Origin of the sequence: Aporhodopirellula rubra (genome assembly GCF_014192335.1) — a bacterium.
GTDB classification, from domain to species: Bacteria; Planctomycetota; Planctomycetia; order Pirellulales; family Pirellulaceae; genus Rhodopirellula; species Rhodopirellula rubra.
The window spans coordinates 57,672-115,342 of sequence record NZ_JACHXU010000011.1; the positions used below are offsets into that span (position 1 = coordinate 57,672).

The following is a 57,671-nucleotide window of genomic DNA, read 5'->3' on the forward strand; positions in this document are numbered from 1 at the left end:
CGTTGTTGCTGAATCGAACCCTCGGCAGCTATTTCTTTCTTGCGTGCGTCTTAGTGGACGTCGAACTCCCCGCCGATTCACCGCACGAGTCGGACCACTGCGGGACGTGCACGGCATGCTTGGACGCCTGCCCGACGGATGCGTTTGTCGGCCCGCATGTACTCGACGCGTCACGCTGTATCAGTTACCTCACGATTGAAAGTCGCGAGATGATTCCCGAGCCTCTGCGTGACGGCATTGGTGATTGGGTGTTTGGGTGTGACGTCTGTCAAGAAGTCTGCCCGTGGAATCGCAAGCCCACACGACGTGCGATGGCGGGCGACGCGGGAGAGCAATCCGATTGGCTGCTGTCACCGGCGACGCCTCGCGGGATGCTCGAGTTGGCGTCGTTGTTCGAACTCGATGAAGACGCCTTCCGAGTACGTTTCCGCAAATCACCCATGTGGCGAACCCGCCGCCGAGGCCTACTGCGAAATGCCGCCATCGTGATTGGTAACGTGGGGACTCACGAACAAATCCCAACGCTAATCCTTGGTTTACGAGACCCCGAACCGATCGTGCGAGCCTCGTGCGTGTGGGCGGCTCGAAAAATGATTGAGCGAGTAGCAACAGACGACAACGTCATCCAGAACGAACTCGCCCGTCTTGACCGCGAAGAATTGGATCCGCTGGTCCGCGAGGAACTGGAACGTTGAGCACAAGTTCTCTCGCGCGGTCCCTATCGCTCGACCGTGAGTGATTCATTCCTTTGATATCGGCGAAAACACAACCTCGTAGTCGCCGTTGTATCTCAAACGATTTCCGTCCACATCAACGGGCGGTTCACTATAGGGTGCAACGAGCATCAACTGCATCGACTCTTTCCAGACCAACCAAGGCCACGATGGGATCGACGTTCTGCTCATGGTTCAAACTCAATCCAGAGGAGATCGTTCTTGCCATCGAGCGGACCATAGATTCGCCGCTGACTGTTCGAAAGACGTGGCGGATCGGACGCCCACCATTCGAAAAGGGTACCGGCATAAGTAAGGCGTTCGGCAAACGGAAGATCGACCTTTTGCAGTTCATCGATTCCTCCCGGCCATCGTGAAAAACGCTTCTGAAACAATCGCACCGCCACCCCGCAACGAACGAATCGGTGGTCGTTTTCCGCTTGAACCAATCGTTTCGACAGCACACTCGGTGACGCCATTTTTTGCGTTCTCAGTGGATCGGCACCTAGAAACGGTCGCTGCAACAAGACATCCAATCCCCCAATCCCGTTCGGGAGGTTCGCCTCGTGCTCGATCGCGTCTATGGCGAAAAGGAAATCCGAAGTTCCGTCACAATCCGTCGCGATCATCTGGCTCAGCGTTAGCACTTGCTCCCTTCGCCGACTCGGAGCAACCGAGTACCACCATCGATAACGAGAACCGCCTCCTCGACGCAGGTCAAAGCCGGACGTTCCGATCACACTCATGTCGAAGATTTGATGTCGCAACACCGCTTTCCAACGGGAATCCGCTTGTCCGGACGGAGCGAGCAATTGCATTAACCGCTCGAGTTCTTGTTCAGACCAAACATCATGCTGGAGTGACGCAGCGATGCGCTTTTGCAAAGTCGTTTCAGCAGTATCTCGCAGTCCCTCTCGAGAAACTCGAGGAGGATCCTCATGATTGCTCGCCAAATGAGCGAGCACCTTGAGTACCGCGAGCGCACGTTCGGTGTCGTTTCGATGCAAGGCGTCAACAAACACTCGGGACAGGCATTTCGTGATCGCGATGTGCAGGTGCAAGATCGGGTCACGTGTCCCGATCGAGGCCAGAGGCGTCGGTTCCCATATCGGCTGATCGCTTCCTGACAACACGATCAATTCATCAACGATCTCGCGTGCATCGTCCGCATACAGAGAAAGCAATTCGTCTGCCTCCGGCGGGCGGGGCAACTGATCGTGTCCCGCAGTCTGCTCTAGCTTTTCCACATAGGAAAACGCATCGCCGTAGATTTCCTCGAGAGCTTCGTTTGCTGACAAGATTCGCAGCCATCGTGCAGTGTTTTCATCTGACGTCGCGGCGTCTTCCCTGCGGATCAACCACAGAGTGTCGCTTTCAGCGGGGACGGCTGAGAACGGCAGTCTTCATGCCAGCAAGCACACAAGGCCGAGCGTTGTCTCTGTACTCCCGTTGTCCGATCTAAAAGTGAGTTGCCCAAATTCATTGGAGACGAATTGCACAAAAAACCTCCACCGGTGTAAATGATGGAGGTTTCGAGATGACTCTCAATGGCAGTCAGCTTATCGTGATGAACTACTTATGAAGTTATGCCGCTTTGGCGTGTTTGGCACGCCACCAGAATCCGCCAACCACGGCGAAGGTGTAGACGACCAGCAGTGTCATGACGGTCGGGAACGCTGCCGGTTGGCTCGCGTCGTAAGCTTTGTCGTGGATCGATGTTGCGGCGGCCGCGATCGCGCCCAAGACAGCCGCGCCCATGGCGATGTTCCATCCCCATCGGCGTCCGCCGGTGGGCATTTCGTCACCGAGAATGCGTCGGCTATTCATCATTAGGAAGAACGTGACGTACGCGATCGGAAGCAACATGACCGCGAACGTGCTGGCGAAAATCGCGAGCCAGAATCGGGTACCGGGATCCGTCCACAACGCCACCCAGCTCGCACCGGAAAGACCCGCGACCAATACACCGGCGATGAACGGGCCGTTAGCGTCGGGCATCGATAGCATCTCACGGAAAACATAGCCGTTGATCAGCATCAAGATAATGATCGTTGAGAAGCCCATGCCGAACACGCCGAGCCCGAACACGAGTTTGGCTTTCTTCTCGCCGAGCAGGGGAGCGAGCGTTTGTGATAATTGGAATGCGTCACGTTTAACGAGTGCCGCGGCGACGCGTTTTTCTTCAACCGGCAGAGCCGCAATCATTTGCAGTTTCTCTTCATCACTCGTGCTGTCGGCTTCTTCACCGAGGTCGAGGTTGACGCGAGCCATCAGGTCGCCTTCGACTTTCGCGAACGTCGGTGACTCTTGCATGACGGCAAGGTCGCTCGAGGCGAGTTGGTCATCGATCCGGTTGTGGAACGATGCCGAGGCGGCGATCACGACGCATCCGGTCACCAACACGAATGGGATCGCCATGCCCGTCGACAGGTCAAAGCGGGCGAGTCCACGGAAGGGTTTGTCCCAACCGCGGGCGAGCATCGAATAAGGTAACAGGAACGTCATGTTGATCCCGACCGCGGTAGCAGCCGCGGCGATCATGACCGAGCGTTGACTCGTGACGAGTTTCTTCGTCCAGAAGTCGTTCGCCTCAGGAGACAGCTGGCTGACGACACCGCCGAGTTCTCCCGCCGGCGAACTCCATTGGCTGAAGTCCGGGATCAACCCGGCCAAAATCGCCGCGATGCTGATTTGGCCTTGTGAGAACAACAGGATTGCGACGCCGACGAAGCAAATCACGATCATGCCGATCAAGGCTTTCAGGAAGAGATCGAATACTTTGGCGGCTTTGCCCTGGCGAACGTTAAGCAGAACAACAAAACTCGCCGCGAAGAGCAGCAGGATCGTCGTCGTCCACTTGGCCGTCGTGCTGTCGCCGAGTCCGGTGCCGCCACCGATGTTGAATAAGTTTTTGTCCAACGCGTCATAGCACAAACTGAATTGCGGCATGCAGAAAATCATGTTGGCCATGGCGGTCGCGATCAGCCACCCCCAACCGAGCGCCGGGTTGATTTCGCTGTTGATCGCTTCGAACGGACGACGCCCTGTTGATAGCGTCACGTAACTGATTGCCGACAACATGATCACGCCGAAGACGATCGCGACGAGTTGCAGCCACAACATGCTCGTGCCGCCGAGCACTCCGAGGAACAACGATCCCGCGAGCGATCCACCACCGAGCGTGATCGCACTTTGCAACCATCCCGGGCCGGATAGTTTGATGTACGCGCCGAGCGTTTTGCCTTCGGCTTGTGCTTGTTTGAGAAGTTCGCGGTCGGATCGCACCTTGTCGCTGACTCCTCCCGCTCCCGAACCGAGGGGATTGTCGGTGGTCGACGATGGTGAGTTATCGGAGGGCGTGGGATCAGTGTCGGTCGCCATGAGCGGTTCAGGGGTGGGGTAAAATGGAGAGAAAAGCCAGAGGATGCATCAGGCTTTTGATGCATCGGCGGCACGATGATAACAAGAGCACTGAGTCCGCGCAGGCGGCTAGAAAAAAAAGCCCGACGCGAGGCGACGCTGTGCCTCAATCTCGCTGGTGACTGTCGGTTAAGCGATCGTGATCGGTAACGGGATGACTTCGTCAATCGACTTCGCACCGGTCTGCAGCATCAACAACCGATCGACTCCCACGGCCACTCCGCTGCACCGGGGTAACCCATCACGCATCGCCGCAACCAGCGTTGTTTCAACAGGATAGGGGCGGTCACCGCGACGCCGTCGGATCTCGTTGTTCTGTTCATATCGCCGCACGAGTTCCCGCCAATCACGCAGTTCGTCGTAGCCGTTGGCGAGTTCAACGCCGTGATAAAATAACTCAAACCGATGAGCGAAACGTTCGTCGTCTTCGCACGGTCGAGCGAGTGCTGCCTGCGTGATCGGGTAACGAGTGAGGATTGTCGGAGTCGACCGGCCGAGTTGTGTCTCGACGTAGTGTGACAACAGGACGTCGAGCAACGAGTCGCGATCCTCGCCTATTGAGATCGCGAGGCTTGCGTCGATGCCGCTGACCAAACGCAATAGCTCCCGGACGGGCGATTCGATCGGGTCGAGACCGAGCACGTCAGAGAAGGCGTCTTGGTAACTGATCGTTTCATACGATTCGGTTTCAAATACCGACGCCGCAAGGTCGCCTAGCAAGGCGATCGCTGACTCCGCATCACCGTCGACTTCGTACCATTCCAGCATCGTGAACTCGACGTTGTGACGCTGGCCACTTTCGCCGCGTCGGAACACCGGCGAGATCGAAAAGATGGACGGGGCACCGCGAGCGAGCAATCGTTTCATTGCCGACTCAGCGGACGTTTGCAAGAAATAACGACTCGACGACGGGGCGGGCGATGTGCCTGACGAGTGCGGTCTGTCTTCGGCGGGTGTGGGATCACTCGTATGACGTGAATTCTCAGGATCCCATTGACCGTCGTCTTCGTGACCAGCTAATTCCGGCAACCCCAATTCGCTCGCCGAGACGGCGATCGGATCCAAGTAAGCATCGATCACACAGTCGCGGCTCAGGCAAGGAGGCTGGACCTCGAGAAAGCATCGGGTGTGAAAATAGGTGCGAATTAGCCTCAGCAGCCGATCGCGAAAGCCCAATTGGGCAATAAAATCAACGAAACCTTCGCCAGAATTTCCTCCCGATCCGCTGGTGGGGGGATCGATCTGGGGTCGGAGGGGATCGTTGGAAACACTGTTTTTCATTGGGTTTTAGCCGGTTTTGACGAGTTGGCACGCTCGGAATGCGGTGCCGTCGCAGATCGCGTCGGGAACAATTACAAAGCCGTTACATTTCGGTGTCCAGGGCGTGACACGCCCGCGTCAAAACATCGCTATCCTACCGGCTCCTCAGCAGACGATTTCCAATCCGCTCATCGAACCGCCGGTGCAGCAGGGAGAACTCACTTGGCGTCGTTCATTGCTGATCGGAAATTTCCCCCATATCGCACCACGAGACCAGGAACGTTCTCTGATGTCGACCGTAACAGGCCCGAACCGCTCCCACAGCGAAAACGATAACCAACAATCCACATCGGACGCTGCTGAAAACAGTGCCGTCGAGACCCTTGATCCGCTCGACGCGGAAGTCTGGAACCGTCCAGGGCTCGAGGGAGCCGCCGAAGCTGCAGACGCGGACGAGTTACACAAACCGGCCGCCGAAGATGCTGACGGCTTGTCATCGCTCGTCGCTCAAAAAGCCGCCAAAAAACTGGACATGGCTCGTCCGACTGCGAAAGAACGCAAACGTTTCGACAACCTGAGCTACTGGGCGATCGGTTGGCTCGCGGTCGCTCACCTCGTTTGCCTCGCTGCCCCGTTTTACTTCACTTGGCAAGCCGTTGTGACCGCGTTGGTCATGCACTGGATCGCCGGCAGCCTCGGAATTTGCCTCGGTTACCACCGCATGCTCACCCACACGGGCATGAAAACGTACAACTGGGTTCGTTACCTGTTCGCAGGAATCGGTTGCTTCGCCGGCGAAGGCTCGCCACTGGACTGGGTCGCTGACCACCGCAAACACCACGCACACAGCGACCAAGAAGGTGACCCGCACTCGCCACACGACGGCGGCATCTGGAGTCACATTTTCTGGTTGGCGTTCCACACCCACAACGGTGACCGCAAGGAATACCTGCAACGCTGGGCTCCGGACTTGTATCGTGACCCAATGATGCGAGCGTTCGACGTTTTGTTCCTGCCGATTCACATTGCCGTTTCACTGGCCCTCTTCGGTGCCGGTTACTACTTCGGTGGCTTCGATATGGCGATGTCGATGTTGATCTGGGGCATGTTCGTCCGCCTCGTTCTCGTGCTGCACGCAACGTGGATGGTTAACAGTGCCTCGCACATGTTCGGATATCAAAACTACGAAACGACCGACGACAGCCGTAACAACTGGCTCGTCGCCATCGTCGCTTACGGCGAAGGTTGGCACAACAATCACCACGCTTACCCACGTATGGCCAAGCACGGTCACAAGTGGTGGGAATTCGATATCACCTGGCAATCGATCCGATTGCTGCGGGCTCTCGGACTGGTTTGGGACGTGGTCGATTACCGTACCGCCGCTGAAAAGCGTGCCGCCGCAGCAGCGAAAAAAGCCGCCGCGAAGTAGGCATCCACAGTCAATGATTGCGGGTCGGCCAAATCGGTCGCCCGCGATCCCCGGTCAGCTTTGCGAGAAAGCCACCTTCAACATGAGGTGGCTTTTTTTGTGTCCACACGCAAAGCCCGTTCATTTCCCTCGGATACGTTCTCATTGGCATCAACGGATCGAAAGATCATCGATAAAGAGAACGCTGCCTACATTGCCGGCGTCTTCGGCGGTCACGATAACTCGAGGCCGGTCCTTGGTTCCCGACGCAGCCTGACGTTGGAATGTTTGCGACAGCGTGATCCATTCGCCCGTCGCGAGGCCGGTGAGATCGAACGGTTTCAGTTCATACCACGGATCGTCGAGTATGACATTGATTCGTTTCGTTGAGCAATTCGGTTCCAGCCAAACGTTCACCGAGAGAAGGTGTTCGCCCGCGGGAATGTTCAGGCAACCGTTGGGAGCGAATGCGACAGCACGTTCGTCGAGCCGGCTTGGGTGTGAAAACTTCAGCGATTGACGTCCGGTCAGCGGTTTCTCGTTGCTGATCTGAAAGTAGGGACGCGAGTCTTCGGCAATCCACCAATCCTCTTGTTGATCGCCCACGCGGATCGGGCCTTCAAAGCCGAACGATGCCTCCTGCGTGGAAGGGGGATTGTCGGCAGGAGTTGACTCCTCTGACGCGATCTCGCGAGGTCGAACCTCGTAGTCCGGCTTCTGCCATACGCGGATGTAGTCGATTTCGTAGTCGACGGGCAAATCATCTTTGTCTGGTATTCCATGCCAAGGAAACGTTTCCGAGTCGACCCAAATGGCAATCGGTCCGGTGATCACCCACGCTTCATCGCCAATCTCTCGACGCAGTACCGTCCGAACCAACTTGCCGTCGGCGTAGAACTTCAGGTACTCGGGATCCCAGTCGAGTCCGTAGACGTGAAAGCCCTCTGCCACTTTGAAGTCCAACTGCAATCGGTCGGTCCATGTTGTCGGTCCGCCCTTCTTCGACCAATCGTGAATCGAGGACCACAGTTCGGATTCAAGGTGCAACTTGTGTCTCTGTTTGGGGCGTCCCGAAAACTCGAACACGTCCAACTCCGTCTTACTGCCCGTCGCCCAAAACGCGCTCGTGACGGATGCGTCGGCCGCTTTGCATCGGATCTCCATGTAGCCGTAAAGGAACTCGTTCTTGCAGATCACCGCGGCGGTGGTGATGTTTTCATACGCGAGTCCTTCCTTCATTTCCTTCCACGAGAAATCGCGTTTCTTCGCAAACTCGAAGTCCGGCTCCCATCGCGCTTGTAGCTTCAGTAGCCCATCTTCGATCCGCACATTGTCCGTCGAAAACTGAGACGGTGCACGCCCGATCCAGTTGGACTTCAACACACCGTCGGTCCCTTGGATCAACCACTTGTCCGCATCCAGCGGGGCTGTTTCGAACTCGTCGCTGACGTTCGGGTTCAAGACCCAACCACCTTGATTCGAAGGATCCGACGCAGGGTGCGCGTTCGGAAATGGTTCAACGGCTGAACCGATTGTCAGCCACGCCAGCCCGATCGCCACGGATAATAAACGTACGCGCTTTAACAACATCACCATCGCATCCTCCAAAGGAATCACATTGCATCGAAATTGAACCGCATCTCGCCCGGACCTCATGTTGTCATGGAGAACGACCTGACGTTATCGCTTCGATGGTCATCGCTCGTGCTCTCTGAACTCTCACTACATGAAATAAAATCGTATTGTAGTATGATAAGGGGTGGAGGCCAACGGAAGGGGCGGGAAAGCAAGCGGCAGGGACGTTGGACGTTTCTTGTTCCCCGAACGACCGGCGACATGGCAATCTCAGGGTACGCGCTGTGCCGACCCGAGCGTGATGGCAGGTCAGCAATTCCGCGAGGCGTGTTAGTTCCGAGAAGTGACAGGTCGAACAAGTGGCAGCGGCGAGCAAGTGGCAGCACCGAGCTAAGGAGAGTGGCATTGTCCTCACCAACCCCATGACAATTCAGCGATTCGGAAGAACCGAGCAACGATCTTGAATGCTCGACTGTGGCGAAGGTGAGGTGATCGATATCACTCCATAGGCCAACCTCGGTCGATCAAGTGAAATGCGTCGTTGCCGAACCAACGTAAGGAGATATTTGTATCGCGTTTTCAGTTTCGGCAAGGGTAACTAGGATTGAGAGTTCTCAAGCTCGCAAATGTTTCCGGTGCAACGGATGGTAATCTATGGACTGCGGTTCTGCAGATCTGTGTTGGCTACGACGATGCGAGCACGAGTGTTTCATTCGTGATGCCACGCATCCGCTCCTTCCACCCCGCCCGCCTTTATCCACCTGCCATGCGTTCTCTATACAATTCGACTGTTGCGATGTCGATCGCGTTGATCGTCACTCATGCTCTTTGTGCGGACACCGCTTCTTCCCAAAACTATGAGCTCGCCAAACCAACCGCGAAACAACTCCGTTTCGCCGATTGGGAAGTCGGCGGTTTCATTCACTATGGCTTGAATGTCTATACGGGCCAAGAACATGGTGATGGCAGAGAACCTGCGTCCAAGTTCAATCCTACCGAACTCGACGCCGAACAATGGGTGATCGTTGCGAAGTCGATGGGCGCCCGATACTGCTGTTTGACGGCGCGACACGAAGGCGGGTTCTGTTTGTGGCCTTCGAAGACGACCGACTACACAATCGCCAACAGCCCTTACATGGATGGGAAGGGAGATATCGTGCGAGACTTCGTGGCCGCCTGTCGCAAACATGGTCTGCACCCCGCGTTGTATTTAACGGCGAGTCATGATGCTCACGCAGCGCTGCAATCCCAGAGCGGGAAAATCGCCTGGGGCGCCGAGCGTGAAAAAGCAGTCGCCAAAGCTCTCAGCGACAAATCTCGCAAAGTTGCATTCAAAAAAGTTCAGCTTGGCCAGTTACGTGAATTGTTGACCAACTACGGACCGATCGCGTTCATGTGGTCGGATCACTGGGATGCCACCGATCCCGACGGCGTGTGGCGGGCCGCCACGGACTTGGCCGCTGAGCTGCAACCCGAAATGGTTTTCATGGGCCCCGAAACTTGGGTGCCTGGCAATGAAACCGGGCACGTGGTTTACCCGATGTGGAACGCCGTGAGCACCGTCGACGGAACCAACTACTCCCGTCCCGCAGCCGGAGCAACGGATTTTTCGGTGAAGAACAATTATGGACTGCTCGAAACGGATGTCCGACGTGGTGATCCGTTTGGGAAATTCTGGCGGGTCCGTGAATGCACAACGAACTCAGGTTTTCACTACGGTGGTTGGTTCTGGCACCCCGACAATCTCAAGAAAACGTATCCACGCTCGACATGGGAGCACATCGATCTTTACTACCGCACTGTGGGACTCGGCGCGAACACGATCATCAACCTTCCGCCCGATAGTCGTGGATTGATACCGGATGACTTTGTGGTCGCCGCCAAGGCTCTCGGAGATGAAATTCGCAACCGGTTTTCTAGCCCGATTGCGAAACTCGACGAAGTGGTTCGAGACGACACGGTTGAGCTCAAGTGGGAGACCCCGACATCGATCAATACGGTGGTGACGATGGAGAACATCGCTAACGGACAACGGATTGCGAAGTACACTCTCGAAGCCTACGTCGACGATCAATGGATACCGATGGTACCGAAAAACAAATTGATCGGATGGGCGCCTTATAATTCCAACCCGATGTACGAGACAATTGGCCATAAAAAGATTGACCGTGTTCGGCCCGTTGTTACCAATCGGATCCGTTTTCGTTGTCTCGAATCGATCGCGGGTACCGCCGAGCTACGGAGCCTTGCGGTCTATCATTGTGATCCCATCAAACGCAACTATGCGTCGGCGTATCCCTATTTGAGTGGCGTGGACACGACGATCGAGTCGGCGCACAACGGAGTCCGGCGTGACAACAATTACATCGGCAAGCAGATCGTAATTGGCGGTAAACCGTTCGAACACGGTCTGCTCGTTTGCCCCGTCGCGGTCAGCAAAACGGGGCATGCTGATTTCGACCTGTCAGAATTTCCCAAAGCCAAGGGAATCAAGGCAACGATTGGGATCGAGGACCATGTTCAGCGAAACGGTTCCGCGGTTTTTCTTGTCCAGGTCGGCAAAAACGTGGAACCGACCGAAGACGATTGGGAAACGATTTTCAAGAGTCCCACGATGAGGGGACGTGATCCGGGCAAAGAGATCCACGTCGTGTTTCCTACCGACGCTCAACACGTTCGCTTGCTTACCACTGACGCCGGCAACGGTGTGCACTCGGATCACTCGGTATGGGCCGACGCAAGGTTTGTTGAGTAATCGTGCGGCAAGGCGTGCGCGGCGAGCAGATCGGACCTGCACAGTGAATCCGCCTCGATCGCTCGGGACGTAGATTCAACAACTAGAGGATTCCAAAAACAGTCACTGTCCCCCATGACCAATCCATTCGCCGAGTCAATGCATCCGAAGATTTGACGATCGCTGCGTAGGATTGGTCTGAAGGTGTGGCGGACCTACTTCGAAGAAATGGGGACTGTTTTGTGGTGAGAGGGCGGTGGTTCGTTGGATGGGCGATCACCCGTCTGCGTGCTGTACTTCGGGCATGCCACCGACAACAGCCATCGCGTTCATCGTGAAAGTGATTCTTGCGACGGCATTGCAGGATGGTTCTCAACTGGGGGGGGCATGCGCCCGTGCGTTAGGATTTGCGTTGGAATTAGACGTCGAGTTCAAATCCTTCACGACGTTTGCGAGTCATTAACGCGTTGGCTTGGTCATCGCTTCCGAAGTTTTGGGCGGCGCCGTTCCACTCGAGCGCGCGTCCTAGCATCAAGCTGATGTTGCACATGTGCAGCGAATTCATCGAGTTGATGTGGCTCGACACGTCGGACATCGGCTCGCATCGGTCTTCAATGCACGCGAAGAAATTTTCCATGTGTGAGGTGACTCGTTTGCCCTTGTTGAGTTTCGTGAAGGCCTCTTCGAATTCGGTTCGTGTGGCGTCGTCAAGTCGTGCAAAACATTCCTGGAAGTTATCGACTCGCTTGCCGTTGGCGAGTCGTTTTTTCTCGAGGTTGTCGCCAAAGATTTCTTTGACCGCGCTGCCCTGCAGTTTCGAGCGGTTCACGAAAATGCGGCCCTTGTCACCTTCGAACAAGATGCCGTTTCCGAACGAGGTGTCTCCCGATTTGTACTTGTCGTTGACGGTTATCTTTTTGCCGCCTTCGAAAGTCAGCTCGATGTTGAACTGCGTTGCGGAGTTGTATGCATTGGGCAGATCAGCTTCGCCAGCAAAGAACTTGTTCCAGTTGAATTGGTCAGGGACAATCGGAGTCAATGCTCCCCTCCCAGAAACCGTTTGAATATGGGTGTGGTCGAGACCCAACGCCCATTGGGCGATATCGACATGGTGGGCACCCCAGTCTGTCATCTTTCCGCCTGAATATTCCAGGTACCAACGAAAGAACCGACGGCGTTCCATCGAATAGTCTTTCTTAACCGTGGGGCCGAGCCAGAGATCCCAATCGAGTCCCTCGGGAACCGGCGTTGTTTCAAACGGGCCGCCAACGGGAGCCGGGTCGATGCCACAGTGAGCAGTGACATTGTCGCCCAGTCTTCCGCTCTGCACGATCGCTACGGCATACATGAACAGATCCCAACTGCGTTGCATCGTACCAACCTGGAACACGCGTCCCGATTTTTCAACCGCTTTGCGAATCAACTCGCCTTCGGCGATTGTCAGGGTTAACGGCTTTTCGCAGTAAACGTCGCAACCATGGTCGAGTGCATGCAATGCGATCGGAACGTGCCAGTGATCCGGCGTGCCGATCGTCACGACATCCGGTTTTTCATTCTCGAACAACTTGCGGTAGTCCTGGTACGTATTGAGTTTGCCGTCGTACGCCGCGTTGAACTCATCGTTGTGTAAGGCGTCGACATCGCATACCGCAACCATCTGACCTAACTGCGCCGCTGCGTTTGCGATCGCCCGGCCTTGGTTGTACCGACCACGACTTCCGCCAACACCGATCGCCGCGATCGTCGGTTTGTTTGTCCCCGCAGCGGCCGACGTGTTGCGACTCGTCCAGATCGAAGGGATCGCTCCGGCGCCCACCATAGCGGAGGTGGTTTTAAGAAAACTACGTCGAGATGCGTTGCTTAGCATCGCGTGTTGGTCAGGAGTCATCAGTACTAAGTCCCAAATATGAGGAAGGGAAAGTGGGGATTCGCAATGCGGTCAGAGGATCGATTGCGAGGCGTTGACAAGTCGGCTCAAAGCATCGGCTTCGCGCGATGGCACAATTGAATCGCGAGGCCCCATGGGTCACGCAGCATGGCGAGTTTGTCGCCCGTGGCGGTTTCGTCGGGACCAGAAACCAAGGCGGCACCGGCGGCGCACAATCGCGTGGTCGTGGTTTCGGGATCGTCACAAACGAACGCAATATGAAAAACCAGCGGGTTCATCGCTGAGTAGACAGGCGTTTCGATGGAGGGGTTGGTATAGAACTCGATCATCACTTCACCGGATTGATCGAGCAGAAAGTGCATCGGATACCCCGCGTCACCTGATCGTTTGACGGTGAAACCCAAGTGCTGCGAGTACCAACTCGCGACGGCGTCCGCATCAGCAACTTGGCAGGCGAAGTGTTCTATTTTCATGATGCCTTTTGCTCTCGTGAGCCTGTGAATCAACACACGAGCCACCATGCTCTGCTGATATTGGGAAAGGACGTTCTGCCGACCCGCAAACGCCAGATTTGCTTCGAAAGTTTATGATTCTAACGCCTTCGACTAGCACGAGGTAGTTTCGCAACGGTGCTGCGACAAAACGTTCCGGACGAGCCAAACGGCCGCAACTCAATGCCGAAACGTGTCCGCGTTGAGAGCATTATCAATTGATGACTTGGCTGTTCACCATTGCTCAATGAGCCAAGATTGAGAGCACTTCTATTTTGATTGTAGCCACCGACGCCCGCCGGTGGACGACGTTCCGGCAAGCGTAGTTATCTTTGATAACCCACGTCATCTACAGGAACGCTCTAGTCGCCAGGATTGGGGCGTCAATGTCCTGTGACTTTGGCGACTTCGTCCGAGAGAATGTCCTCGAACTATGCCCAGCTGATCTTATAGACGGTGGTCTCGTCGTACTTTTCGCCCGGGTGCAGCACGCTCTTGGGGGCACCCTCAATATTCGGACCGTTCGGGTATTTGGATGTCTCGATGCAGAATGCACGGAACTGCCCAAACTGGTCGCCGCTTTCTCGCTTCAAATTGTCCGATGTGTATCGACCGGTATAGAACAGGGTGCCCGGTTCGGTGGACATGACTTCTAATTTGCGCCCGGTGGTCGGTTCGTGAACCTCGGCAACCTTGGCTAGCGTGCCGACCGGTTTGTTGAACGCGTAGAAGTGTTCGAATCCGAGCGGCAGTTCATTGAAGGCGTCGCCGATCCGTTTGGGACGAGTGAAGTCCGCCGCGGTGCCTGCGACATCCGCTTCTTCCCCGACAGGCACGTTCGTTTCGTCTGGTACGAGATACCGGTCGCTGTCGAGTTGAAGCACGTGATCGAGGACTTTGTCTTTGAAGCCATTGAGGTTGAAGTAAGTGTGATTGGTGAGTGATACCGGTGTCGCTTTGTCCGTTTCGGCGTGGTATTGGATTTGGATTTCGTTGTCATTCGTCAGGCGATACTGAACGACAACTTTCAAATTGCCCGGGAACGATTCTTCGCCGTCGACACTATCGAGTGACAGCGTCAAGCTCACGCTGTCGTTGTCTTCACTCGTGCCTTCGACCGACCAAATGCGTTTGTCAAAGCCGCGAACGCCACCGTGCAAGTGATTCGGTCCGTCGTTGGTTGCGACTTGATGTTGCTGACCGTCAACGGTGAATCGACCGTTCTTGATTCTCGCGGCGTAACGCCCGACGAGGCAACCGAAGTATGGAGAGTTCGTCTTGTACTCGTCGGCAAAATAGCCTTCGAGCGTGTCGAAACCACAAACGATGTCACTGGTGTTGCCGTCCTTGTCGGGCGTGACGATTGATGTGATGGTCCCACCGTACGTCGTGATTTTGACAACCACGCCGTTGTTGTTTTCAAGTGTATACAGTTCAACGGGTTGGCCGTCGAATTCACCGAATGGCGATTGGCTGATTTGCATCGTTTGAGCTCCAGGCGAAGTGTCAGTGGGGAGTGGGGATATGATCAGAGCATGCGAGCGGTTCGGGGGCAACAATGTGGTCGCAAAAATAGAAAGCAAAACCGCGCAGGCAGGTACCGTTGCAATGCACCGGAGAGGTAGTCGGCGACGCGGACTGGTGTTGAATATGCCGCTGCGATGACTGCGTGCGGAAGCCCGCGTTCGATCAAGCAGCGGAAAGTTCTTGCGGGCTTCTGCCGGTCAACTCGCTGCGATCGATCCGGGTGATCGATGCTTCCGGACCGGAACTTCGTTGCCGAAAGGGTGGGAGAGTGACAGAGGCTCTGGCAGTGTTTTGCTCTACAGACTTGGTGTTAGCTGAATTTCCGAGCAGAAGTGCGAGTTGATCACGACACGAGAGCGATCCCGCGGTCGCTGTAGCCGCCGTGGCCTAGACGGTGGGGCACATTCTGGCGAAGGTCGTTACCTACCGAGAACCGAGGCTATCGGAAAAAACGCTCTGCGCGCCTGAGAGGCGAGAGGCCAATTCCGCCGCGCACGCTCACTTGTGGTAATCAACGTTGTCCTGTCAAACGACATCGAGGACGGACAGCGTCTCCGAATCGCTACTTGATGTTTGCTTGGATCGCAGCGACTGTCTTTTTCATATCACCGTCGCGGAACGGTTCGAAGATTGCGACGTGCTCCTTGTAAGCTTGGCTGTAGTCGCCCAATCGCGTGTATGTCAGCAGCATGCGGGAGCAGAGTTGTCGCCATGTCGGCACCAAGTCATCACCGCCGCAGGCGAGCAAGATCTTTTGATGGAATTCAATATCTCGAATCGCGACTTGGGAGGCTTCACCGGAGTCGCATGCTTCCTTCAACCGTTCCAACGCGAGTTCGACGCTATTGACGCTCTCGTCACTCTTGTCTTCGAAGCCACGCTCGATGACATAGGTTTCAATTTTTAATCGCAGTTCGGTGATGAACTCTCTGTCCCGCGGGTCAGGCGGATGACGCACCATCACGCCCCGGTTGGCTTGATAGGCGAGATAGCCTTCGTGGGAGAGTTGGATGAACGCGTCGCGAACTGGACCGCGGCTGACACCAAAACGCGCCGCCAATTCGATCTCGCGAAGCATTGTGCCAGCGGGGAAACGGCCCGACAGTAAGTCATTTCGGATTTGATTGGTGACCTGCTCACGCACGGTCTGCGGAATCAACGGCATGTTCGCCTCCAAACAATGATTCAAGCCCCTAGACAAGTGATGACTGGTCTAATTATTGTTAACATCATACATTCGCGGGTTGCTCTATACAAGAGGCCCGGAGTGTTTTCCGGCGAGAAGCGTCGAGTCGCTTCGTTCGTCGGAGTCGAGTTAACACGAGGAAGGTGAAGACGCGGTCGAAGAATCGGGAGTCCCAGGCGGCACGTGCGGTTGAACGGCACGCATCCGGTTTGGGATCCCATCGCCAATACCACGACGCCAGCTTGTTTGTGGAGTCGTCGCAGACGCATTCGGATCGGTCTGAGTAGTGCACTATTGTACGTCACGAGTTTGGTGGAGCCTAGCCCGGTGGATCTGTCGCGATGCCAAGTCGTTGTTCGTGATTGTACGATCGCCTCGCATGGTTCGGGCATCATCAGTATCGGCCAGCGAGACCCCCACCTCACTGTCTATCCTCCGGTCACTCCCCGAACTGCGGTCCGCCTTTTGCGTTTGCCGAACCAACTCGTTCGACACCCACGCTCCCACCTTTCTCCACTTGCCTACCCGCCTTCAGCCTCCCTCCCTACAAGGCCCTCTCATGATGTCATCTCAAATTTTCGTGGCAATCGTCGCCGCAAGTTGCGTACTTTCGTCGGGCGTTGTCACCGCGCAAACGTTGGTGGCAGCGCAGTCGAATACGGAACGTTCTCGGAATGCCGATGCTTCTCCGCAGCCGTTCTTGCAGAATCCAGATCTGTCGAAGTCATGGACACTCGTCAAGACTTTTTCGGACGAGTTCAACTCTGGTCGAATCGATCGAAGCAAATGGACGACGGACATGAGACCGTGGGGTGAGCGAGCCTGGTCGTCGGACAATCTTTCGCAGCGAGATGGAAAACTCTTCATCAAAGCACGCTATGAACCTCACACGCACCGAGGCAACCGGTACTTCTACAAGCTTGGGATCCTCCAATCACAACAGAAAACAACGTATGGATATTTCGAAGCACGGATCAAAGGCTGCAGTCGCTTTCCGGGGCTCTGTCCCGCGTTTTGGCTGTACAGCAACGGACGCGAGAAGAACCCCAAGTACCCCAAGGTGACGTATAGCGAGATTGATATCGTCGAGATGTTGCAGGCCGGTTGGGATAGAGAGCTTAGGCGTCCCACCGAAGTCAATCGTATCGACTGCAATCTGCACACTCGAGTCATTAATGAACTCGGAAAGGAAGAGTGGATTCGTCCCCAGCAGATGCCCGACGTTTGTGAACATCATTGGGATGCACCGTGGGATCCGCGTGACGACTATCACGTCTACGCGTGTGAGAACACGCCCGAGCGAATCACGTGGTACATCGATGGAGAGAAGGTCGCCGAAGAAGACAATCTTTACTGGCACCTTCCGATGAGCGTGACGCTGACGATGGAATTGCGCCCGCCGCTGATCGCGTGGGCCGGCGTCGATGGAAGAGTCCCGGTACCCGACGCGAGTACCCCGGAAGGCTTCCCAACGGAGATGTCGGTGGATTACGTCCGCTGTTGGGTACGCAAGCCGGAATGAAATGCTGCCGCTTGATCGCAGGCATTCGATAACCGGACGGCGCGATACCGAAACTTATTCGCCAGGCAATTGGTGTTCGGTCGGCTAAATACACGAGATCGCGTGCTGTTTTTCCACTTTCTCGGTTGGACGCCGATGCCCCGAAAGCGGCAATTTGGGTGGAATCCTGACCGCTAGGCGTTGACATCGCCGCCCAAGGAGATATTTTGTCGATTGTTAACAATGGGTGCGAGTGTGGGTTTCGTGCAAAGCCCGCGAAGGCCACGGCATTCGCTCTGAACGCGTGAACTCAATCGTTCGGGCCGCTTCCGAGTGCAGCATGTCTTCCGATTCGCACCCGTTCGGTTTCTCCCACCGCTCGTTCGAGAACTCACAATGCAGCTTGCGAAATTGATCGTTCTGGTTACCTCTCTCTTTCTATCGATCTCCGCCATGGCACAAGAATCCCCGGTTCCCACACCTGAGCAAGTTGACTTTCTGGGCATCACGCATCCCGACAAACTGAGTGCCGCATCGAAGCGAGCGTTGTTGTGGCCGAACATTGGAAACGAATGGTTCATTGAGTTTGACACTCAGGATCTCAAGGGTGACCTCGCGTACGAAGAAGGCGTTTGCCGTCGTGATCCGAGTGCCATCATCAAAGAGAACGGGAAGTACTACGTTTGGTATTCGCGAGGTACCGGGCCAACGCAAGGTTTTGGCGGCGACATCGAAAACGAAAAAGTGTTCCCGTGGGATCGTTGTGACATTTGGTACGCAACGTCGAACGACGGTTGGACGTGGAAGGAAGAAGGACCCGCCGTTGCGCGAGGACCCAAGGGTGCCTATGATGATCGGTCGGTTTTCACGTGCGAAATCATGAAGCACGATGGGATGTATTATCTCTGCTACCAGACTGTGAAATCGCCTTATACCGTGCGGGTTAAAAACCAAGTCGGGTTGGCGTGGTCGGATTCACCCGATGGCCCTTGGACGAAGAGCGACGAGCCGATTCTCAGTCCAGCGGACAACGGGATTTGGAAAGGTGAGGAACAGAACCGGTTCAAGGTTATCAAGAAAGGTGACTTTGATAGCCACAAGGTTCACGACCCGTGCATCCTTCCGTACCGTGGGAAGTTCTACCTTTACTACAAAGGAGAACAGATGGGCGAAGCGATCACGTTCGGCGGTCGACAAATTCGGCACGGCGTCGCGATCGCGGACAACCCGAAGGGCCCCTACGTGAAGAGTCTGTACAATCCGATCAGCAACAGCGGGCATGAAGTTTGTGTGTGGCCCTATAACGGAGGGATTGCTTCCCTGATCACGACGGATGGACCCGAGAAAAATACGATCCAGTGGTCTCCCGATGGGATCAATTTTGAAATCATGTCGGTGATCAAAGACGCACCGCACGCGATCGGGCTTAATCGCACCGCGGACAGCGAAAAAGAACCGACCGAAATCCTTCGTTGGGGATTAACTCACGAATACAAAACGTGGCATTACCAACAGATCCGCCGTTTCTCTTCACGCCGCATTCTCAATCACACCGCCGTCGGCGAATCCGCCGAATAGGTCCGCATGCTGTCCGTGCGGCGGTCGTCCTGCACCTCCAAATCTGAATCACGCTCCATGTCGCTTTATCAACGAATCGCTTTACTTACGTTGACGCTGGTCACGTCGCTGAATCCGAGTGCGTTAGTTGCGGACGAACCAGACGGTTTTCCGTGGGATATTCCTCAGTCGAAGCCATCGCGTCCGTTAAGTGCTGCGATGGATCGGTTGTACACGAATTACCTGACGCCCCGCCCGGAAGACAACGAACTGTTTTCCAGTTTCAAGTACACACGCCTCGAAGGTTTTGACTATCACGGCGGCGACGGTACGGTCTCGCGTCGAGATCCGTCCAAGGTTCTGCGGATCAATGATAAGTATTATGTGTGGTACACCAAACGTGATACGCCGACTCCTCCGCAAGGTGCGGCGAAATGCACCGACACGATCCCTTCGACAGATTGGGATCTATGCGAAATCTGGTACGCCACCAGTGACGATGGTTTCACGTGGAGGGAACAGGGCGTTGCCGTTCCGCGTCCGCCGAAACCGCAAGTGGGATGGCGTTCGGTGGCAACGCCGGACGTGCTCGCGTGGAAGGGCAAGTACTATCTGTACTACCAGGGGTTCATGGAGGCTAGCGGTACGAAGGGGGACCATTGCCCTGTCGCGATGTCGTATGCGGATTCACCGGATGGGCCATGGACTGCTCACGGTGACGTCGTGGTTCCCAATGGTGCGCCGGGCGAGTGGGATCAGTTTTCGATTCATGATCCCTATCCTCTCGTTTACAAAGGCCGCATCTATCTTTACTACAAAGCCGCCTTTGGCGATCGACCCGAATACCTCGTGGCAAATGGATTGGCGATGGCCGACGACCCACACGGGCCGTTCGAGAAACATCCGTTGAACCCGTTGATGAATTCGGGCCACGAGACCGCCTACTTCCCTTTCAAGGAAGGAATCGTTTCGTTCGCGACAACGAATGGAAACGAGAGCAATACGATTCAATACGCACCCGACGGAATCAACTTTCAAATCGCGGCCGTGACATCACTCATGCCGATCGCCTCGGGGCCTCATGTTCCCGACGCGTTTGACTCAAACGGAAACGGTCGAGGCATCACCTGGGGGCTCTCTCATTTTACCAATCCGGGTACATGGGCGAAGAGCCACAGCATTCTCGCGCGGTTCGACTGTGACCTGAGTCTCGACGTTCACGATCCTGAAATGAAGAATACTCGCGTTTGGCTCAAACCGGATATCTACTTCTCGCAAGGCCTCAGTCAGGCTCAGCGAAAGCAACGCAAGGCATCTAGTATACCAGCGAGCAAGTGACGTGAATGAGACACGCCAATGATCAGTCCTCAACCGTTGCTCGCGTGCGCGATCGTTTGTGCTGCGTTTACCTCGTTAACCGCATCTGTTTCCGCGGATGAAGCGATCGATGCGTTCGAACTGACCACTCCGGTGATGACCGATGAACAACCCGGTGCGGGGCGACGCGTTCGGCAGATCACACCTGAGTATGCGGGCACGTCGGTGTACCACGCGTTGTATTTGCCGGCGGATTGGAAACCGGGCGGATCTTACCCGGTGATCGTCGAGTACACCGGGAATCGATGGGAGCCGTCTGCGTCGACCGGACGCGTTGAAGACGCGAATCTTGGCTACGGGCTCAGTGGCGGGCGTGGTTATATTTGGGTCACGATGCCGTATGTCGAAGCCAATCACACCGAGAACGCGGTGACGTGGTGGGGCGACGCCCAGGCAACCGCCGAGTATTGCAAGACAAACGTGCCACGCATTTGCGAGCAGTACGGCGGAGACAGGGACCGGGTCTTTGTGTGCGGGTTCTCGCGAGGCGCGATCGCAACGAGCTACATCGGGCTCGCCGATGACGAGATCGCAACGTTGTGGAGGGGCGTCATTACGCATGACCACTTCGACGGTGATCGAACGTGGAACTATCCCGCGAGTGATCGAGAGTCCGCGTTGACACGTCTTTCGCGACTGAAGGGTCGTCCGGTTTTAGTGTGCAGCACGAACGCGAGTGGTCTCCGAGATCGGTATCTCAAGGATCACCTCGAACTCGCAGATTTCACGTTTCTCAATGTGCCCACGACAGAGATCTTTGCAATCCCGGAAGGCAAAGTCATTCACCCTCATACCGACCTGTGGATGCATCAACCGAGCGAGTCTCGCGATCAAGCACGCGAGTGGCTTCGACTCCATAGCGAGTTGGCGAATGTGCCCGAAAGAGAACCGCTCACGCAGTAACAGCATTTTGATGTCGTCGCGTTCATTCGTGACGCATTGTTCAATTTTTTGACTTTCGTTTGTTGGCAATTTTCACGCTAGATCACATGAGGCACGCCCACCCGACTGTGTATTGAAACCTACAATCTTTAACGGCTTCGAGGCACGTCGTATGCGCCGCGGCAAGAATGGTGTCGTAAGGCTTTGTTTTGCATCGCGTGTGGTTGGTGCCCAACGCCTCCGTATCTGACACCAGTTGTTTTGCGAACGCTTTGAAGTGCATAGATTCGTGTTTCTTTGTGCGTTTTGTCGCATGCGTGTTTGGAATCACCGACCGTGTGTTTCGTCGTTGTACAATCGTGATCATCGTTGCATGATCGCAGAGGAGTCTTGGCGAGACATGGCGATCAAACCGTCCCCACTATCTACAGCTTTAGTGACCCATTCTTCGTGCGTGTCGCGATCTTGCCTGGTGTCGTTTGAGCTGTTTCATTGTCCGCGCGATCGGGCAATTCAACGCCACTTGTAACTGAGAATGCGTCCGAGAAATGAAGCTTTATCTCCTCACTGCAATGTTGTTCGTCGCCTGTCCGTCGTTGGCGCTTGCTGAAAATGATTGGGAGTCGGAAACAACGTTCGAGCGAAACAAACTCGCTGCACGCGTTCCGACTTACTCTTATTCTAATGTCGAAGACGCGTTGGTTGGCGACCGATCCCGCTCTCGGATGCGGTCGCTCAACGGGACGTGGAAGTTCCGGTACGTTGACCGAACCAACGAACGCCCGACGGATTTCATGGCGGCTGATTTTGTCGGCGATGGATGGGATGACATTCCGGTTCCGTCGAACTGGGAACTGCAAGGGCACGGTCAGCCGATTTATACAAACATTACCTATCCCTTCACGCCGCGGATCTTCGACAAAACGCTGAAGTACGATTGGAAAGGCCCACAACCGCCTCGGCCGCCCTTCATCTATCGCGACAATCCGGTCGGCAGCTATTTCCGCGACTTTGAGGTGCCCGAGGACTGGAAGGATCAGTCCATTCTCCTGCACTTCGGTGGTGTTTCCTCGGCGTTCTATGTTTGGGTGAACGGTCAGCAAGTCGGATATAGCCAGGACAGTTGTTTGGCGGCAGAATTCGACGTGACACCATACGTCAAGCCAGGGGCCAACCGCGTTGCTGTGCAAGTGTTTCGTTGGTCCGATGGCAGTTATCTGGAAGACCAGGACATGTGGCGTTTGAGTGGCATCCAACGTGAAGTCATGTTATTGGCTCAGCCCAAAATCGCTCTGAATGATTTCTACGTGCGAACTAAATTTGATCGCGATCTCAAAAATGCAAAGTTGGAAATACGTCCGAGCGTTCGGGTTGGCGGGGGCGTCGAGCAACTCGAGGGATGGAAGCTTACGGCGCAACTCTTCGATGCCGATCGAAAAGCCGTTCTGGATAACCCGTTAACGACAACGGTTAGTGAGGTCTACAACGAACGTTGGCCCGCTCGCGATATCACCAAATTCGCGTTCATGGAGGCCGACATTGAACATCCTCGCAAATGGTCGTCCGAAGACCCGAATCTGTATCATCTCGTTTTGACGGTTCGTGATCCCCAGGACAACGTCGTTGAAACACGAAGTCAAAAGATCGGTTTCCGAAAAATTGAAATCAGTCATCGAGCGGAGCTTTTGATCAACGGTGTCCCTGTGAAGTTGATGGGTGTGAACCGACACGATCATCATCCGGTGCGCGGAAAAGCCCTCACCCGTGATGACATGCGAAAGGACGTGGAGTTGTTGAAACGGTTCAACTTCAACGCGGTCCGCACGTCTCACTATCCCAATGATCCGTATTTCTACGAACTCTGTAACGAGTACGGGATCTACGTGATGGACGAAGCCAATATCGAAACCCACCACCTCGGCGGTTTCATTCCGAACACGCCGTCGTGGACCGGTGCGATCATGAGTCGTATCTATCGAATGGTCGAGCGAGATAAGAATCATCCCTGTGTGATTTCATGGTCGCTCGGCAACGAATCGGGTACCGGGCCGATCATGGCGGCCGCGGCAACGTGGATTAGGTATTTCGATCCTTCGCGATTCATTCATTACGAAGGCGCCCAAGGTGACCCGTCGGATCCGGATTACGTGGAGGGCAACGGAGTGGGCTACCAATCTCAAGGTTGGCCGACGATGTCGAATCCTGACGATTCAGACTACGTGGATGTGGTCAGTCGCATGTATCCGGACCTCAGCCAACTGGTCAATATGTCACAAAATCCCAAAATCGATCGCCCCATCATCATGTGTGAATACTTGCACGCGATGGGAAATTCGCTTGGAGGACTGGGGGAGTTTTGGGACGAGATCCGAGTCGCACCCAATCTGATGGGCGGATTCATTTGGGACATGATCGATCAAGGACTCGAAAAGACTCACGATAGCAGTCAGACGTTCTTCGCCTATGGAGGCGATTTCGGCGATGTCCCCAATGACGGCAACTTTTGCATGAACGGAGTGTTTGCCTCGGACCGGACTCCGAACCCGCATGCATGGGAATGCAAACACGTTTTTCAACCGGTCGCGTTTGAATCATCTGATCGTGGTTTGACCGAGGTCGAGGTTTCGAATCGTTTTGCGTTTTCGGATTTGAATGATTATCAAATCCGTTGGGCGATCTATCAAAACGGAACTGAACTCAAATCCGGCAACCTTCCGCCGCAGCAAATTCCTGCCGGGGCGACTGGCGTGATCACGATCCCTGACGCGGAAATGGATTTTTCCGATGAGGCAGAGTATTGGTTGCGTTTGAGCGTGCACGAAACGTCGGATCGACCTTGGTGCGAAGAAGGGTTTGAAGTCGCCGCGGATCAGATTCTGTTGAAGCCGGTGGCTGAACCGGGCGAGTACGTGTCGACGTCCAACGGATCCCTCGACGTCAGCGAATCGGACGATGAAATTACGCTCGTGGGTAAGACGTTTTCGGCGAGGGTTTCAAAAGCAACTGGTTTTTTGAATTCGTATCGTGTCGACGGGGTCGAGCAGTTGGTCCGTCCGATGCGTCCCAATTTTTCGCGTCCGCCGACAGACAACGATTCGAAGGCGGCCAGCTCGGGCGACTTCCGAAAGTCGCAACAGACCTGGAAGGATTTACCGTGGAAATTGAAAACCGAATCGGTTGAGGTGGAAACGGTATCGGACGCCGCGAAACAAATCGTGGTCACGCAAGGTTTCAAGGATCAAATCCGGTTAGTCACACGCTACACGCTTTTCAACGACGGTAACTTGGTCGTCAAAATGGAACTCGACGCTGACGAGTCGTTGCCGAATCTGATCCGTTTTGGAATGACCGCAGGAGTTCCATCGCTGTACGAAAACACGACCTATTACGGACGCGGACCTTTTGAGAACTACGACGACCGACGGCGTGGGGCGTTCGTTGGCGAATACAACGTGAAGACTGAGGAGATGTTCCACAACTATGCGATGCCGCAGGAGAATGGAAATCGCACCGACACACGCTGGGCAGCGTTGACCACATCGGACAACATCTCGGGGTTGCGTGTTGTCGGTTCGCCGACGTTCAGTTTTTCGATCTGGCCCTATGACGCCGAAAACATAGACCGCGCGAAGCATCCTTACGATTTGAAGAAGCAAGGTTTCTACACGCTTAACGTGGATCTGTTGCAACTCGGGTTGGGCGGAACGCTTTCGCACACCCTGCCTCAATACGTGCCACGTTCAGGGAAGTATCGATTTCAATTTCGGTTGCAGCCTTTCGTTTCGCGTTGACCGTCGGCGGTCTGCCGTGTTGTTTCGCGATGCGTCTGCTGCTCTTTCAATTCCTTAAGCATTCAATGTGATCCCCCATGAGAGGTCTCGGCCGAGTACTGACGTTCGTTTTGATTGCGACATGCATCGCGCGTTCTTGCTCGGCGGTGTCGGAATTGCCCGACGGTTATCCCGAGTCGGAACGTCGCAAAACGAGCCTGACGACGCACTGGAAGTTTTACCTTGGCGATCCCGAGGGAAACTATTACCGCAGCGATGTGGATGATGCCAATTGGGAGCAGGTCAGCATTCCGCATACGTTGAAATTGACGGATATCAATTTGGACGGATGCGACGATGATAAAACTCAACTGACGTTCCATCGAATCGTTGGTTGGTACCGCCGTACGATCAACGTTTCCGATAACGCATCGAAGGTCTTCTTAGAATTTGAGGGGGCACATCAGGTGACGGACCTTTGGGTGAACGGTGAGCATGTGGGGCAGCATGCTATTGGCGGATACACGCCGTTCCATTTTGACATCACCAATTTTGTTCGGTCCGGCGACAACAGCATCACGTTGCGAGTGGACAACCGCCGCCGCGAGGACACGCCGCCGGACCCAGGGCCCTTTGACTATGTCAAATTCAGTGGGCTGTATCGCGATGTTTTTTTGACCGAAACCGGTCCACTGCACGTCACCTTTCCGTGGGAAGACTTTTTTGCGGGGGTGATGATCACGACACCGACCGTGGACCCGCTGCATGGCAACGCCACGATCTCGGTGCGCACCTCGGTCCGTAATGAGAGTGTTCACGCCAAAGAGTGTGGCGTCCTCACTTGGATCATCGACGCTGAGGGGATGGTCGTTCTGCGTCTGTGGGATACCGAACACATCGCACCCGGCATGGATCGCACGTTCAATCAGTGTGGCGGAATTGAAGAGGGATTGCGTCTATGGTCGTGCGAGGATCCGTACCTGTATCGCGTTAACACAACCATTTTCGACGGCGATCGCGTCGTCGATTGCGTCGAAAACCCATTGGGCGTCCGGTCCGTGACGCTGAGTAAAGAAGATGGGGTGCTGCTTAACGGAAAACCGATCGAACTGTTGGGAGCCAATCGTCATCAACATTATGCGTTCATCGGGGATGCGGTGCCGGACTCGTTGCATTTCAAGGATGTTCTTCAGCTCAAACAGCAAGGCATGAATATCGTTCGCACGGCGCACTACCCGCAAGACAACGCTTTGCTCGATGCGTGCGATCGACTCGGCATTCTCGTTTATGAGGAACCACCGACGTGGATCGGAATCGGCAACGATGCTTGGTTCGACAACCTCGAACGGGCGGCAAGGAGGATGGTCCGAAATCACCGCAATCATCCTTCGGTGATTATTTGGGGGGCGGGGATCAATCACCGGGGCGCCGTTCCGAGAATGCACTACGCGATCAAGCAGGAAGATCCGACACGTTGGACAGCGTCGAATAGTGCGGAGTGGACGGGTGTGCAAAATTCGGGCGTCACGGACCTGTTTACCAATATGGATTACGACGGGATCGACGATTGGACGCGGAACGAGTTTTTGCTCGCGATGGAGGGAATCGCAACGCCTGAAAACATCGCGTTGTACAGCAGCGATCCGATGCGATTGGGGCTGATCCACTGGACCGCTCACGCCTATTACACGTTCCATCCGACCAAGCATCCCGGTAGCCGCATGCGAAGCGGACTGATGGATGGCTTCCGCACGAAAGGAATCCCCGAGGACGCAACGTCGGGACCACCGGTTGCCATGCGGATCGTTGCGGACATGGAAGGCAGGGAACTGATCGCGGATGGATCGGACATTGTGATGGCATTTACGAGTTTCGTGGATCAAGAAGGAAACACGGTTCCCGCAACGGACCTCGACGTTCATTACTCGTTGATCGGGCCCGCCAGCATTGTGGGCGATGGGGTAATTGATGGAGCCAACCCGGCACCCGTTTCGCGGGGAGCGGCGCCCGTCATGATCCGAACCGGACTGTCCGCGGGTGAAATCACCATTCGCGCCGAATGTCCAGGGTTCGATCCGGTTGAAACGAAGGTTACGAGCGGGCCGTTCAACGCCGACTGGATCGCCGTGAATGCACGCCCCATTTATGATCTCCAACGCGTGCGTGTTGATATTGGCGAGAAGGGACAGCTCGTGCAGTTCGGCTGGCGTCCTTGGTTCGGTGAGAACGATCAACCGGCGTCGATCGCATTGGATTTTCTCAGTGGGGTGGCGGTGGAGTTGAAGACAGGTTCAGACGAAGGCGTGACTCGCTGGCTCGGTGAAATGAACGTCAAAGGCTTCCATGGTTTTGTGATGGGTGAGGGCGTTTGTGTGATCGATCCGGAAGGTTTTGAGTTGGTGTTCAGTGGGTTGCCTCCAGGTCGTTACGCACTGACGACGTTCCATCACGCTCCGGTTTCGAACACCAATTCAATGGATCCTAACCGCGAGCGTCTGCGTACGTTGAACATCCATCAGATCCCCGTTGCAAAGACAGTCAGCGTGAGCGCGAAATCGAATTCGACGAATACGGAGATGACCAGCGGTAAGGTTCTTCCTGAAACAGGACCAGGGACCGCCACCGTTCACTTTGACGTCGAAGACACCGACCCAGTGAGTGTGCATCTGCGCGACGACAATGGCGTGAGAGGCGTATGGCTCAATGGTTTCGAGTTGCAAGAAGTTCGATAGGTTTTGGAGGCTAGTTGCGAGTTAATCGGAAGCTTCATTCGAATCACCTACTGATTCTCTGTTGCCAGCGATTCAGTCTTCTCCGTAGGCGACTCTCGCCGAGAGTCGCCCCAGGCGTTGGTTTATCGCCCCAGCGGTCTCATCGACACTGCCCTACGCGTATCGATCTCGCTCGATGGGGGGCGAATGACCACTAACGCGGAATTCTGGCCGAGGACTCGGCGAAGCTGCTTGACTGTTGATTGTTAACAATGTAGCATTGGCGGCTTCGCAGTCCCGTGAGACGCGTCGGATTGACGGGATACGTCCCGCCAGCGAACGCTCTCAACACCGCTTTCGATCGAGAAATTTGATGCGTTCTGTTGTCGTCTTGGTCTGCTTAATCGTGGTCAGCCTCAGTGCTCGTGCGTCGTTCGCGCAAGCGGAGAGCGTGGACGGCGGCGTGGTGGTTTCCTCATCGGGCACCGACTCACCTGCTCTCGACACCGCTGAATTTTCGACGCAAGAGTCCAGTGCGGTGGAGGAACTCGTTCATAAGCTACGCCAAGGCGGGATCGTTGTCGTTCTCCAGATCTTGCTCTCGATCGTTGGTGTGTCGGTGGCGTTGGAGCGATTGGTTCATTTGCGAGGGAAGGCTCTCGTGCCGCCGAAATTGGTTGACGATGCCGACCGGTTATGGAAGGAAGGCAAATACGACGAATTGGTTGAGAAGGCGGGCAACGATGGGAGTCTTCTCGGGCTCGTGATCGAAGAGGTCGTCCGGCATCGTTCCGCGGGGCATCAGGTTGTGTCGCAACTCGCCGGTGACGTTGCCGCTCGGGAGATCCGTCGGCACATGCAGCGGCTCTTCCCGATCGCCCTTGTCGCGACGCTCGAGCCGTTGCTCGGATTGCTCGGCACGATGCTCGGGATGATCGGTGCGTTCGAGACCGTGGCGGTCGCGGGTTCGATGGGTGACGCCTCGATTCTCGCTGACGACATCGCCAAAGCCCTCGTCACGACGGCGGTCGGATTGATCATCGCAATCCCCGCCGTGTTCATCTACCAATGTCTCAAGAGCCAGATCGGATTCGGGAGTGCGGCGTTGGACCAAGCCGCCAGTGGATTGATTAGCGATTGGTTGATTCTTGCTCCGGCACCATCGGAGTCAGCGGTTGAAACCGTCACGGCGGACTCTCGTGAATCCGCTGCGGTGGAAGTGGAGGCCGTCCGATGAGGACTGAAATTATCGAAGAGGAGTCCATCGAACCCCAGATGGCTCCGCTGATAGATTGCGTGTTCCTTTTGTTGATCTTTTTCCTCGTGGCGACCACGCTCAAGAAACTCGAGCGGCAACTGCCTGTTCAGTTACCTCCGGCAACGCAGGCGGTCGAGGTGGCGATCAATCCGCAAACACTCGTGATCGCGGTGGATGTTGTCGGGCGAACGTATTTGGATGGCAATGTTGCCACGCCAGGTGTGTTCATGCGTCGCCTCGATGAAATCGCTGGTGAACGACCTGATCATCCGGTTCGCATTGATGCCGATCGTGGGACACCGTTTGAGCATGTCGTTGAAGTGCTCGAAGCGTTGAATATGCGTTCGCTCTCCAATGTCGCGGTGCACGTCGCGGACAAGCGATAGAAACCGCACTTTCCATTCGGACGCAAAATGACGTCACCTTCGATCAATCGCCAACGACAGTCGCCCGCTCAGTCACGCTGGCTGCTCGGTTCGCTGATTGTGCACGGCGGTTTTCTTGTGTTGATCTTGCTGCTTTTGGGCGGTAAAGACGCACGCACCAAGGCTTCCCAAGCGAATGCCTCTCGCGTAACCAGTAGCGCGCGGTTGGAGGAACTCAGCGAAAAGGTGCGCGAACTTCACGAACGTCACTTAATGGAAACGGTCGTATCGCTCGAGGAAACGCTGGAGGCGATGGCAGGTCTCGAACAGGAGCGAGTCGAGCAGTTACGTCAAGCGTATCCGGAGCAGACCGCATCGGCGTCCGATGATGCCATGACGGCCCACGATCAAGCGTTGGCGGCACAAGAGCGTGCACTTCGCAGCATCGATGAGGCGATATCCGCGTCCGATGCCCGCAAAACGATTGAACTCGCCGAAGCTCGCACGGCGGCCATTGACGAACAAACCGCCGCAGAAGAAGCGTTCTCACAAATGGCGGCCGCCATTTCTCTTGCGGGACGCCCAACGGACACGATAGACGAAATCGTGGATTTGCAAGTCACCGCGAGTCAAGCGTTGGCGGCGGCCCATGCGAAGGATCGTGATGCGGGGGCGGCGCAAGCCGAGATTGACCGGCGCTCGCACCAGAACTCACACGCAGTGGAGATGGTCACACGCCAGGTTGCTGAAATGCGAGAGATCGATACCGAAATCGCAACGCGACTTCAGGAGCGGGAAGAGGCGTTGGCTGCGATCGAACAGGCCAAGGAAACGTCCGAGGCAGAGATCACCAAGATTGCGGAGGCGGAAGTTGGCAAACAGTTGGCGAGTGACGCATACAAGCAAGCCAGGAAAAACGTCGCAGATGCTCAGAACCGATTGCGAGTCGCTCAAGCAACGAAGGATCGAGCTGAGATCGATGCGGCCCAACATGCAATTAGGAAGTCGCAAAGCCAAGAAAAGATGCTTCTGAAAGAACAGCAACGATCCGTCCAGGAGTCACAACGGCAAAAGCAAACGGCGAACGTTGCCCGACACTCGATCAAGGTGGCCGAACATCGGTTGACTACGATCGAACATCAACTCGAAACTCTCGAGCAACGTAAAGCGAGATCGAGTGCTCAGTTGCAGTCCGTCCAAAGCAGGGCGGATGCGAGCGACCGCGATTTGACGCTCCACCGTACGCGTTTGGAAGAGTCGAGAACGGAGTCGGAGACGCTGCTAGCGGAAGCGAGAACGGCGCAGGAAATCGCGTTGAGCAAAAGCAAATTGCTAAATCCTGTCACCGATGTGACGACCGCTGAGTTATCGCAATCGCCCACTAATGCTCAGGAAGCGTTCCAGCGTGCACGTGATTTGGAAAGGAAAATCGCTCAACGGTTCAAAGACTTTCGCTCGGCAGACCTAGCTCTCGTTCAGGCGATGAAACCGAGTGACGCGAGAAAATTAGTCAGCGTTCCTTTACCCCAACGTTCGGCAATCGATGAGTCCGCGTTGGACCAAACCGCGCGAACACAAGTGGCGATGCGACACCAGATCGAGACGTTGAGCAAAGCGGAACAACAGGCCACCACGATGGCCGAGTTTGCCCAAGCATTGCTGGAACGCGCCCGGGGACTTGAGCTCGAGGGACTGCAGATCACGCTGGCTGAACGTCAGGCGGATGCGGCCGAAGAGCGATCGCAATCCGCCGAGGAGGACGGCGGTGCGGTCAGCGACATGACGTCGTTAATGGCGCGGCGCAGTGATCAGAAGAATCAATCAGCACAAGCGACGCGTCGAGCGTCCGATTCGATCGGAAACGATGGCGATCACGAGTTCACTGTTGTCGATCAAAAGGTTATATCCGTACCGCCATCGCCAAAACAACTGGCATCGGCCACCCCGGCACGACGGTTTGGAAGCCGTGTAGGGGTGGCGAGGTCAGGTTGGACGTTTGTGGACTCGTGGTACATCTTGGGACCGTTCGACAATGCTCAACGGGCAAACATCCACAAGCAGTTCCCGCCCGAAAGCATGGTCGACCTCGACGCGACGTATCGAACGCGAGCAGCGATTGAGCCGATCGGATGGCGATTTTATCAGGCAACGTCGCCGAAGATCGAACCTCGACATCTGCAAGGGGAATACGTCATCTACTACGCCTGGACGCAGATCCATTTCGATTCACCCACGGATGTTTGGATTGCCGTAGGGAGCGATGACCGATCGGATCTCTGGATCAACGACGTACGCGTTTGGTCGAGCAGTGACGTGTTGAAGATGTGGGAGATTGACGAGGGTATGCGTCGTGTGCGGTTCGAAGCGGGATACAACAAGGTGCTGTATCGAATCGAAAATGGGAACGGACCGTGGGCGTTCAGTCTTTGCCTGAACCTCGACAGCCAGACCAAACCGGCATCACAATAAATGCACGCGTGAGGCGGGCGCATCAACCTCGAATGATCAAACCGTGTTTCGGAATCGGTTTCGATATTCGCGAGGCGTCATCTTACGGTGTTGTTGAAAGCGACGATTGAAGTTCGACAGGTTTTGGTATCCCGATTGTTGACTGATCGACAAAATCGAATCGTCGGTTTCGGTTAACAAGCGACAGGCGAACCCGATTCGCAGTTCGTTGATGTACGCCGATGCGGTTCGGCCTGTTGATTGCTTGAAAAAGCGACTGAAGGCCGATGCGTTCATTTCCGCGAGATCCGCCAACTCGCTGTGTGACAAATCCGGATCGGTCAAATTCTCAGTGATGTGGTCGCAGATCGTGCGAATTCTGGTCTCAGCTTGCTCGTTGTAGCTCACTCGATAGAGCGGCGATGCGAGTGGCTCTGTGTCGACAATCTGAGAGAGGTCGTTCAGGATCGACAACAGTGTTATTAGGCGGTTGGCGCCACGCTGGTCAGCCAATTCCATGAGCTGTTCACCGATTGGTTGCGCCGCTGTCGCGGGAAACCACAATCCTCGACTAGAGCGTTGCAACAATTGGTGTACGTCCACCAGTTCGTTGAGACCGAAAAAGTCGGCCCCTAAAAATTCTGGATGAAACTGCAGCACGAATGCCGTGTGGCGGTCGTAGGTCTGTTCACGGTATTCGTCTGATGCCCAGGTGTGAGGCAATCCCGATCCCAACAGAACCAATTCGTGGTCGGTGTAACTGCCAATGTGATCACCGACCATTCGTGAACCGACGCCCGTCGGAATGTAGGTCAGTTCCACTTCCGGATGGCGGTGCCACTTTACGGGCGATTTGAGTTTCGCACGATTGAAACATCGAAACGACTGTCCGTCGTCAGGGACCAGTTTTTCGTAGGAGGCTTTCATGAGGCCGAGGTCTTCATCAGGTTGGAGCGAGCAATCTCACACGGCGTGTCATCGATCGACGATGTCGAACTGGATCGGGGGCAATCTCAGTGGTTAATGATTTTGGATTGAATGAATTGCGAAAACATTCGCTCCGGCGATTCGCATTTTCGGGGGGACGTCGGACCTCTAAGTGCAGATCCGTCGTTGAACGATGTGAAATGCGCACGTTTGGCTGCGAATGCTTCCGGATGCGCAATGAGAGTACCATAAAAGGGCAAGAATCGTGGAGACATGCAAGGGGGAGGTTTGCAGAATATCCTGCGTCCTACCTGATTCTCCTTTTGCCAGCGGCATCTTTCATGCGGAACCGAGTACTTGTCCCTCATCGAAAGGTCGCTCTCGCGTTCATGGCTCACCCTGACGATGCGGAGATTTCGTGCGGGGGAACCTTGATTCGATTGAGAAAATTAGGGTGGGAAGTTCACATCACCTCCGTCACCGCGGGCGACTGCGGATCGATGTTCGAAGGGCCCGAAGAGACGGCAAGAACCCGACGCGAAGAGGGAAGGCGGGCTGCGGAACTGATTGGTGCCACCTTTCACACACTCAACGAACCGGACGGTCGGCTCGTGTATGACCGGGACGCGTTGCAGAAATCAATCGACTTGTTTCGGCGGGTCGCTCCGACATTGGTGATCACCATGCCGCTGGCAGATTATCACGCCGATCACGAGATCACCGGTCAACTCGGCCGCGCGGCGAGTTTTGTGTACGCGGCTCCCAACGCGTCGCAGGAGCCCTTGATCGATGGTTCGCAGGTTCCCTATCTGTACTACTGCGACGGACATGCCGGTGTGGACCGATTAGGCGTGCCGATCAATCCAACGACTTACATCGAAGTCACCGACCAACTCGATTTGAAAATTGAAATGTTGTCGTGTCACGCGTCTCAATTGGAGTGGTTGCGGGCTCACAACGGTATCGATGAATACTTGGTTGCCACGCGACAGCACAGTCATGCTCGTGGAGGCGACATCGGCGTGTCAGCCGCCGAGGCATTCGTTCAGCATCGCGGGCATGGGCACCCCGCTGATGACCTGCTATCAGAGTTGTTTCCGTTTCTGGAGGATGACAGCTCATCAAACCCTTCCTTGCAAGCGAGCTACTGATGAGAAGTATCATGCAAAGTCCCGATGTAGTCGGCATGACACACCAGACAGGTCCGTCGATGCCCGTTGTGCGTTTTCGCGAGCCCGCGGACGCGTGCAAACGAGTTGCCGCGGAGATCGCGGCACTGATTCGTCAGCGAGCGGCTGAGAGCAGACGTTGTGTTTTAGGATTGGCGACCGGTTCAACGCCCATTCGTGTTTATCGCGAACTCATACGGATGCACCGTGAGGAACGATTGTCGTTCTTCAACGTCGTTACGTTCAATCTCGACGAGTACTACCCCATCAAACCGGAGTCAGCGCAGAGCTATCACCGGTTCATGAGCGAACACTTTTTCAATCACATTGACATTATTCGCAGTAACGTGCACTTGCCCAAGGGCACCGTTGAGCTGGAAAACGTTTCCGGTTATTGCCGTGACTATGAAGAGTTAATTCTGCGAAGCGGCGGTATCGATCTGCAGATACTCGGCATCGGGCGAACCGGTCACATCGGGTTCAATGAGCCTGGGGCGAAGCGGGATTCTCGAACTCGACTCGTCCGGCTCGACACGGTAACTCGCAACGACGCGGTAAAGGATTTCGGCGATCTCGATCGCGTTCCGTTGTTGGCGATCACGATGGGAGTGGAAACTATTCTGCAGGCCCGGCGGATTCGATTGCTCGCCTTTGGTGAGCACAAAGCTCGAATCGTGCAACAGGCGATTGAGAACCGGATTTCATCGGCATTGCCTGCGACGTTTTTACGTGGGCATCGCGACGCGCAGTATCTAGTCGACTACGATGCGGCCCAATGCCTGCCTCCCTCTTTTTTCGGAACACCACTGCAATGAGCGACCTTGATCAGCCTTCTCCAATGAAACAGGTTCGCATCTTGTGTGTCGGCGCAGGGAACATGGGACGTTCCCATGCGCTGGCCTATCAAATGATCGATGGTTTTGAAATCGTCGGTGTTTGCACTCGCTCCAAAGAGTCCGGTGCCAAACTGAACGCGGAACTCGGTGCCGACTATCCGACGTTCCAGGATTTCGACGTGGCCCTTCGGGAGACACAGCCTGACGCCGTTTGTGTGTCGACATGGCCCGATACGCACGCGAGATTCGTCACCGCGGCGCTGGACGCGGGATGTCATGTTTTTGTCGAAAAACCGCTTGCCGATTCCGTTGAGGCGGCAGAAGAAATTGTTTCGAAAGCGTTGGAGACGGATCGGAAAGTTGTCGTCGGCTACATCTTGCGACACCATCCGAGTTGGAATCGTTTCATCGAAATCGCACAGACGCTCGGCAAGCCTTTGGTGATGCGGATGAATTTGAATCAGTCCTCCTCGGGATCGACATGGGAAACCCACAAGCAATTGATGTCGACGGTATCGCCGATCGTTGATTGTGGTGTCCACTATGTGGATGTCATGTGTCAAATGACAGGATCACGTCCGGTTCGAGTTTCAGGAATTGGTGCCCGACTGACCGATGAATTGCCGGAAGGCATGATCAATTACGGGCAACTGCAGGTGACGTTTGAGGACGGTTCGGTCGGCTGGTACGAAGCCGGATGGGGACCGATGATGAGCGAAACGGCATTCTTCGTTAAAGATGTCGTTGGTCCCAAAGGGGCGGTTTCGATCGTCGCTGAATCGGCGTCATCGACCGGGCAGAGTGATAACGTCGACGCGCATACGAAAACGGAATCCATCCGTTTGCACCATGGTGCGTTGAATTCAGCGGGCAAATTCGCGGAACCCGATGAGTGGATTCGCCTCGACGACGAACCCGACCATGACGGGCTCTGCTTGCGAGAACAGCAATTCTTTCTCGACGCGATCGTTAATGGGAACGACTTAACAGATCACCTCGAGGACGCGGTCAACTCGATGAAGATTGTCGCCGCGGCGGATGAAAGTTTCCGAACGGGGAAGACGGTCGAGTTGCAGACCAGTGAAACGGTCGATCACTAGAGCGTCTCTGCCAACGGGTAGGTTTTTCAAGGTAGCCGCGTTCGCTAGAACGTGGGCGGCCGTAGACCAAGATCGGGCGACGGTGGTTACGACAGAGATGGGTTAGGCATCTCGTTTGGTATTGCGCCGAGTTTGCAAGCCTTTTGTGGAATCACTCGTTCGAGTGAACGATTACGCCTGCCGCTAAGATTTCCGCAATCGCTTGCCAACTTCCTTTAGCGTGGCCTGGTCTTCCGGATGAATTGAACCGTCAGGAAGCGGACCGGTATTCAGTAGTAGATTTGCCTTCATCTTTTTGGCCGTCGCGAGCATCTTCATGACTTGGTCGGCCGTCTTGTGCTTGCCGTCGTCGGTCTTCATGTAACCCCAGCCATGCGGTTGCAAAGTGTCACAGATCTCCAGTGGCACGTCTGATTGACCTTTCCAGTGACGTTCGGGAGCTTTGAAGTCTTCGGTACCCAGTAGCCCTTGTTTGTAGGAGACCAATACCTGGGGCTGCAGTGAATGGATGTGGTCGTAGAGTTCCTGCAATTTGAACTCGTGCATTTTTGCACGGCGCGACGCGGGGGTCGCGTGACCGTCCAACCAAATGCCACCAACGGGCCCGTAGTTGGTTAACAGTTCGGTGATCTGGTTCTTCATGAACTCGACATATATTTGCAGATCATGATCATCGCCGGTTGCATAAAATTCCTCCGGCGGATCGTACTTGGGCCGTGCCGAACCGCCCCATCCTGAATTGTTGGGAGCGTGTGGGTGCCGCCAATCTCGGCCATGTGAATAGTAGAGATAGAAGCCGAGGCCTTTTGCTTGGCACTGGTCAGCCAACTCGCCGACGAGGTCTCGCTTCGCCGGGGTGTTGGTGCTCTTGAAGTCGGTGTAATTCGAATCGAAGAGGCAAAAACTGTCGTGATGCCGTGTCGTGATGTTGATGTATTTCATTCCGGCTTCGAGGGCCATGTCGGTAATGAAGTCCGCGTCGAAGTTTTTTGCGGTGAAACGACTGGCGAGCTTCGCGTATTCCTTTATGCGGATTTTCTCTTTGATCATCACCCATTCATGACGGCCGAGTAATGAATACAAGCCGTAGTGAATGAAGAGACCGAACTGGGCGTTTCGAAACCATTCGAGTGCCGCTTTGCGAGGATTGTCTGCGTACAGATCGGCGACGTCAGTGAGATACGACGGAACCGGGCCGCTCGCAACAGCGGTGCCGGCGGTAGTGGAATTTGCGGACACAAACGCTGCAGTCCCTGCGACGCTGGCGGTGAGGAAGTCTCGGCGGGTAGTGTTCACGGAATTTTCTTATTAGCTAGTTTCTTGAATGATGACACGGACGGGGCACTCCTTGTCCCGAGTGATTCGTGACGTGTGATCGACGATGTGCGACCGCGTAGGAGATCAGGCAATCTGCATGGGGGACGCTGTTGAATGAACATTCGTTTCTTGGATTGTAATTTAACGAGGCTCCGAATGGGCTTAGTCAAGTTTTCCATGACTCAGTCGAAGCTGAGCGTGACTTTGTCGAGCATCGGCTTCGATTTGTTTTCGGTGGTGTCGTCTAGTTTGACCTCAAACTGAAAACCGTATCCTGCGGGCAGACTCGAAAGGTCGAGCGATGCGGGCGTTTTCTGGACCTGCTTGGCAAACCCGGGTGTGTAGTCGTAGGTTTCCTTTACGGTCGCCCAATCGGTCCAAACGTTTGCAACGCCATCGTTGTCGGTGTCGACGCCCACGCGAGTTTGAACGCCGTCGACCCAAGGGCCGGGACTCGTGTAGTCCGTCTTTTGTTGGGTGATGAGATAGAACTGACCTTCGGCGAAACAAACGTCAGGATCGGGGTGTCCTTGTCCGACGTTGTCACACCACTCGAACGGGCCATCGATCGTCGGCGACGTGAACCAACCGACGCTCATACTGTGGCCGCCAACGGGATCGTAATCGCCGAACAGATAGTATCGCCCGCCGATGCAAACACTGGCCCAATCGCCATAGGCTTCCTGTTCCGGTTCATGGACATCGTATGTGGCAACGTTGGTTTTGAAATCAGGGTGCTGAAGCCAATGAGGGTGTTTGTACGTTGCGGTTTTGCCGGTCGGCGTTGTGCGGTTGTCGACAACAGGAGCGAGTATTTGGAAATCCTGGATACCGTCCTTGCTCACCGCGTGGCCGGCCAGAGGCGAATCCCATGATCGTTTGTTCGCATCGATCGGGCTCCAGTCCTCGTAGATTACATGGAAGTTTCCCTCGAGGTCGCGGATGAAGTTACAGTCCGAACCGTCCGACGGGTCTTTGAACGCCATCCCCATGTTCTTGCCAGGTTTGCCATCGGTGAGATCTTCGTCGATGTAAAGGTGAGGGTCTTGGTCGTTGGGATAGTCGTAATAGATGTAGAATTTTCCGTCGACGAATTCGGCGGTGGTGACCCATCTCGAGAAGTCTTCGGTGACCATACCGTGGTGGACCCAGTTCACCATGTCTTTGCTCTGCCACGCGTGGTATCCGCCACCGTGATTGTTGACACCACCGGGGGCGTCAAACTGATTTGGTAAGTTGGTCGTTAGCAACGGAATGTCAAAACCGTCGAGTGTCGCAGGTTTGGCGGCAAATGACGTTTGGGTATCGCTCGAATTGGTAACGTTCCTCGTGTCCTTTTTGCGTTGGGATGCTTTGGATTTTCGGTTGGGGGCCATGTAGCGACCGAACATCCAATAATCGTTCGGCCCGAGACTCAGCACGACGGGAGCGTCACCTAGATTGGACGGCCCGATGTTTTTGACGGGGTTCCAGTTTTGCCAAATGGGTGATTGGTCGATGGTGATCGATTGAGCGGTGCGTTTGCTGGCGAACGTTTTCTTCTTGCTGCGAAAGACGGCTGATTTACCGGTGGGGGCGGCGACGCCGTCGTCGATGCTCAGACCGGACTGGGTGTCCGTGTTTTCTTGCCAGTCGGATTGGCTGTCGATGATCCAGGAATCATCCGCGTGGACTCGGCTCGTGATCGATAGCGAGGTCGTTGCCGTAATTAGGAACAGGATGAGAAGTGGGGGGCGATTCGATTGCATGGGGGGGACCTATCGGAGGCGTGGAGGCAGGCGAGGCGAGGTGAGACGATCGGAGGTGAGTTGAGGCGTTGAATGTCGAGCGGTGGTCGTCGAAGCGTCGCGAAGGAAAGTTTCGCTAGCGGCGGGCTTTCTCAGGAATAGCACCCTGCCAACCTGCCTCCCACTGCGTTCGCAGCGATCGGATCAGTTGAGCGTGTTCGGGGTTTCCTGCGATGTTCTGGTTTTCTTGCGGATCGGTTTGGTGGTCGTAGAGTTCCTCGGCGTCGACGTTTGAGTGGTCGTTGACATCAACCCAACGAGTGAACCGGTACCGGCCGGTTCGCATTGAGTAACCCATCAACCGTTGTTTGTTGACGCTGCGGGGATACTGACTGAACGCGGCTGTCTTCCATGGTTCGTTTGGGGCATCGAGCACGGGCCGGAACGAAGTGCCTTCCAGGTCGTCGGGAAGTGGTAATTCGGCGAGGTCTGCGAGCGTAGGGTAGATGTCAACGAACTCCACCAACGCGTCGGTCGACTGACCGACGTGCTTCATTCCCGGGACCGACATCAACAAGGGGGCGCGTGCGTCGTCTTCGACATTGCTGTGTTTGCACCAACGGTTGTGTTCGCCGAGTTTCCACCCGTGGTCACCCCACAAGACGATGATTGTGTTGTCGGCCAATTCGAGGCGGTCGAGTTCGTCAATGACCCGACCGAGCTGAGCGTCCATGTAACTGACGCAAGCGTAGTAGCCGTGTTTGAGTTTGCGTGCGTACTCTTCGGGGAGGTCATCGGTCTCGGGCACGCCGCTGTAATTCCACATCTCATTGCGTCGGACCAATGCATACTCGGGTGCATCGTGTGGCAAAAATCGATTGGTGGCGCGGGGGATCTCGTTAGGATCGTACAAGTCCCAGTACGCTTTGGGGCAAACGAAAGGTAGGTGTGGTTTTCGGAAGCCGACGGCGAGAAAGAACGGTTGCGATTGAGTCGCAAATTCTTGCAGCGATTCAATCGCCTCTTCGGCCAATTCACTTTCACCGCCGCTGTTTGGCGGGTCATCGGCGATACGAAAAGCTTGCCCACGGTTGGTTTTCGTCGTCGGGATCGGCTTCGTCGTCGCCGCGTTTTGATTCACGAGTGTGTGGAATCGAGAGCGACTCGGACTGCTCGCGTTGGTCTTTGGAGCGGGTTCCGATGGGCTCCACGATGGAGAATCTTGCAAATCGCCATGGTAGATTTTTCCGAGCCCTCGTGTGACGTAACCATGGTTTTTGAATAACTGAGGCAACGTCACCACGTCAGGCATGGCGTCACGAAAGTGCGTCGTTAGGTTCCATACCTTGTTCGTGTCAGGGCGGACGCCGGTCATGACGCTCGAACGCGACGGCGAGCAAACCGCCTGCTGGCAGTAGGCGTGCCGGAATACCATTCCACGCTTTGCGAGCGAATCGATATTGGGGCTTTGGATCACGGTGTTGCCATAACACCCCAGGTCCGGACGTAGATCGTCCGAGACGAAAAACAAAACGTTCAGCGGCTTCGCCGGATTCTCTTGCTCCGCGTTGGCAGGAACGGTGAATGACGCAAGCGTCAAACACGCGATCCAGCGAAGGCACTGACGATATCTCATTTCGATTCCTCGGTCTTTTGCAGCTTCAGTTGGCGAAGATTCATCGGTTGCCATTTTCCGGCTACCGGTTTGGCCTGGATAATCGTTTCACCGGCTTCGTCGAACTGCAGCGTTCCGAGTGAACGTTCGACATATTTTCCGTATCCGCCCGTCGAAGGAACCGTTGCTTCGATTTGACCGCCCATCGGGCCGACTCGGAACGTGGTGTTGTCGCCTTCAACCGACAGAGTGGCTGAAACGACATAGCTGCCGGGTTGGGTGATTTTGATGTCCCACTGCACCGACGCTTGGTCGTCGAGCCAGTAGCCGACGTGAGGGATGCCGTCGTGTTCGCGGACCGTCGCCTCGCGACTGCCTTCGTTGTTGTTGATGTAGGACGAGTCTGCGGTCAGGACCAGTTCTCCCTTGCCGTCGGGAGTCGGTGTGACGGCGACGGTTTCGATCGGTCCGCTGACCTTCACCGCGATGACACTGGCGATGGAATCGGGCGCCGTTTTAGGAAGGGACACCAGCACTCCGTCTTCGGTCGCTTCGGTTTGGAGGACTTGGCCGTTGGCTAACAAGTGGGCCGTCTGCACTTTGTTCTTCAGACCGGGCACCATCAATTTGCCGTCGCTCGGCCAGTCGAAAACGTGGAGATAGAGGAGATGGTTTTGTTGGCTGTCGTCGTCGGAGTTTGCTGAGCTACCCGACTTTGCGGACTTCATGGTACAGCGTCCCCAATCGAAGGCGCCGATTGGGCTGGCCGTCGTGCCGTAGATCGACTCACTGTTGACGGTCATCCAATCGCCGATCTGCTCGAGTCGTTCGATCGCTTGTGGAAGCAGCGTTCCCTCGCCGGTCGGGCTGACGTTGAGTAGGTAGTTGCCGCCTTTGCTGGCGATATCGATCAAGTTGCGAATCAAAGTCGACGTCGACTTGAAGTCGTTGTCGCCGAGTTTGTAACCCCAGCTGCCGCTGATTGGCATGCAGACTTCCCAGTCTTTTCCCGGGGGCGCACTGCGAGGAATTTTGCGTTCGAAGGTTTTGTAGTCACCGGGGAAATCGTTGCCCAGGCGATCGTTCGTGATGACGTCGGGTACCAATTTCGTCAGTGAGTGCAGGCTGTTGAACGACTCTTCGCTCATCGCGCGTGGAGTGTCCCACCAGAATATTCCGATCGGTCCGTACTCGGTCAGCAGTTGGCGAACTTCTGGGGCTGCTTTTTCGCTGACGTACTCGTCGTTACTGACGCGTTGGATTGACTTATCCCAGTTGTTACCAATTCCTCCGGGGTGGTGCCAATCTTGTGCTTGCGAGTAATAAAAGCCGAGGCGGATGCCTTGTTTTTGGCATGCAACGGAGAGTTCCTTCATGATGTCTCGGCCGAACGGCGTCGCGTCGACAACATTGTAGGGGCTCGAGTGTGAGCCAAACATTGAGAAGCCGTCGTGGTGTTTTGCCGTGATGACGAGGTACTTCATGCCGGCGTTTTTGGCGCGAGCGACGAACTCATCGGCATCAAATTTGGTCGGGTTGAATTGCTTGACGTACTTTGAGTATTCGGCGATCGAGATCTTTCCTCGGTTCATCATCCATTCGGCACTGTTGGGAAGTTTTTTTCCGTTGTGTTCGCCGCCGACGACTGAGTAGACGCCCCAGTGCACGAACATGCCGAATTTGGCTTCACGCCACCACGACATGCGGGCGTCGCGTTCTTGCTGGGTTTCGCGTTGTTCTTCTGCCGACACTGTTCCCGCTAGAGTCAGGAACAGAAGACATAAAATCGTGAATTTTGAATGCATGTTTTTCATCTCAATAGGGTCTCAATCAGCGTTCGGTTTCTTCCGAAGTCGAACGCACTTTAATAATCACTAATTGGTTAACGTTGGGGTGGATTCGAGTTCGCTTCGCATGCGAGCGGACTGTGTGTATCGAATCGAACTGAGAGCCATTGGGTTGATCAATGGCGTTGGTGTTTTGGAATTGGGGGAACTCGATGGATGTCGCCATGTCCCAAATCTTTGTTGAGGATCGTGGTCACGATTGGCATCTTTGTCTGGCGACTGACGGGGGCATCGGCCGCAGAGTGTGCGATGTTTGTGACGCCGGCCAAAAAGGAAAAGTAACAAGCATGATATTGAGCGTTTTCGATTCATGACGTCGCTGCTCGATAAACGGTGCCGAGAGGCGAGAGCCCGCTCGATGTGCTGGAGTCGTACAGGCTCGAGATGTCTTTCGGTCCACTGGAAAACCACGCATACCGCTCGACGTAAGGGAGACGCTCGAGCATGGGCAGGGCGTGTTGCATGAATCGCCGGTTGTCTTCGACGGTCATCTTGCGATCCTTACTGCCAAAATTCAGCCCCGCGAACTCGGTGATCCAGATCGGCAGTCCGTAGGCGATGTAGAGTCTCTGCAACGACGCCAAAAAACTCTTGATGCTTTCAGGTCCCTTGATGTTGGGATAGCGATGAACGGCGAGGAAATCGATCCGCAATCGTTTGGACTTCGCCGTCTGCATGAATGCATTGAACCAATCCTTTCCACGGCGATTGTCCGTGACGGCGGGGCTGCCTAAACGCAATTCCGTTTCCATTAACCGAGGCCAAAGTTCGATCGCGCGTTCCACGCTCGTGTTGCCCTGTTTGGCACTGTCGGGTTCGTTGAATCCGAGCAGGTGGGTGACTTTGTGCGATGTTTTGAGCGTTTCGATTCGTGCAAAGCTCCGATCGATCGCGTCAATCTTTCCCTTGATCATGGGGACGAACTCGGCATCGTGTTGACCAGGCGTGGGTTGCCAGTACCAGTTGTAATACCAGCCCGCGCCCGTCAATTCGCATTTGCTGCCTTTGCCGCAAACGCCTCGTTTCGTGATACGGCCTTGGAGGCGCGACGATTGTGTTGATTGAAGTGGATCGCGCGTCGCCGCACTCGCGAGAGAAGTGATCGCGGGTGATAAAAGGCCTGCAGCGGCGGTCTTCAAACCAGTTCGTCGCGAAAGTCGCAGTTGGTTGCGGGGGAGGGAAGTCATTACTGGCCCGTTTCACCTCTGACGCGGCACGCTGCTGAACGGCAGATTGTGTGTGTCACCTTGTTTGCCTTTTGTCCGCAACGGGGATGGGACGTTCCACGGACCGGTGTCGTCATAAACGCACGGGCGTCCTGCCCGAATCCGCGACAACCCTGTCGCGTGCGTGCGGATCCAACGGATGAGGAAGACGCTTTGTTTGGGGAGCCTTTGCTTTCAAAATCGTTTGTCTTGGTCGACTTGATTCCCGAGTGGTCTGTTGAACCTGAGTGGCCCTTTGGGGATGGCGAAATGTCGCAGGCGTTCATGTTTTGCGGCAGTGATCGTGCCGACGCAAACTCGACCCGATTTCCATCAATAACCAAGACGCGATTTGTGCTCATGACAGGCTGTCCCTTTCGCCAAAAAAAAGCCTGTTTGCGTGCTCGGTGAATCATGATCACGGGAGACGGGGGAAGTCGTTTCGGGGGATGAAAGCGTCCTTAATTAGGCAACAAATGTAATCGTCGCACCGCTCGGGGTGATGTCCATTTGCGACATGAGGTTGCGCTTTTGCGACTTGTCGCTCTCGCGTTTGCTTGTCAGGCAAAATGGTTGTCTGACACATCTGCGAGGGGGGGTGCGTTGACGAATTACTCCAAGTGCATCTTTGCATCGGAACTGTCGCCGCCGCCGACAGACGATGGGCTACGTTCTTTTGAACGTCGCTACTTTCGAAAGCCAGCTTTTTTGGCGAGAACGATCTCGCATGTCGCGGCAGGCGAGAGGATGCTGCGAGTTTTACTCGACAGACAGTTCTTGAAACGCGGTGTTCTCTGCTTTGTCGGTGACCGGATTGGTTTGCCAACTGATCCAGCGGTAGGTGCCGAGTGCTTCGCCGGTTCGGGCGCGGAGCGATGCGGCATTGAAGGCTTTCGCGTTCATTGACGTCGTGTCGATCGTGCCCAGTGGCGTGAATCGCTTTCGATTAGATAGGTCCCAACCAGGATCGCGGTCAGAGTTGCTGCCGTAGATGGTTAGTTTTTGGGCTCCGCGGACTTTGCCGTAGTTGGCACTCCAGCTCGTGATGGCCGAGACCGGTTTGGATTGGCCAAGGTCGATTCGGTAGACGCCCGCATAGACGCCGTTTCCGAAGACCGGACCGTATCCGTCGGTGATCTCTCCGTCCACCAAGAGGTGCAGTGGGTTGTTCTTGGGGGCATCGTTCGCGGAGACTCTGCCTTCGGGAGATTTCGGGAGAGGCAGGTGTGAGAATTGATCGCCGGCATCGATCGACTCGACCAAGACATAAACGCCGGAAGTGACGTTCAGCGTCATCGGCTCTTGGTTGCGAATGATTTTTAGTGTCAGCGGAGCGTCACCAGCGGCACAGTATGAGGATAGGAATTGCGAGACGTCTTTCACGGGCGTTGCATTGATCGCTTGGACGAGATCGTTTTCCTGAAGTCCGGCTTGAGCGGCCGCCGTTTTTGCACCTACTTCGCTCAGCGCCACGCCGCCGTCTTCTTTACGAACGCCGAACGCGGAGAACTCTTCACCGGTGAGCGAATGAATCTTAGCTCCCAACCAATAGGTCGGGATGTCGATCGGGTTCATTCGTTCGGCTTCACGACGCCCGTCGGGGTTCTGCGTGATCAGTTGAGGGATGACGGGGGTTTTGGCGATCGCTTTGAGTGATGGCTTTTTGACACCGAACTGATCCATCGGGAAATTTTCGAAGCCGATTTTGAAGGCAGGAGATCCTTCTCGGACACGGAAGTCTCCGCTTTCGGGGGCGACGAATAAAGGATCACCCACCACAGAGTTGGCTTCCCAACCGAACTTGGCGTATTTGTCTTTCGCGTTCGGATCGGGTGAATAGAACAAGTTGCCGTCGACGCGTTTGCCTTTCGCTTTGTCCGTCGGCATCCTCGCACCGCGAGCGGCCATCATGAAGATGTTCGCGTACACTTCGTCGCCGCTGTTGTCGTACCAAACGTGCGGGTGGAAGCCGTTGTTGATGGTGATGTTGTTCCACGCACGTCGCCGGAATCCTTCACGTAGTTTCAACCCGCCCGAGAGCATCAAGTTGTTGTAGATGTCATAATTCGTAGAGCCGTCATCGAGATCGATATCCCATCCATGATCGCATCGCCAACGGCTGTTTCGGATCACGGTTGTTTCGACCGCGTCGAGAAACGGGAGGTTAGGATCATTATCTACGGCGACTTGGGTGGCATCTCGATCGCTCCGCCAGAAGCGGTCGCGTCCCCAAGAGTTGAAGGACCCGTGGTCATGAGTTTCTTGCACGGTATCGAACACGTCACATCGCTCGATTAAGTGGCCGCCCCACGCCCCGTCGCCGATGTTAATTCCGGCGCGGGCACAATCGTAGATTGAGCAGTCGCGAACCGTGATTCGTGCGGACATTTCGATCAGTACGCCGGTCGGTTGACGTTCAACGCGGCCGATCCCGTGGATCAAACAGTCGGCGACCTCTGAATCGGCCGGATAGTTGTTCGTCTGCGGGCCGGGGGTGCGGTCGATCTTGTTGAGGTCGTTCTTTTGTCCGTAGCCGAACAGCGGATTCCTGACTGCGTTGGGGTCACCGACGAAGCAAACGCCGCTCGCGCCAGCGTCATGGATGTGGCATCCTTTGACCACCGCGCGTCGGTTGTAGTTGCTGAAGATGACCGCGTTGCCGCCGACCTGATCAAACTCGGAGTCGAGAATCTGGATGTCTTCGGTTCCTGTCAAGAAGATTGCGCCGCCGCGATAGATCGCCCAGTCGCTTCGAAGGAGTGGTTCTTTGGTGTCCATGAAAGTTCGCGCGGCATGTCGAACGACGAAACCTTTTAACGTGATGAACTTGATCGGGGCGTCCGCGGTTCCTTGGAACTCGATCAAGTGACGGAGTCGGACGACTTCGACGACCGCGGCATTCAGATCGATGTTCGAGTCAGGTTTGTAGTAGAGGGTTTGTTGGTCGGCGTCGTGATACCATTCGCCGGCTGCATCGAGTTCCTCGAAAATGTTCTCGACCATGCGGAAGTCGCGATGCATTCCCGAGGGACGGTTATTCTGCCAACCGCCTTCGAACGTGACTTCGCCTTCGTCGTTCTTGCCACTGATCTGATAGTGGTATCCGCCCCATCGCGAGCGGTGCATTGCATGAATGAAGCCCCCGGCGGGGTCGACCCATCCGGCGGCACGCTCTTTCGAAAACGCATCGGCGGCAAACCCTTGGTACGCTTCGGTCTTCTTCGATGCGTCGAAGTTCGGGTAGCGAGCCATTCGCTGGTTCGAGCCGTTGACGAACAATTGGTCGATCTCGAGACCAGCGGCGGTCTTCGCCATGAAGATGCCATCTCGGAATGGCTGCCACTGAAGTTCCAATCGGCTGCCTCCGCTCAGCACGGCACCGCCTTCGTTCGTGGCGGTGTAGACGACCGGGTGTTCTGCGGTGCCCGAGTCAGCCGGTGAAAAGACGAGAGTTGAGGGCAGGTAATGGATGCCATCGCCGACATGTACCGTGACAGACTCTTTACCGGCCAGTGGTCGGGCGAGTTGTTTGGCTCGTTCGAGTGTGGCGACGGGTGAAGCTTGAGTTCCCACGTCCGCGTCGTTGCCCGTGGGAGTGACGTAGATGTCGGCCGCCGAAGACGAAGAGCCCATCGGGCAGAGTGCGCAGATAACCCCGGCGAGGGTAAGGATCGTTGGAATGGAAGGCTTGTTCATTTTCATTCGTCAGCTTCGAAAGTGCGTCAACCGTTGGTGGAATGCGATTGTTTTCCTCGCCAGACAATGGCGGCGGCGAAATCTTCGCTCGTCGAGTGGAGCGATTGCGTCGTCTCGTGTGGTGCCTCGCGTCGCGGGGGCCGATGACAATCGATTGGGTCGGGGTGACGTTGGGTCGGAGGCATCCATTGGGAGGGGATCATTGGCCAAGGATGTACCTTAAGCCGTCATTGAGGCGTGGGTGGTGGCGTTTGCGACTTTCGGATGATGATTTGCGACAACGGAGAAATTGTGAGTGAACAATCGACCATGTGTCAGCGATGCGGTTTTCCCGACCGCAGCGTGATCGTAACCGCGAAACGAGGGACCTGGCCTGTGTTGCTTTGTTGCTTCCGCTGATGCGATCGTCACTTGCGGCGGAAGGTGTGGATTTTGTATCGATGAAGATCGTTTTTCGAGAGGGATAATGATGTCCCTTTTGAAATAAGACACTCAGGTTGGCGAAGGCAAACGTGGTGACCAAGACACTCTTTTTTTCAGTCGGCGAACCCAGTGGCGACCAGCATGCGGCGCGTCTGATTGCTGAGTTGCGCAGTCAGTCCGGTGCCGAATCGCTCCGTTGTCGAGGTTTCGGCGGCCCTGAAATGCAGGCGGCGGGATGTTCGCTGGATCTCGATTTGACCTGCCATGCGGTTGTCGGGTTAGTGGAGGTGTTGCCAAAACTGCGCGAGTTTTTTCGTTTTGCCGATCAGGCGGAGCAGACGTTCGCCAGTGGCGGTGTCGATGGCGTCGTCCTGGTTGATTTCCCGGGGTTCAATTGGCATATCGCCAAGCGGGCAAAGAAATACGGAATTCCGGTCTATTACTACTGTCCACCGCAACTGTGGGCTTGGGGTGCGTGGCGCGTCAAAAAAATGCGTCGCAGCGTCGACCACGTGCTGACGGTGTTGCCCATCGAGACCACGTTTTTCGGCGATCATGGCATCCCGGTTTCGTTCGTCGGGCATCCGTTCTTTGATGCCGTTGCGGAGAAGCCGCTCGATGCGGAATTGATGCGCCAGCTCGGCGCCGGTTCGGTCTCGCAAGCTGGCCCGGAGGAGGTTTCGCGTACCGTCGCGGTTTTGCCTGGGTCGCGTGACCATGAAGTCAAAAACAATTTCCCGATCATGTTGGAGACGATTCGGCGTCTGCAGGCCGACGTGGAAAAATCGGGCGATCCCGATGCGCCTCCGGTTCGCTATGCCGTAGCGGCGTATCGCGATCGGCATTGTTTGTGGTGCCGGGATCAGTTGACCGAGAGCGACCGCGCGTTGCCGATCGATTTCTTTGTGGACCGCACCTCCGAAGTCATTGAGGCGGCGCACTGTGCCATGATGGTCAGCGGGTCGGTGAGTCTAGAATTAATGGCCCGGGGGACCCCAGCAGCGGTAATTTACCGGGTGGGTCGGATTCTGCACGCGGTTGGCAAGCGGGTATTGCGTGTCGACAGCGTGACGTTGCCGAACTTGATGGCCGAACGCAAAGTTTTCCCCGAGTTTGTTTCGGTGGGCGATCCTGAGCCCGCAATCGATTTTCTGCACGAGACGACACGAGCGATGCTGAACGACAGGTTCTATTATCGGCGGGTGCGAGCGGACTTGGAAAAACTGCGAATTGAGTACGGTTTGCCTGGGGCATCGAAGCGTGCCGCGGCGTTCCTGTGCGGCGAACTGGGACTTTCTCGCCAGATCGGTGGAGATGAGCAAACCAATCGGCGGATTGCTGCGTAACGCGGTTCTGTTTCTTTCCGTTTAATGCTCGATTCATTACGCACCGCGTCCCATGACAGATTCCCAAGAGAAGTCCGGTTCGACCGGTAGCTCGCTGTACGCCCCGAAATCCGGTTCCGATTCGCAAGCCGACAGCCTGTTTAGCATCCCGAGGATGGGGGCAGAGGTCGGATACGATGTGGCGACAGACGACGATGTGCCTCCGTTTCGTACCAGCGGTCTGGTTTGTTTCATCCTCGGTTTGCTCAGCTTTTCAGCGACCGTGGCGTGGCAGATGCTGATCTTGCCGATCGCCGCGATCATTTTCGGCGTGATCGCCATGCGTCGTTGGACGGGGCAGCGTCCCGCCGGAACGACCGTTGCCGTGATCGGCCTGTTGCTGGCGTCTGGTTTTGGTGCAGCGGGGGTCGCGATCCCAATGGCGAAGAATAAGACGATGGGAGACCAAGCCGTCTATTTCGCGGGAGAATATCTCGAGCTGGTTGGTCGCGGTGATACCGAGTTGGCGTTGGAGCTTCGCAAGGAGGCTCGCAACCGGCAGGTCAATGAGATGAATCTTCAGAAGGCCTATGCGGAAGACCCGATTGCTCGCGAGACGATGGAAAACGAGAGCGAGAACGCGATGATCGAATCGATCCGCAAGGCGGGTTCAGATATTCCATGGGAACTCGCCGAGCCGCCACGCGTGTTCGTGAAGTACAACAACGAGCGCGTTGATACCTACTGGGTCGACCCGTCCGGTCGGGTGAAAGACAAGATTCAAATCTTGATGCAGTGGACGCCCAACGAGAAGACCAACACCGGCGAATGGCACGTGAACCTGTTCCAGGTTGCTCGCGAGTTGATCGTCGCTCCTTCGGTGCTGTAGACGCTCGAACCGTTCGGTGCAGGCGGACGGACTGAATGAGTTAAGCAGCGTACGTATTTGAAATGCGCTAGTCGCCGATGTGTAGCATTCGCGACTCGATTGGGCCGCGTCCGTTGCCGTAGTTGGGGGCGAAGCGGATCGCGTGGTTGACCGCCGCGACACCGAAATCGACTGCCGCCCGTATTCGCGGTTCGTGTGCCTCTTCGGGTGACGAAAGGGCGATTCGTGCGGCGATGGTTGCCGCGAGAGAGCATCCCGCGCCTTGCGTTTGGTCGGTTGGGTGTCGCTCGAGCGTCAGCGTGACGATGGTGTCGGAGGCCAGGAAGACGTGCAGTTGGCTGCCATCGAATTCACCTGCTTTGAGTAGCACCATTTCGGGGCCGAGTTCTTGCAACTCCTTGGTGGCGTCGAACAGGTCATCAAGTTCGCCGCCGATCTTGCGATCGAGTAACCGTTCGGCTTCGAACCGGTTGGGCGTGATCAGTGTTGCTCGAGGTAGCAGCGTGTCGCGATATGCCATCACGGCGGCGTCGTCGACTAGCGGTGCGCCGTGTTTGCTGACCATGACGGGGTCAACAACAATCGGGCAATCACACCCATCGAGACGGTCGGCGATCTCGGCAATGATCGCGCCCGTGCCCAGTGCTCCCGTCTTGATCGCCCGCGGCGGGATATCCGAGACGACTGCGTCGTACTGTTCGCAAACGAGCTCGGGCGAGAGCATCTCGACACGGCCAACGCCGAGGCTGTTTTGCACCGTGATCAATGTCACGACGGACATCCCGTAAACGCCATTTTGCTGGAACGCTTTCAGGTCCGCTTGCAAGCCCGCGCCGCCGCTGGGGTCGGAGCCCGCGATTGTCAATGCGATCGCTTGTGGTGAAATGGTTACGCGGCGGTCGTCTTCGTTTGCCATTAAGCCGCCGCCTGGTTGGCTGCTGCGATCGGAAGCCAGATCACGAACGCGGTCCCTCGGCCCAGCGAGCTTTCCACACGCACGCGTCCGCCGTGTTCGTCGATGATTTCTTTGCACGCGGCCAGTCCCAGCCCGGTGCCACCCTTGCCCGATTCATCTGGTCCGGCCTTGGTCGAGAAGAACGGATCGAAGATTCGTGGCAGCACGTCTTCGGGGATTCCGGCGCCGCTGTCGCGAACGGTCAGTTCGATCCGATTGGGTTGGGGGGCCGAGGCGTCGTCTGATCGACCCGCCGCGACACGGATCAGCAGCGTGCCGCCTTCGCCCATCGCTTGTCGAGCGTTTGTCATCAAGTTGAGCAGCAGCCGTTGGATCTGGTTTCCGCTAGCCGAGATCATTGGCAGGTCTTCGGCCAAGTCGAGTTCGACCGAGATGCGGTACTTCTGCATTTCACGCTGCATTAACACGAGCGTGTCGCGGACGAGTGCGACAACATCGGTCGGCTCTTTCGCGTCGGTGCGATTGCGGGCTTGAGCGAGGATCGTGTTGGTGATCTTTGCGGCCCGTTCGGACGCCTCGAGAATTTTGGTCAGTGCTTTATCGCGGCTTGCGGTGTCTTGGTTTCGTAGGCCTAGTTTCGCGTAGTTGATGACGGTCATCAAAACGTTGTTGAATTCATGAGTCGCCGTTCCGGTCAGTTCGCCGAGTGTGGCTAGGCTTTGCAGGTGGCGAATCTGAGCTTTCATTGCGCGGATTTCAGCGTCCCCGCCGGCTCCCGTTTCGTCGGCCGGGCGAGCGGCGGTCGGTTGATTCATTGGACGGACGGTGGCTCGTGAATCCGGCATGATTTGAAACGTTGTGCGGTGGGGAGAAGGGGCGGCGAAGGGTGAAGCTCGCAAGGTCGTTACGACTGGGCTTCACTGGATCTATCGGCGCAACCCGTGTTTCTGATAAATCCCGATTCAGCGACCGGCAAACCTTAACGCACGCCCACCTCGAGAGGCATCAAGCCATGCGAACGTCCCTGAAAGAAGCGAGCGAAATCGCAGACGAAAACGTCCTGCAGCGACTCCAGCGGATGACGCGTATCGCCCGGCAATTTGGCTTCGAAATCCGCGGCGAACCCCTGGGCGGTGCGGGCAGCACGTGGTGCGAAATTCGCGGCCGACGGATTCTCTTTTTGGACCTTTCGCAACCCGCCGCGGAACAGGCGATCGCGATCCGTGAAATTCTCGACGAAACCGCCGCGATCCGGCCTCACTCACAGGCCGCATAGTCCGCCGAATCGTTAGAAAGTATCGCTGGAGAATAGAGTCTGGTCAGGCGTTTGAGCGGATCCGTTGAGGGTGCGTTGCAACGGTGGTGAAGGCCCGTCGCCCAAATGGGACTTTTCCTTGGGCGGCCTATGCCGCAAAAGGGGAACGCAACTACACTATCGGCCCCTCCTCTTTTCACGTCCTTGTTCCCTCGATTTTCTGATATGCGCGTCATTGTTACTGGATCCAGCGGCCTAATCGGTTCGGCCGCCGTACGTCACTGGGATGCACTCGGTGACGAGGTCATTGGCATCGACAATGACATGCGTGCAACCTTTTTCGGTCCCGACGGCAGTACGCGGTGGAATCAGAGTGTGCTGGAGTCGGAAACGACCAACTTTCGCACCGTTGTTTTGGATATCCGAGACCGTGAGGGCGTCCTCAGTCTGTTTGAAAAAGAGACGCCGGACCTGATCATTCACTGTGCCGCTCAACCGTCGCACGACAAGGCTGCGGCAATTCCGTTTTTGGATTTTGAAGTCAACGCCAACGGCACGCTGAATCTTCTCGAAGCCATGCGTCAGCATGCTCCTAACGCGGTGTTCTGTCACATGAGCACTAACAAGGTTTACGGCGACGCACCCAATGAGTTACCGCTGAAGGAGCTCGAGACCCGCTGGGAATACGCGGACGAATCGGACTACAAAGGGATTAGCGAATCGTGCCGTATCGATCAAACGATGCATTCGTTGTTCGGTGCGTCCAAAACCGCAGCCGACGTGTTGGCCCAGGAATACGGGAAATACTTCGGGCTCAAGACGGGGATTTTTCGAGGCGGGTGTCTCACCGGTGCCAGTCACAGCGGCGTCGAATTGCATGGCTTTCTGAGCTACCTCGTTCACGTCGCGGTCGCCGGTAAGCCCTACACGATCTTCGGTTACAAAGGCAAACAGGTTCGCGACCAGATCGAGTGCAGTGATGTGGTGAAAGCGTTCGAAGCGTTCTCGAAGAACCCGCGTCCGGGCGAAGTCTACAACATCGGTGGCGGGCGTGAGAACGCAGCCAGCGTGCTGGAGTGCATCGCCAAGATCAAAGAGATCTCGGGGCACGAAATCAAATGGACGCTCGGCGACGACAATCGCAAAGGTGACCACATCTGTTACATCAGCGACCTCAGCAAGCTTCGCCGTGATTATCCCGAATGGGACATCCGCGTGTCACTCGACGACATCTTGCGACAAATGATCGCGTCCGAAGAAGCAAAGCTTTCGTAGATTGTTTTCGCTTCAACCAGAGCGTTGTCTAAGAAGACGTCGTTGATGTCGCGAGAGTGTTTCGACTTTCGTTGTATCCACTGCCGCCTGACGGTGGACCACGTTCTTGCGAGAGTAGCTACGTTTGGAAATTTAGCGGAGTCAGTGGTCTAAAAAGCGAGAGTCGTCTTCTCGCGTTTCGTCGCCAACGTGTGCAGCCGGCGAGGGTTACTCGCCCTTGCTGTTGAGTGAGTAGTAGCTCGCCAGGACGAGATCCGGGGCTTCGTTTTCGGAGCTGGTCCAGAGTTCCGTCACGGTTGGGAAACCGTTGTTGATGAAGCCGTCGTCGTTGGAGTCAACAATCCCCTGCACGCTGCCGTCGGCCATCAGTACATGGCAGATTCCGTTGTGGTGTGCGGACATGCCGCGATAATCTTGGCGGGTGTCGATGGACCATGTTTTTAACCAACCGGTCACGCCGGCTCGATTGGTTGGGCTGGGGAATGTGGGCGGCTCGAGCAGTTTGGGCGACGACAGGTGCGATGCCGAAGCGATCGGAGTGTCGGGGCTGCCGTCGCCGGTCGTGTCGACTGCTTCCCGGTGCAGGACGGGGCCGCCAACGATGGGCGTCGTGTACGGTGTTCCTGCTTGCAATTCGCCGGCACCGTAGCTCAGGAAGCCGATCGCCGATGAATCGCACAGCAGTGGGACGGTGTTGGCGGGGGCACGCGAACTGTCGAGGAACCGCGTCGTCAGTGGCCCACGCGTGACGTTGCGGCTCTTCGTTTCGAAGCCACAGGCGGTGTCTTTGGCGGCCGGGTTGCCATTTTCGTCGAGCATCAGGCCTCCTCGGACCAGGAACCAGGACGCGGCAAAGTTTGTGTCGTAGCCGTTCTCGAGCATCTTCTGGTTGACGATGTCGGCTCGATCGGCGGTGGATGCGGCGATCGGCGGAGTGCTGGGCGGCGTCGGCGGTGAACCGGCGGCGTTGCCTGCGATCATTCGGCAGACGTTGTAGATCGTGTAGCCCGTTTCGCTTTCGTAGGGCTCGCTGCCTAGCAAGTCAACGCATCCGCCGCTCGCGAAGCTGCTCGCGTTTTCGCTCACCATGAATTCGATCGCTTTGCTCGTCTGGGCCGGATTGCTGGTGCATCGCATCTGGCTGACCAAGACACCGCGTTTTACGAGATCGGCAACCCAGCCAGTCTCGGTCGGCACGCCGTCGCGTTGGGGATCAAACGCACCGCTGCAGAATTCGCCGTTGGGTTCGCTCGTGGTTCGTCCGATCATGCCGATCCCGAATTGTTTCAGGTTGCTTTGGCACTGCGCCGCGCGTGCGCTTTCGCGTGCCTTTGAAACCGCGGGCAGCAACAGTGCGGCGAGGATGCCGATGATCGAAATCACGACCAGCATCTCGATGAGCGTGAAGCCACGAGGGTGATGGCGTGATGGGTGTCTGGTGAAGTTGGGCACGATGATGCGATCCGAAAGATTGCCGATTGAATGATGGAACAAGCAAACAAGTTCCATCGAATTGTTTCGGATGGTCGATCGGTGGCAATCTCAATTCAAAAACCAGATCGAGACTTCACAATCATGACCCCTGATCTTCATTGGACCTTAAAGAATCGTCCTGCGGTAGGTTCGCTTCCGTTGGCTCGGGGGACTCTGTCGTATCGGTAGACTTTGCGTCAGGCGTCTTCGCATCGATCGTTGGCGCATCAATCATGGGCACATCGATGACGGGGCTGCCCCAGCTCACTTTGAACGTTTCGTTGCAGGATGAGCACGTCGCGTCGCCACCGAGTGAGCGGTCATCGACGACTTGGGGGGCTTCACATTCCGTGCACAGGACTCGGATCATGCCTTCGGGTTGGGACAATGCGTCGAGCTGTTCATCGGACAGGTTCGGCAGTTCGATGTCTTCGGGCAACATCGTGACCAGCAACTCACGCGTGACTTCGGGAGCCTCGGCGATTCGGTTGGCCAGTCGTCGTACGCTTCGTTCGAACGAGTTTCGTGATGTTCGGCCGTTACCGAAGTGTCGATCGCGGTTGAAATAGAGGTGAGTGAAACCTCGCAGTAAGCGACGACGGGTTTCGGTTGGCAACTCGTACTTCGCTTTGGCGGCGATGAGTTCGTAGATTCGACAGAGTGCCTCCGGGTCATAATCGTCGAAGTGCATCGTTGTTCCGACGCGGGAACTGAGGCCCGGATTGCTGCGGATCATGCGGGTCATTTCGCGAGGGTAGCCCGCAAGGATGACGACCAAGCGATCGCGTTGATCCTCCATTCGCTTCAGCAGTGTCTGCACGGCCTCGCGACCGTATTGGTCCTGGCCGTCCTCATCGACCAACGTGTAGGCTTCGTCGATAAACAGGACTCCGTCGAGAGCCTCATCGATTTTCGCGTTCGTTTTGGGACCGGTCTGTCCGGCGTACTCGGCGACCAGGCCGCTGCGATCGGTCTCGACGAGATGTCCTTTCGAAAGAACGCCGAGTGCTCCGTAAATTTCTGCGATGATGCGAGCGACCGTTGTTTTTCCCGTACCGGGGTTTCCGACAAACGCCATGTGCAAACTCGGGCGAGTTGTCGGCAGGCCGACTTCTTCGCGTTTGCGTTCCATGTTGAGGAAGTTCGCGAGCGTCTGGATTTGGTTCTTAATCGCTTCGAGGCCGATCAAGCGGTCCAGTTTGGCGCGAGCGTCTGCTAGGCGTTGCTCCGGAGTTCGGTCGTCGGCCGGTTCCTCGGCTGTTTGGTTTGCAGACTTCTTGGCAGGTGCCGGTTGAGGCGGCATTCCGCCTCCGCCGCGGACCGTCGGTGTCGACTTCGCCGCGGCGTCTTTGCTGATTCCCGCGCGGTCTTCGGTGCCTTCACGCAGGCGTTTGGCTTCGCCTCGCAGCCACGCGATCGCGTCGCGGGCATGGTCGATATCGGCTTGATGGTCGATTGTTTCGGAGTCGTCGGGTTCCGCGGCGCGTTCTGGTGAGCGTTGTGACGAGTGATCTTCAAAGGCTGATGGTGTGGGGGCCGAAGGTTGTCGTTTCGCGAACGCCTTTGCGGCTTCGAGTTCATCTTGAATATGATGGATTCGACTGCGGTCCCCGTCGTCTTCGCGTCCATCGACGACGGCGATCATTGTTGCCAAGCGAGCGGCCATCGTCTCTACCTCGCCCCAGGAATCACGCAGGGAAGGCAATTCGAGAAACGGGCGAGTGACGTCGTACCACGACAGGTCTTGGGCGGTGCTGATCAGCCAATCGATCGCTTCGTGAAGGGCGGTACCCATCACCGGTTCGTGCCAGATGTGTTCGAGCAGGACGCGACCGAGTTGCCGTTGTTCCATCGTTCGTGCGTTCGGGTCAGGCAAGGTTTCGGCGAAAACCTTCATCACGAACCCCTGGTGCAGGTCGTCCATCTGGGACGCCATGCTGGATGTGGACGAAAGAGAGCCCGGTGATCCCGTGGCGGTTTCGCCGGCCGCGTCGTCCCCGGCGAGCCATCCGTAACTGCCTTCGGCGATTTCACCCGCTTCCACATAGAGCTGTTGAGTTTGTTCGAGTGCCTCCCGGAACAATCGGATCGAACGGAGGATTGCGTCGTCGTCGGAACCAGACATGAACATGAACTCACGCGCGGGCAGAAAAGGTGGGTAAACCGTGAGGGCGTAAGTATTTGAAAAACAAGGTCTTGCGTCAATCACCGTGCGGCGTCGGGCCGTTGTGAGAAAATCGCTCATCGGGTAAACTGCCTCGCTTCGCGGCGGGCCCGATTCGCAGCGATTTGGACATCTTTTCTACCGCATTTGATGCGAGAAGACACTTGGCTGACGACGGCGATACCCCAGACGACATCGACAATCCCTCAGGCGAACTCGAAGGTGGCGGCGATGACGCGGCGACCGGCGGTGGCGAATCCGCCCAGTCCGACGACAGCCCCCCGGCGTCTGGAGCAGGCGGCGGCGGTGGCAATGGCACGGGTGACGCGCCTCCCACAGGCGGTTTCCCCGGCGACGGGACTCCCGGCGGCGGTCGTGACGAATCCGGCGGATTCGGTGCGATGCGGATGGTGGATTTGCCGATCGAGGATGAGCTCC

At 56.0% G+C, this 57,671-nt stretch carries 40 protein-coding genes (2 of these 40 cut by a window edge); 20 read left to right on the forward strand and 20 right to left on the reverse strand.

Annotated features, from left to right (window positions below; all coding sequences use genetic code 11):
• A protein-coding gene (gene queG, locus FHS27_RS15700; protein ID WP_184305863.1) for a tRNA epoxyqueuosine(34) reductase QueG crosses the window boundary here: on the forward strand, window positions 1-695 show its 3' portion. Its footprint begins 487 nt before the window's first position; the window shows 695 of its 1,182 coding nt (coding positions 488-1,182); its start codon lies beyond the left edge, outside the window; its stop codon occupies window positions 693-695.
• A gap of 45 nt (window positions 696-740) precedes the next feature.
• Here queG and FHS27_RS15705 read toward each other — a convergent pair whose 3' ends face one another.
• From FHS27_RS15705 to epmA, 4 genes are all read right to left on the reverse strand, one after another.
• Entirely contained in the window at window positions 741-905 is a 165-nt protein-coding gene (locus FHS27_RS15705) for a hypothetical protein (protein ID WP_184305864.1), read from the reverse strand.
• Window positions 902-2,011 carry a hypothetical protein gene (locus tag FHS27_RS15710; RefSeq protein WP_184305865.1) on the reverse strand — a complete coding sequence of 370 codons (1,110 nt, stop codon included), beginning with the start codon at window positions 2,009-2,011 and terminating at the stop codon, window positions 902-904. Before FHS27_RS15710 ends, FHS27_RS15705 begins: the two co-directional genes overlap by 4 nt.
• Window positions 2,012-2,297: 286 nt before the next feature.
• Window positions 2,298-4,094: a divalent metal cation transporter gene (locus FHS27_RS15715; protein WP_184305866.1), complete on the reverse strand. Its 1,797-nt coding sequence runs from the start codon at window positions 4,092-4,094 to the stop codon at window positions 2,298-2,300.
• A gap of 168 nt (window positions 4,095-4,262) precedes the next feature.
• A complete protein-coding gene (gene epmA, locus FHS27_RS15720) occupies window positions 4,263-5,414 on the reverse strand; it encodes an EF-P lysine aminoacylase EpmA (protein ID WP_184305867.1) in 1,152 nt (383 codons plus the stop codon).
• Between the two features lie 268 nt (window positions 5,415-5,682).
• Here epmA and FHS27_RS15725 point away from each other — a divergent pair, with 268 nt between their 5' ends.
• A complete protein-coding gene (locus tag FHS27_RS15725) occupies window positions 5,683-6,825 on the forward strand; it encodes an acyl-CoA desaturase (protein WP_221225145.1) in 1,143 nt (380 codons plus the stop codon).
• Window positions 6,826-6,975: 150 nt separating this feature from the next.
• On the opposite strand, the gene FHS27_RS15730 is transcribed toward FHS27_RS15725, so the two are convergent.
• On the reverse strand, window positions 6,976-8,265 hold the full coding sequence (locus tag FHS27_RS15730) for a family 16 glycosylhydrolase (RefSeq protein WP_246419871.1): 1,290 nt from the start codon (window positions 8,263-8,265) through the stop codon (window positions 6,976-6,978).
• Window positions 8,266-9,145: 880 nt separating this feature from the next.
• On the opposite strand from FHS27_RS15730, the gene FHS27_RS15735 reads away from it, so the two are divergent.
• Window positions 9,146-11,134 carry an alpha-L-fucosidase gene (locus tag FHS27_RS15735; protein ID WP_246419873.1) on the forward strand — a complete coding sequence of 663 codons (1,989 nt, stop codon included), beginning with the start codon at window positions 9,146-9,148 and terminating at the stop codon, window positions 11,132-11,134.
• Between the two features lie 397 nt (window positions 11,135-11,531).
• On the opposite strand, the gene FHS27_RS15740 is transcribed toward FHS27_RS15735, so the two are convergent.
• The 4 genes from FHS27_RS15740 to FHS27_RS15755 form a co-directional block, all read right to left on the reverse strand.
• Window positions 11,532-13,001: a Gfo/Idh/MocA family protein gene (locus FHS27_RS15740; RefSeq protein ID WP_246419875.1), complete on the reverse strand. Its 1,470-nt coding sequence runs from the start codon at window positions 12,999-13,001 to the stop codon at window positions 11,532-11,534.
• A gap of 86 nt (window positions 13,002-13,087) precedes the next feature.
• Window positions 13,088-13,474, reverse strand: a complete 387-nt coding sequence (locus tag FHS27_RS15745) for a VOC family protein (RefSeq protein ID WP_184305871.1) — start codon at window positions 13,472-13,474, stop codon at window positions 13,088-13,090.
• 449 nt (window positions 13,475-13,923) lie between these two features.
• Window positions 13,924-14,976, reverse strand: a complete 1,053-nt coding sequence (locus FHS27_RS15750) for an aldose epimerase family protein (RefSeq protein ID WP_184305872.1) — start codon at window positions 14,974-14,976, stop codon at window positions 13,924-13,926.
• A 605-nt stretch (window positions 14,977-15,581) separates the two neighbouring features.
• Window positions 15,582-16,184 (reverse strand): GntR family transcriptional regulator, encoded by a 603-nt coding sequence (locus FHS27_RS15755; RefSeq protein WP_184305873.1) that lies wholly within the window; start codon window positions 16,182-16,184, stop codon window positions 15,582-15,584.
• A 580-nt stretch (window positions 16,185-16,764) separates the two neighbouring features.
• On the opposite strand from FHS27_RS15755, the gene FHS27_RS15760 reads away from it, so the two are divergent.
• From FHS27_RS15760 to FHS27_RS15800, 9 genes are all read left to right on the forward strand, one after another.
• A complete protein-coding gene (locus tag FHS27_RS15760) occupies window positions 16,765-17,727 on the forward strand; it encodes a kappa-carrageenase (RefSeq protein WP_184305874.1) in 963 nt (320 codons plus the stop codon).
• Window positions 17,728-18,159: 432 nt separating this feature from the next.
• Window positions 18,160-19,284, forward strand: a complete 1,125-nt coding sequence (locus tag FHS27_RS15765; RefSeq protein ID WP_246419877.1) for a glycoside hydrolase family 117 protein — start codon at window positions 18,160-18,162, stop codon at window positions 19,282-19,284.
• Between the two features lie 57 nt (window positions 19,285-19,341).
• Window positions 19,342-20,601 carry a glycoside hydrolase family 117 protein gene (locus tag FHS27_RS15770; protein WP_184305876.1) on the forward strand — a complete coding sequence of 420 codons (1,260 nt, stop codon included), beginning with the start codon at window positions 19,342-19,344 and terminating at the stop codon, window positions 20,599-20,601.
• Window positions 20,602-20,619: 18 nt separating this feature from the next.
• A complete protein-coding gene (locus FHS27_RS15775) occupies window positions 20,620-21,543 on the forward strand; it encodes a hypothetical protein (protein WP_184305877.1) in 924 nt (307 codons plus the stop codon).
• Between the two features lie 527 nt (window positions 21,544-22,070).
• Window positions 22,071-25,313 (forward strand): glycoside hydrolase family 2 TIM barrel-domain containing protein, encoded by a 3,243-nt coding sequence (locus FHS27_RS15780; RefSeq protein ID WP_184305878.1) that lies wholly within the window; start codon window positions 22,071-22,073, stop codon window positions 25,311-25,313.
• Window positions 25,314-25,390: 77 nt separating this feature from the next.
• Entirely contained in the window at window positions 25,391-28,024 is a 2,634-nt protein-coding gene (locus FHS27_RS15785; RefSeq protein ID WP_246419879.1) for a glycoside hydrolase family 2 protein, read from the forward strand.
• Window positions 28,025-28,376: 352 nt separating this feature from the next.
• On the forward strand, window positions 28,377-29,240 hold the full coding sequence (locus tag FHS27_RS15790; RefSeq protein WP_184305879.1) for a MotA/TolQ/ExbB proton channel family protein: 864 nt from the start codon (window positions 28,377-28,379) through the stop codon (window positions 29,238-29,240).
• Window positions 29,237-29,647, forward strand: coding sequence for an ExbD/TolR family protein (locus FHS27_RS15795; RefSeq protein ID WP_184305880.1), 411 nt, complete (start codon window positions 29,237-29,239; stop codon window positions 29,645-29,647). Before FHS27_RS15790 ends, FHS27_RS15795 begins: the two co-directional genes overlap by 4 nt.
• Before the next feature lie 27 nt (window positions 29,648-29,674).
• Complete coding sequence (locus FHS27_RS15800; RefSeq protein ID WP_184305881.1) at window positions 29,675-32,095, forward strand: hypothetical protein; 2,421 nt, start codon at window positions 29,675-29,677, stop codon at window positions 32,093-32,095.
• A 36-nt stretch (window positions 32,096-32,131) separates the two neighbouring features.
• Here FHS27_RS15800 and FHS27_RS15805 read toward each other — a convergent pair whose 3' ends face one another.
• On the reverse strand, window positions 32,132-33,001 hold the full coding sequence (locus FHS27_RS15805; RefSeq protein ID WP_184305882.1) for a helix-turn-helix domain-containing protein: 870 nt from the start codon (window positions 32,999-33,001) through the stop codon (window positions 32,132-32,134).
• A 341-nt stretch (window positions 33,002-33,342) separates the two neighbouring features.
• Between FHS27_RS15805 and FHS27_RS15810 the strand changes: the two genes are divergently transcribed.
• The 3 genes from FHS27_RS15810 to FHS27_RS15820 are packed head-to-tail and all read left to right on the forward strand — an operon-like array spanning window position 33,343 to window position 36,106.
• A complete protein-coding gene (locus FHS27_RS15810) occupies window positions 33,343-34,152 on the forward strand; it encodes a PIG-L deacetylase family protein (protein ID WP_184305883.1) in 810 nt (269 codons plus the stop codon).
• A gap of 11 nt (window positions 34,153-34,163) precedes the next feature.
• Window positions 34,164-34,985: a glucosamine-6-phosphate deaminase gene (gene nagB / locus FHS27_RS15815; RefSeq protein ID WP_246419881.1), complete on the forward strand. Its 822-nt coding sequence runs from the start codon at window positions 34,164-34,166 to the stop codon at window positions 34,983-34,985.
• A complete protein-coding gene (locus tag FHS27_RS15820) occupies window positions 34,982-36,106 on the forward strand; it encodes a Gfo/Idh/MocA family protein (protein WP_184305884.1) in 1,125 nt (374 codons plus the stop codon). The genes nagB and FHS27_RS15820 overlap by 4 nt, the downstream gene beginning before the upstream one ends.
• A gap of 183 nt (window positions 36,107-36,289) precedes the next feature.
• Here the strand turns inward: FHS27_RS15820 and FHS27_RS15825 are convergent, their stop codons facing one another.
• The 6 genes from FHS27_RS15825 to FHS27_RS15850 all read right to left on the reverse strand — a co-directional run bounded on the left by FHS27_RS15825 (window position 36,290) and on the right by FHS27_RS15850 (window position 47,513).
• Window positions 36,290-37,402, reverse strand: a complete 1,113-nt coding sequence (locus FHS27_RS15825; protein WP_315854582.1) for an alpha-L-fucosidase — start codon at window positions 37,400-37,402, stop codon at window positions 36,290-36,292.
• Window positions 37,403-37,605: 203 nt separating this feature from the next.
• The gene (locus FHS27_RS15830) at window positions 37,606-39,171 is read right to left on the reverse strand and encodes a hypothetical protein (protein ID WP_184305885.1); all 1,566 of its coding nucleotides are present in this window, start codon (window positions 39,169-39,171) and stop codon (window positions 37,606-37,608) included.
• 115 nt (window positions 39,172-39,286) lie between these two features.
• On the reverse strand, window positions 39,287-40,786 hold the full coding sequence (locus FHS27_RS15835) for a sulfatase (RefSeq protein WP_184305886.1): 1,500 nt from the start codon (window positions 40,784-40,786) through the stop codon (window positions 39,287-39,289).
• Entirely contained in the window at window positions 40,783-42,570 is a 1,788-nt protein-coding gene (locus FHS27_RS15840) for an alpha-L-fucosidase (protein ID WP_246419883.1), read from the reverse strand. Before FHS27_RS15840 ends, FHS27_RS15835 begins: the two co-directional genes overlap by 4 nt.
• A gap of 350 nt (window positions 42,571-42,920) precedes the next feature.
• On the reverse strand, window positions 42,921-43,799 hold the full coding sequence (locus FHS27_RS15845; RefSeq protein WP_184305888.1) for a glycosyl hydrolase: 879 nt from the start codon (window positions 43,797-43,799) through the stop codon (window positions 42,921-42,923).
• Between the two features lie 777 nt (window positions 43,800-44,576).
• A complete protein-coding gene (locus FHS27_RS15850; RefSeq protein WP_246419885.1) occupies window positions 44,577-47,513 on the reverse strand; it encodes a PDZ domain-containing protein in 2,937 nt (978 codons plus the stop codon).
• Between the two features lie 515 nt (window positions 47,514-48,028).
• On the opposite strand from FHS27_RS15850, the gene FHS27_RS15855 reads away from it, so the two are divergent.
• The gene (locus tag FHS27_RS15855; RefSeq protein WP_184305890.1) at window positions 48,029-49,282 is read left to right on the forward strand and encodes a lipid-A-disaccharide synthase; all 1,254 of its coding nucleotides are present in this window, start codon (window positions 48,029-48,031) and stop codon (window positions 49,280-49,282) included.
• Window positions 49,283-49,334: 52 nt separating this feature from the next.
• Complete coding sequence (locus FHS27_RS15860) at window positions 49,335-50,150, forward strand: DUF4190 domain-containing protein (RefSeq protein ID WP_184305891.1); 816 nt, start codon at window positions 49,335-49,337, stop codon at window positions 50,148-50,150.
• A gap of 67 nt (window positions 50,151-50,217) precedes the next feature.
• Here the strand turns inward: FHS27_RS15860 and thiD are convergent, their stop codons facing one another.
• Together thiD and FHS27_RS15870 are read right to left on the reverse strand one after the other, a co-directional pair.
• Window positions 50,218-51,066: a bifunctional hydroxymethylpyrimidine kinase/phosphomethylpyrimidine kinase gene (gene thiD / locus FHS27_RS15865; RefSeq protein WP_184305892.1), complete on the reverse strand. Its 849-nt coding sequence runs from the start codon at window positions 51,064-51,066 to the stop codon at window positions 50,218-50,220.
• Window positions 51,066-51,881: a sensor histidine kinase gene (locus FHS27_RS15870; RefSeq protein ID WP_044252093.1), complete on the reverse strand. Its 816-nt coding sequence runs from the start codon at window positions 51,879-51,881 to the stop codon at window positions 51,066-51,068. The genes thiD and FHS27_RS15870 overlap by 1 nt, the downstream gene beginning before the upstream one ends.
• Window positions 51,882-52,078: 197 nt before the next feature.
• On the opposite strand from FHS27_RS15870, the gene FHS27_RS15875 reads away from it, so the two are divergent.
• Window positions 52,079-52,342 carry a hypothetical protein gene (locus tag FHS27_RS15875; RefSeq protein WP_009095404.1) on the forward strand — a complete coding sequence of 88 codons (264 nt, stop codon included), beginning with the start codon at window positions 52,079-52,081 and terminating at the stop codon, window positions 52,340-52,342.
• A 204-nt stretch (window positions 52,343-52,546) separates the two neighbouring features.
• Window positions 52,547-53,596 (forward strand): NAD-dependent epimerase/dehydratase family protein, encoded by a 1,050-nt coding sequence (locus FHS27_RS15880; protein ID WP_184305893.1) that lies wholly within the window; start codon window positions 52,547-52,549, stop codon window positions 53,594-53,596.
• A 207-nt stretch (window positions 53,597-53,803) separates the two neighbouring features.
• On the opposite strand, the gene FHS27_RS15885 is transcribed toward FHS27_RS15880, so the two are convergent.
• On the reverse strand, window positions 53,804-55,105 hold the full coding sequence (locus FHS27_RS15885; protein WP_184305894.1) for a DUF1559 family PulG-like putative transporter: 1,302 nt from the start codon (window positions 55,103-55,105) through the stop codon (window positions 53,804-53,806).
• Between the two features lie 64 nt (window positions 55,106-55,169).
• Window positions 55,170-57,194 carry an AAA family ATPase gene (locus tag FHS27_RS15890; protein ID WP_246419888.1) on the reverse strand — a complete coding sequence of 675 codons (2,025 nt, stop codon included), beginning with the start codon at window positions 57,192-57,194 and terminating at the stop codon, window positions 55,170-55,172.
• A 203-nt stretch (window positions 57,195-57,397) separates the two neighbouring features.
• Between FHS27_RS15890 and gyrA the strand changes: the two genes are divergently transcribed.
• Window positions 57,398-57,671, forward strand: partial view of a DNA gyrase subunit A gene (gyrA, locus tag FHS27_RS15895; RefSeq protein WP_184305896.1) — the start only. Its footprint extends 2,621 nt past the window's final position; 274 of the gene's 2,895 nt are visible here — the first part of the coding sequence; its start codon is at window positions 57,398-57,400; the stop codon falls past the right edge of the window.

Bases quoted from the DNA above. Each gene is read 5' to 3' on its own strand.
- FHS27_RS15885 (WP_184305894.1), bottom strand. From the start codon at position 55,105: ATGGAACTTGTTTGCTTGTTCCATCATTCAATCGGCAATCTTTCGGAT.
- FHS27_RS15890 (WP_246419888.1), bottom strand. From the start codon at position 57,194: ATGTCTGGTTCCGACGACGACGCAATCCTCCGTTCGATCCGATTGTTC.
- FHS27_RS15820 (WP_184305884.1), top strand. From the start codon at position 34,982: ATGAGCGACCTTGATCAGCCTTCTCCAATGAAACAGGTTCGCATCTTG.
- FHS27_RS15800 (WP_184305881.1), top strand. From the start codon at position 29,675: ATGACGTCACCTTCGATCAATCGCCAACGACAGTCGCCCGCTCAGTCA.
- FHS27_RS15745 (WP_184305871.1), bottom strand. From the start codon at position 13,474: ATGAAAATAGAACACTTCGCCTGCCAAGTTGCTGATGCGGACGCCGTC.
- FHS27_RS15880 (WP_184305893.1), top strand. From the start codon at position 52,547: ATGCGCGTCATTGTTACTGGATCCAGCGGCCTAATCGGTTCGGCCGCC.
- epmA (WP_184305867.1), bottom strand. From the start codon at position 5,414: ATGAAAAACAGTGTTTCCAACGATCCCCTCCGACCCCAGATCGATCCC.
- FHS27_RS15845 (WP_184305888.1), bottom strand. From the start codon at position 43,799: ATGACTTCCCTCCCCCGCAACCAACTGCGACTTTCGCGACGAACTGGT.
- FHS27_RS15740 (WP_246419875.1), bottom strand. From the start codon at position 13,001: ATGACTCCTGACCAACACGCGATGCTAAGCAACGCATCTCGACGTAGT.
- FHS27_RS15870 (WP_044252093.1), bottom strand. From the start codon at position 51,881: ATGAATCAACCGACCGCCGCTCGCCCGGCCGACGAAACGGGAGCCGGC.
- FHS27_RS15785 (WP_246419879.1), top strand. From the start codon at position 25,391: ATGAGAGGTCTCGGCCGAGTACTGACGTTCGTTTTGATTGCGACATGC.
- FHS27_RS15875 (WP_009095404.1), top strand. From the start codon at position 52,079: ATGCGAACGTCCCTGAAAGAAGCGAGCGAAATCGCAGACGAAAACGTC.
- FHS27_RS15770 (WP_184305876.1), top strand. From the start codon at position 19,342: ATGTCGCTTTATCAACGAATCGCTTTACTTACGTTGACGCTGGTCACG.
- thiD (WP_184305892.1), bottom strand. From the start codon at position 51,066: ATGGCAAACGAAGACGACCGCCGCGTAACCATTTCACCACAAGCGATC.
- FHS27_RS15775 (WP_184305877.1), top strand. From the start codon at position 20,620: ATGATCAGTCCTCAACCGTTGCTCGCGTGCGCGATCGTTTGTGCTGCG.
- FHS27_RS15750 (WP_184305872.1), bottom strand. From the start codon at position 14,976: ATGCAAATCAGCCAATCGCCATTCGGTGAATTCGACGGCCAACCCGTT.
- FHS27_RS15830 (WP_184305885.1), bottom strand. From the start codon at position 39,171: ATGCAATCGAATCGCCCCCCACTTCTCATCCTGTTCCTAATTACGGCA.
- FHS27_RS15860 (WP_184305891.1), top strand. From the start codon at position 49,335: ATGACAGATTCCCAAGAGAAGTCCGGTTCGACCGGTAGCTCGCTGTAC.
- FHS27_RS15715 (WP_184305866.1), bottom strand. From the start codon at position 4,094: ATGGCGACCGACACTGATCCCACGCCCTCCGATAACTCACCATCGTCG.
- FHS27_RS15735 (WP_246419873.1), top strand. From the start codon at position 9,146: ATGCGTTCTCTATACAATTCGACTGTTGCGATGTCGATCGCGTTGATC.
- FHS27_RS15760 (WP_184305874.1), top strand. From the start codon at position 16,765: ATGATGTCATCTCAAATTTTCGTGGCAATCGTCGCCGCAAGTTGCGTA.
- FHS27_RS15725 (WP_221225145.1), top strand. From the start codon at position 5,683: ATGTCGACCGTAACAGGCCCGAACCGCTCCCACAGCGAAAACGATAAC.
- FHS27_RS15795 (WP_184305880.1), top strand. From the start codon at position 29,237: ATGAGGACTGAAATTATCGAAGAGGAGTCCATCGAACCCCAGATGGCT.
- FHS27_RS15850 (WP_246419885.1), bottom strand. From the start codon at position 47,513: ATGAACAAGCCTTCCATTCCAACGATCCTTACCCTCGCCGGGGTTATC.
- FHS27_RS15705 (WP_184305864.1), bottom strand. From the start codon at position 905: ATGAGCAGAACGTCGATCCCATCGTGGCCTTGGTTGGTCTGGAAAGAG.
- FHS27_RS15765 (WP_246419877.1), top strand. From the start codon at position 18,160: ATGGCACAAGAATCCCCGGTTCCCACACCTGAGCAAGTTGACTTTCTG.
- FHS27_RS15780 (WP_184305878.1), top strand. From the start codon at position 22,071: ATGAAGCTTTATCTCCTCACTGCAATGTTGTTCGTCGCCTGTCCGTCG.
- FHS27_RS15840 (WP_246419883.1), bottom strand. From the start codon at position 42,570: ATGCATTCAAAATTCACGATTTTATGTCTTCTGTTCCTGACTCTAGCG.
- FHS27_RS15810 (WP_184305883.1), top strand. From the start codon at position 33,343: ATGCGGAACCGAGTACTTGTCCCTCATCGAAAGGTCGCTCTCGCGTTC.
- FHS27_RS15790 (WP_184305879.1), top strand. From the start codon at position 28,377: ATGCGTTCTGTTGTCGTCTTGGTCTGCTTAATCGTGGTCAGCCTCAGT.
- nagB (WP_246419881.1), top strand. From the start codon at position 34,164: ATGCAAAGTCCCGATGTAGTCGGCATGACACACCAGACAGGTCCGTCG.
- FHS27_RS15755 (WP_184305873.1), bottom strand. From the start codon at position 16,184: ATGCCGTTGATTCCGCAGACCGTGCGTGAGCAGGTCACCAATCAAATC.
- FHS27_RS15805 (WP_184305882.1), bottom strand. From the start codon at position 33,001: ATGAAAGCCTCCTACGAAAAACTGGTCCCTGACGACGGACAGTCGTTT.
- FHS27_RS15835 (WP_184305886.1), bottom strand. From the start codon at position 40,786: ATGAGATATCGTCAGTGCCTTCGCTGGATCGCGTGTTTGACGCTTGCG.